Source organism: Paenibacillus sp. AGC31, assembly GCF_057334655.1.
Genome location: NZ_JBHFJH010000047.1, coordinates 57672 through 115342, shown reverse-complemented (window position 1 = coordinate 115342; position 57671 = coordinate 57672). Strand labels below are relative to the sequence as shown.

At 45.7% G+C, this 57671-nt stretch carries 46 protein-coding genes, 1 tRNA gene and 1 pseudogene (1 of these 48 only partly in view); 39 read left to right on the top strand and 9 right to left on the bottom strand.

The features are described from left to right. The first annotated feature begins 224 nt into the window (after positions 1-224). The 6 genes and pseudogenes from ACE04G_RS28305 to ACE04G_RS28280 all read left to right on the top strand — a co-directional run. Positions 225-1214, top strand: a complete 990-nt coding sequence (locus ACE04G_RS28305) for a YhcN/YlaJ family sporulation lipoprotein (RefSeq protein WP_221820917.1) — start codon at positions 225-227, stop codon at positions 1212-1214. Between the two features lie 247 nt (positions 1215-1461). Next, a complete protein-coding gene (locus tag ACE04G_RS28300; protein WP_017692532.1) occupies positions 1462-1686 on the top strand; it encodes a helix-turn-helix domain-containing protein in 225 nt (74 codons plus the stop codon). A gap of 147 nt (positions 1687-1833) precedes the next feature. After that, a complete protein-coding gene (locus ACE04G_RS28295) occupies positions 1834-2196 on the top strand; it encodes a virulence RhuM family protein (RefSeq protein ID WP_221820916.1) in 363 nt (120 codons plus the stop codon). 313 nt (positions 2197-2509) lie between these two features. Further along, entirely contained in the window at positions 2510-3043 is a 534-nt protein-coding gene (locus ACE04G_RS28290) for a hypothetical protein (protein ID WP_221820914.1), read from the top strand. A gap of 88 nt (positions 3044-3131) precedes the next feature. After that, a complete protein-coding gene (locus tag ACE04G_RS28285; protein WP_449004630.1) occupies positions 3132-4859 on the top strand; it encodes a hypothetical protein in 1728 nt (575 codons plus the stop codon). 57 nt (positions 4860-4916) lie between these two features. Then, a pseudogene (locus ACE04G_RS28280) lies at positions 4917-5009 on the top strand (LuxR C-terminal-related transcriptional regulator); the annotation flags it as partial. A gap of 202 nt (positions 5010-5211) precedes the next feature. On the opposite strand, the gene ACE04G_RS28275 reads toward ACE04G_RS28280, so the two are convergent. After that, complete coding sequence (locus ACE04G_RS28275; RefSeq protein ID WP_221820909.1) at positions 5212-5505, bottom strand: hypothetical protein; 294 nt, start codon at positions 5503-5505, stop codon at positions 5212-5214. A 163-nt stretch (positions 5506-5668) separates the two neighbouring features. Between ACE04G_RS28275 and ACE04G_RS28270 the strand changes: the two genes are divergently transcribed. Beyond that, a complete protein-coding gene (locus ACE04G_RS28270; protein WP_221820908.1) occupies positions 5669-6223 on the top strand; it encodes a DUF4303 domain-containing protein in 555 nt (184 codons plus the stop codon). 133 nt (positions 6224-6356) lie between these two features. On the opposite strand, the gene ACE04G_RS28265 is transcribed toward ACE04G_RS28270, so the two are convergent. After that, positions 6357-6716 (bottom strand): hypothetical protein, encoded by a 360-nt coding sequence (locus ACE04G_RS28265; RefSeq protein WP_221820906.1) that lies wholly within the window; start codon positions 6714-6716, stop codon positions 6357-6359. A 229-nt stretch (positions 6717-6945) separates the two neighbouring features. Here ACE04G_RS28265 and ACE04G_RS28260 point away from each other — a divergent pair, with 229 nt between their 5' ends. From ACE04G_RS28260 to ACE04G_RS28240, 5 genes are all read left to right on the top strand, one after another. Next, positions 6946-7809 carry a MurR/RpiR family transcriptional regulator gene (locus tag ACE04G_RS28260; protein WP_221820904.1) on the top strand — a complete coding sequence of 288 codons (864 nt, stop codon included), beginning with the start codon at positions 6946-6948 and terminating at the stop codon, positions 7807-7809. Between the two features lie 4 nt (positions 7810-7813). Next, entirely contained in the window at positions 7814-8542 is a 729-nt protein-coding gene (gene nagB, locus ACE04G_RS28255) for a glucosamine-6-phosphate deaminase (RefSeq protein WP_221820902.1), read from the top strand. Next, complete coding sequence (nagA, locus tag ACE04G_RS28250; protein WP_221820900.1) at positions 8539-9753, top strand: N-acetylglucosamine-6-phosphate deacetylase; 1215 nt, start codon at positions 8539-8541, stop codon at positions 9751-9753. The genes nagB and nagA overlap by 4 nt, the downstream gene beginning before the upstream one ends. A 287-nt stretch (positions 9754-10040) precedes the next feature. Then, positions 10041-14615: a hypothetical protein gene (locus tag ACE04G_RS28245; protein ID WP_339305497.1), complete on the top strand. Its 4575-nt coding sequence runs from the start codon at positions 10041-10043 to the stop codon at positions 14613-14615. Positions 14616-14807: 192 nt separating this feature from the next. Beyond that, positions 14808-15179, top strand: a complete 372-nt coding sequence (locus ACE04G_RS28240) for a hypothetical protein (protein ID WP_221820896.1) — start codon at positions 14808-14810, stop codon at positions 15177-15179. 589 nt (positions 15180-15768) lie between these two features. On the opposite strand, the gene ACE04G_RS28235 is transcribed toward ACE04G_RS28240, so the two are convergent. From ACE04G_RS28235 to ACE04G_RS28225, 3 genes are all read right to left on the bottom strand, one after another. Beyond that, complete coding sequence (locus ACE04G_RS28235) at positions 15769-17355, bottom strand: oleate hydratase (RefSeq protein WP_339178957.1); 1587 nt, start codon at positions 17353-17355, stop codon at positions 15769-15771. A 154-nt stretch (positions 17356-17509) separates the two neighbouring features. After that, positions 17510-18145 (bottom strand): TetR-like C-terminal domain-containing protein, encoded by a 636-nt coding sequence (locus tag ACE04G_RS28230; RefSeq protein WP_339178955.1) that lies wholly within the window; start codon positions 18143-18145, stop codon positions 17510-17512. Between the two features lie 962 nt (positions 18146-19107). Next, positions 19108-20463: a dipeptidase gene (locus tag ACE04G_RS28225; protein WP_449004631.1), complete on the bottom strand. Its 1356-nt coding sequence runs from the start codon at positions 20461-20463 to the stop codon at positions 19108-19110. A 215-nt stretch (positions 20464-20678) separates the two neighbouring features. Between ACE04G_RS28225 and ACE04G_RS28220 the strand changes: the two genes are divergently transcribed. The 8 genes from ACE04G_RS28220 (at position 20679) to ACE04G_RS28185 (ending at position 34971) form a co-directional block, all read left to right on the top strand. Then, a complete protein-coding gene (locus tag ACE04G_RS28220; RefSeq protein ID WP_449004632.1) occupies positions 20679-23084 on the top strand; it encodes an AraC family transcriptional regulator in 2406 nt (801 codons plus the stop codon). A gap of 332 nt (positions 23085-23416) precedes the next feature. Next, the gene (locus ACE04G_RS28215; RefSeq protein ID WP_486095315.1) at positions 23417-24346 is read left to right on the top strand and encodes an ABC transporter permease; all 930 of its coding nucleotides are present in this window, start codon (positions 23417-23419) and stop codon (positions 24344-24346) included. Between the two features lie 12 nt (positions 24347-24358). Then, a complete protein-coding gene (locus ACE04G_RS28210) occupies positions 24359-25246 on the top strand; it encodes a carbohydrate ABC transporter permease (protein ID WP_449004633.1) in 888 nt (295 codons plus the stop codon). Between the two features lie 18 nt (positions 25247-25264). Continuing rightward, a complete protein-coding gene (locus ACE04G_RS28205; RefSeq protein ID WP_221820893.1) occupies positions 25265-26770 on the top strand; it encodes an extracellular solute-binding protein in 1506 nt (501 codons plus the stop codon). 129 nt (positions 26771-26899) lie between these two features. Continuing rightward, entirely contained in the window at positions 26900-30253 is a 3354-nt protein-coding gene (locus tag ACE04G_RS28200) for a glycosyl hydrolase (protein WP_221820892.1), read from the top strand. Between the two features lie 12 nt (positions 30254-30265). Then, the gene (locus ACE04G_RS28195; RefSeq protein ID WP_449004634.1) at positions 30266-31882 is read left to right on the top strand and encodes a glycoside hydrolase family 43 protein; all 1617 of its coding nucleotides are present in this window, start codon (positions 30266-30268) and stop codon (positions 31880-31882) included. 32 nt (positions 31883-31914) lie between these two features. Next, positions 31915-32736 carry a polysaccharide deacetylase family protein gene (locus ACE04G_RS28190; RefSeq protein WP_221820890.1) on the top strand — a complete coding sequence of 274 codons (822 nt, stop codon included), beginning with the start codon at positions 31915-31917 and terminating at the stop codon, positions 32734-32736. A 57-nt stretch (positions 32737-32793) separates the two neighbouring features. Then, positions 32794-34971 carry a glycoside hydrolase family 88/105 protein gene (locus ACE04G_RS28185; protein WP_486095281.1) on the top strand — a complete coding sequence of 726 codons (2178 nt, stop codon included), beginning with the start codon at positions 32794-32796 and terminating at the stop codon, positions 34969-34971. Positions 34972-35152: 181 nt separating this feature from the next. Here ACE04G_RS28185 and ACE04G_RS28180 read toward each other — a convergent pair whose 3' ends face one another. After that, positions 35153-36028 carry a DUF72 domain-containing protein gene (locus tag ACE04G_RS28180; protein ID WP_339305488.1) on the bottom strand — a complete coding sequence of 292 codons (876 nt, stop codon included), beginning with the start codon at positions 36026-36028 and terminating at the stop codon, positions 35153-35155. Between the two features lie 232 nt (positions 36029-36260). Between ACE04G_RS28180 and ACE04G_RS28175 the strand changes: the two genes are divergently transcribed. From ACE04G_RS28175 to ACE04G_RS28155, 5 genes are all read left to right on the top strand, one after another. After that, a complete protein-coding gene (locus tag ACE04G_RS28175; protein ID WP_339305486.1) occupies positions 36261-37004 on the top strand; it encodes a class I SAM-dependent methyltransferase in 744 nt (247 codons plus the stop codon). Between the two features lie 27 nt (positions 37005-37031). After that, the gene (locus ACE04G_RS28170) at positions 37032-38015 is read left to right on the top strand and encodes an MBL fold metallo-hydrolase (RefSeq protein WP_449004635.1); all 984 of its coding nucleotides are present in this window, start codon (positions 37032-37034) and stop codon (positions 38013-38015) included. Positions 38016-38213: 198 nt separating this feature from the next. Beyond that, complete coding sequence (locus ACE04G_RS28165) at positions 38214-38630, top strand: hypothetical protein (protein ID WP_449004636.1); 417 nt, start codon at positions 38214-38216, stop codon at positions 38628-38630. Next, positions 38627-39670, top strand: coding sequence for an FAD:protein FMN transferase (locus ACE04G_RS28160; protein WP_449004637.1), 1044 nt, complete (start codon positions 38627-38629; stop codon positions 39668-39670). The genes ACE04G_RS28165 and ACE04G_RS28160 overlap by 4 nt, the downstream gene beginning before the upstream one ends. A 36-nt stretch (positions 39671-39706) precedes the next feature. After that, entirely contained in the window at positions 39707-40360 is a 654-nt protein-coding gene (locus ACE04G_RS28155) for a ferric reductase-like transmembrane domain-containing protein (RefSeq protein ID WP_449004638.1), read from the top strand. Positions 40361-40521: 161 nt separating this feature from the next. Here the strand turns inward: ACE04G_RS28155 and ACE04G_RS28150 are convergent, their stop codons facing one another. Continuing rightward, positions 40522-41088, bottom strand: coding sequence for a phosphatidylglycerophosphatase A family protein (locus ACE04G_RS28150; RefSeq protein WP_017692570.1), 567 nt, complete (start codon positions 41086-41088; stop codon positions 40522-40524). 272 nt (positions 41089-41360) lie between these two features. Between ACE04G_RS28150 and ACE04G_RS28145 the strand changes: the two genes are divergently transcribed. The 9 genes from ACE04G_RS28145 (at position 41361) to ACE04G_RS28105 (ending at position 51567) form a co-directional block, all read left to right on the top strand. Next, the gene (locus tag ACE04G_RS28145) at positions 41361-42416 is read left to right on the top strand and encodes a GerMN domain-containing protein (RefSeq protein ID WP_210109903.1); all 1056 of its coding nucleotides are present in this window, start codon (positions 41361-41363) and stop codon (positions 42414-42416) included. 119 nt (positions 42417-42535) lie between these two features. Then, complete coding sequence (gene rph, locus ACE04G_RS28140; protein ID WP_017692572.1) at positions 42536-43291, top strand: ribonuclease PH; 756 nt, start codon at positions 42536-42538, stop codon at positions 43289-43291. Between the two features lies 1 nt (position 43292). Continuing rightward, the gene (locus tag ACE04G_RS28135) at positions 43293-43916 is read left to right on the top strand and encodes an XTP/dITP diphosphatase (protein ID WP_036605875.1); all 624 of its coding nucleotides are present in this window, start codon (positions 43293-43295) and stop codon (positions 43914-43916) included. A gap of 353 nt (positions 43917-44269) precedes the next feature. Then, positions 44270-45112 (top strand): STM4015 family protein, encoded by an 843-nt coding sequence (locus ACE04G_RS28130; RefSeq protein WP_221820882.1) that lies wholly within the window; start codon positions 44270-44272, stop codon positions 45110-45112. Positions 45113-45133: 21 nt separating this feature from the next. Next, a complete protein-coding gene (locus ACE04G_RS28125) occupies positions 45134-46387 on the top strand; it encodes an STM4014 family protein (RefSeq protein WP_221820881.1) in 1254 nt (417 codons plus the stop codon). Next, complete coding sequence (locus tag ACE04G_RS28120) at positions 46380-47165, top strand: STM4013/SEN3800 family hydrolase (protein ID WP_221820880.1); 786 nt, start codon at positions 46380-46382, stop codon at positions 47163-47165. Before ACE04G_RS28125 ends, ACE04G_RS28120 begins: the two co-directional genes overlap by 8 nt. Positions 47166-47212: 47 nt before the next feature. Next, a complete protein-coding gene (locus tag ACE04G_RS28115; protein ID WP_221820879.1) occupies positions 47213-48601 on the top strand; it encodes an STM4012 family radical SAM protein in 1389 nt (462 codons plus the stop codon). Beyond that, on the top strand, positions 48598-49458 hold the full coding sequence (locus ACE04G_RS28110) for an STM4011 family radical SAM protein (protein ID WP_221820878.1): 861 nt from the start codon (positions 48598-48600) through the stop codon (positions 49456-49458). Before ACE04G_RS28115 ends, ACE04G_RS28110 begins: the two co-directional genes overlap by 4 nt. 411 nt (positions 49459-49869) lie before the next feature. Beyond that, positions 49870-51567, top strand: coding sequence for a methyl-accepting chemotaxis protein (locus ACE04G_RS28105; RefSeq protein ID WP_449004639.1), 1698 nt, complete (start codon positions 49870-49872; stop codon positions 51565-51567). A 145-nt stretch (positions 51568-51712) separates the two neighbouring features. Here the strand turns inward: ACE04G_RS28105 and asnB are convergent, their stop codons facing one another. After that, positions 51713-53557, bottom strand: a complete 1845-nt coding sequence (gene asnB, locus ACE04G_RS28100; protein WP_221821026.1) for an asparagine synthase (glutamine-hydrolyzing) — start codon at positions 53555-53557, stop codon at positions 51713-51715. 192 nt (positions 53558-53749) lie between these two features. Here asnB and ACE04G_RS28095 point away from each other — a divergent pair, with 192 nt between their 5' ends. Both ACE04G_RS28095 and ACE04G_RS28090 read left to right on the top strand, forming a co-directional pair. After that, the gene (locus ACE04G_RS28095; protein ID WP_145325243.1) at positions 53750-54049 is read left to right on the top strand and encodes a hypothetical protein; all 300 of its coding nucleotides are present in this window, start codon (positions 53750-53752) and stop codon (positions 54047-54049) included. Between the two features lie 30 nt (positions 54050-54079). Next, positions 54080-54436, top strand: coding sequence for a hypothetical protein (locus tag ACE04G_RS28090; protein WP_145325244.1), 357 nt, complete (start codon positions 54080-54082; stop codon positions 54434-54436). A gap of 165 nt (positions 54437-54601) precedes the next feature. Here the strand turns inward: ACE04G_RS28090 and ACE04G_RS28085 are convergent, their stop codons facing one another. Continuing rightward, positions 54602-54895: a magnetosome magnetite crystal formation protein family gene (locus tag ACE04G_RS28085; RefSeq protein ID WP_449004640.1), complete on the bottom strand. Its 294-nt coding sequence runs from the start codon at positions 54893-54895 to the stop codon at positions 54602-54604. Positions 54896-55175: 280 nt separating this feature from the next. On the opposite strand from ACE04G_RS28085, the gene ACE04G_RS28080 reads away from it, so the two are divergent. From ACE04G_RS28080 to ACE04G_RS28070, 3 genes are all read left to right on the top strand, one after another. Beyond that, a tRNA-Arg gene (locus ACE04G_RS28080) sits at positions 55176-55249 on the top strand. A 199-nt stretch (positions 55250-55448) separates the two neighbouring features. Next, on the top strand, positions 55449-56219 hold the full coding sequence (locus ACE04G_RS28075) for a class I SAM-dependent methyltransferase (protein WP_449004641.1): 771 nt from the start codon (positions 55449-55451) through the stop codon (positions 56217-56219). A 393-nt stretch (positions 56220-56612) separates the two neighbouring features. Next, on the top strand, positions 56613-57671 hold the beginning of the coding sequence (locus ACE04G_RS28070) for a S8 family serine peptidase (RefSeq protein WP_449004642.1). Its footprint extends 2910 nt past the window's final position; only the first 1059 of its 3969 coding nucleotides appear in the window; it begins with the start codon at positions 56613-56615; the stop codon falls past the right edge of the window.

Here is a 57671-nt window from a genome sequence, read left to right as displayed (position 1 = left end):
TTTCGAGGCAGTGCTGTGAACAAGCAGCACTGTTTTTTTTTATTTTAAATAGCGAAGAAACTCGGTCCACTGATCAAAACCAAAGATCAATAAGCAAGCCCAAGAACAAAACAAGAAAACCCAAATTTACAGGGTAAGGTACCATATCCTTTCAGCATATCGGTACGTACAGAAGCGCATCCTATCTTTGTGACCAAAACCAACAAACATTGGAGGATGAGTACATGCCAGCAGTCAAAAAGGCAACAGCTATTACGTTATCATTATCTACTGCAATCTTTGTAATGGCCGGTTTGACAGGTTGTGGCACGAATCGGGATACCAACAATATGCATACGCAAAGTGTTCGTCAGCAAGCCAACGGGATTAACCGTTATGGTGTGGAAACAAATGGCATGGATGGCATCCGTGCGAAAAGTTATCGCATGCATAATGTCACTGACCTGAAATCCAGTGAAGAACTGGCAAAACGCATCACGGAGATGAAGGAAGTTAAATCCGCCCGTGTCATGTTAACGGATCGTAATGCTTATGTGGCGGTTCGTTTGGCAGATGGTCATGCAGGTAAGTTGGAAAGCAAGTCCAATGGTCGTACGAGCATGCTGAATGGAACGATGCGTAATCATGCCAGTGATACCATGCGTGGGGGCAACATGAATCACGATATGGGTGGTATGCGTGTGAATGGCGGTACGGGCACAATGTCTCCGTACAGCACTAGCGGAATTGCTCCAGGATTGAACACAAATTCAGCAACGGATCGCAGCCATATGGGGAATGACCGTAGCATTTATGGAACCATGGGCACAGGCACGATTGGCATGATGCGTGGTCTGACAAATAGCGGCAAAGCACGTGGGACGGACGATGGGCATTATGGTATGAAAAGTGAAGGACAACGTGTAGATAGCACGGACGATAACACATCAGCTGAGATAAAGGGTAAGATTTCAGCCAAAATCAAGCAGTTTGCACCAAACATCGAGAATGTATATGTATCAGCCAATCCGGAGTTTGTGGAGCATGTCGAGAACTATGCCACAGATATTCGTAACGGTAAGCCGGTTAGTGGCATGATCGACACGTTCCAATCGATGGTGGAGCGCATTTTCCCAACGAACGGAACAGATACGAATCACCGTGATGGAATCCTTGACGATGGCCTGATGAACCGTAATAATAACGATGGCATGATGAACCGAATGAATCGGTAGTTTAGAATCAACAAATGAACCAATGTGCCTTTGCGCGGGTGGCAACACCAGCTGCAAAGGCGTGTTTGTTTTACATGATCTATTACATATACAACTGCACAAGTTCTATTTGGACAATGAATCACATAATATCCTGCCCATTTTTCTTATAAAACTGAACCAACGCCCTTGACCTGACATAAGATGAGTTGACTGTATCCCCTTAACCTTGTTACACCAACACAACCCGAGCAAGGAGGGGTGAACATTGAAGGGTATCGATCATAAAAGCAAATTTTTGTTGACCCACCGTGAACGCGAAGTATTCGAATTACTGGTTCAAGACAAAACAACGCGTGACATCGCAGGGCAGTTATTCATCAGCGAGAAAACGGTGCGTAACCATATTTCGAATGTGATGCAGAAACTCAATGTTAAGGGTCGTTCGCAGGCAGTTGTCGAGCTGATTAAGCTTGGAGAACTGAAGATTTAGTTGCGAATTACAGTTAGGATTAAGTAGCAGCATGAAAGCCTTTCTCTATTCTTTGTGATAAAGAATGGGGCAAGGCTTTTTTGCTGTGGTTTATATGGCATTTGATAAGCCTGGAAAGACTAAGGAGAAGGATCGAGATATGATAAAATGGATAATCTTACAGATATCTTAATGTATCAAACTCAGGATGGGAATACCAAAATTGACGTTAAGCTGGAGAATGGAACGGTATGGATGAGTCAGAAAGCTATTGCTGAGTTGTTCCAGACAACCCCTCAGAATATCACTCTTCATATCAGAAACATTTATCAGGAAAGTGAGCTAGCATCTGAATCAACTTGTAAGGAATACTTACAAGTTCAAACTGAAGGCTCAAGAGAAATTAAACGTAAAGTCAAGCACTACAATCTGGAGTTATTGAAAAGTAAGAAGACAGACCGTGAAGGCAGAGAATACCGTTACATTTGGGTTGTCGTTGCAGGAGTTGGAAACAACAAGCAAAGAGCATGATGAATAACTTATAGTACGATACAGAAAGTTTGGTTTATCGCTTTAATGCACAGATGCCAATTAGTTTCTATTTCATTAGCAATGATCAAGCTTTTTACTGTGCATAAAAATAATAAATAAAAATAACAGTTGACCAAATGAACCAAGCCAAGAGTTATTTTCTTATGGAAGTCTAAAAATAAGAAACTTCTTTACTTAATCTTAGCTCTTAAACATGTGCAAGTAACAACTTGAGATTGAAAATGGAGGAAAATTAAGAGAAAATGTCGAAAGCATCATTTATACAAAAATTTCTACAGGAGGTAAAATTAAAATGAAACTAACTCAAGAAGATTTCTATTGTGGTGCTTTTCTCTCATATCTTCTTAACAATGGTATCGTACCAGCATTATTTGAAGACCGAGCAGCATTAAACAGAAAAGTATATGATTTTACCACTGATAAGGGTGACTTTCGTGTGTATGTTAAAAGTAGTGAAAATCCAGCAAGTAAAAGTGATATGAAAAACAGTTCCATATGGAATTTTCCATTCACAGATGCTCAAATAGATGAATTGAGAACACTTTATGTTACAAATAAGCAGCTGTACTTTGCCTTTGTATGCGGGCAATCTGAGTTGAAAAACAGTAAAATAGCAGTTATTCCCGCAGATATTGCATTACGGTGTATAGATATTCATAGGGAACGCAAGTATAAAACGCAAAGCATAAAAATTAAGTATGTAAAGGGTGAATGGGATTTTAGTGTTTATGGTACTGCAAGGGATGATAAATCAAATGGACAAGATACTTCCTTTAAGGTTAGAGTTAAAAATATCGACAAACTATTTTCTAGAGAATCTGCTTAGAAAAAGAATGGACGTTACTTAGTAGAATTATTCTTATTCTATTCAGGTGGTTTATATTGAAAATATATGGATAGAGGAGAAATTGAGTGTGGAGAAAAATCATTATAACATTGGATTTATGGGACCATCGACAATTGGGAAATCGCGATTAATAAGTGCATGTATTGCTAGTGAAGAACTTGCAAATTACATCCATCATGGTAACAAAATTGGGAAAACAAAAACAAATATTATATATCGAATAAACGCACATCAAGGAAACAGTTATTCATTGAAAGAAAAAGACTTTTTATCCACTTTTTTGAAAAAGAAAGAAATTGATGGAGAAATAAAATATATTTTCAATTTTATTGAGTTTCAAAACCATTTTAAATCGATTGCTGCAACAATTGGTTTTGATGGTATTTACTCTTTTAATCAGGAAATGGATAAAATTAGTGATTTAAAAGAGTGGGTAAGTAGATTTCAAATAGAAGTTAAGAAAGATATAATTTCTAATTTAGAAGAATCAGTTGGAAAAACAAATACAGATATACTCATAGATATTTGTAATAAATTTGAGAGTGATCTAAGTTATAATGATCTATTTGATTTATATATTGAACTAGATGGTTCTGATAAAATTAAGAAGGTCCTAGCTAAATATAATTTGGATTATTTGATTTTAATAGATACAAGAGGGGTATTTGATAATACCGATAAGCTAAAACGAACATTTACAGAAGATTACATACCTGATATTAATATTTTGATGTTTAATGAAAAGGGTATGACAGATCACTTATTTGAGCAAGTTTTTAAAGAAATAGGACCTATGTTTGGTAAATCATTTGAAATTTGTATCCGGACCGCAACACATGTAGGTGCAAAAAGTGCGACAGTTGAAAATTGTATTAACCCGAGTCAACATAAATCATTCTCAAGTAAATTTCAAACAATTTTGGAACAGTTAAATTCTAAGAATGTTCTTGAAGGTGAAACTCCGTTTAATATAAGATTACGTGAAAACATAGGTACAATTTTGCCTGAAATACCTATTAGAGAAGATAATGAGCTTACAGTTGAGGAAGATAAAAATAATAATGATAAATACGATGATATTATTTTTATGCTTTTTAACAAAGTGCTTGACTTGAAAAGTAAAGAGGAAGAATCAATTAAATATATTATTGAACAAAGTAAAAACCCTGATTATAAGAAAACATTAATTGATTCAGTTGTTTTAGGTAGAGATTTAAATCTCTTCAAAAAATATGGTGAAAGATGTCATAACGCTGTGTTAGGAGCAGGGGGTCACTTAACACCAAAGCCTCAAAGCGGTAAAATAACTAGTCATATTGAGAACTTGTTTTTTTACTCGAATTCCTCGGATTGGATAGAGAACGAATACATTTGTAATATTGTGACTTACGAAGCTGCTAACTTGATTGAAGATGCAATCACAGAGGTTCGGGAGAATAGAAATAATTTATCAGATATTAATCTATCTGAATATTTGTTTATACTAAAGAATGTGTTTTATGATACTTTGGGGTTATTGTCTAAGTGGGATGCTTATAATTTTTGGAGCAGTGGGGTTACGAAAAAACGAATACCTAGAATCTATTATGAAAATGCTTGTAAAGAAACGATTAAGTTTTCTGAACAAGGTACAATATATTATACGTATTTTAAAAATAAACAGTTTGATCTAGAACACGCATCAGCCTTATTAAACTGTATCATTGAATCTGTAAAGGATTTAATTAAAGACAAACTAAACATGAACAATGTAATCACTGAAATTGAAACAAATAAAGTACGTTTAGGAAGCTAAGGACTGATTGATATGATGAACACTGAAGTACAATAAGTATAAAACCGACGTACTTCAAACCACATCTCCAATGTGATGCAGAAACTCAATGTTAAGGGTCGTTCGCAGGCAGTTGTCGAGCTGATTAAGCTTGGAGAACTGAAGATTTAGTTGCGAATTGCAGTTAGGATGAAGTAACAGCATGAAAGCCTTTCTCTATTCTTTGTCATGAAGAATGGGGCAAGGCTTTTTTGTTGTTGATTTATAGTTTATTACATCAAATGATCTGCTGTTACGGGATTGAGTCACCTAACCATCTTGTACAAAAATAAGCCACGTAATGACAACCATCCAAAGGTTATCATGACATGGCTTATGTTGAGAATTGAACATTCATTAATTCAAAGTCAATTTTGCATGGGGCTCCTGAGAAAAATTCCTCTACTACCTCAACATCGTTTCTGCTCGTATGAAATACGTATAACTCGCGTGTCGGATGGAGCTTGTGCAATTCTTTATAACCGCTCCAGGCTTCTTGAGGATTATCATAATTTTGAATTACAGCGATATCCTCTAGTTGACGTACATGGTTGCTGGAGCTTGCCTTGATTGCTTCCACAAGTACAAAACGATCTGGGTGTAATTCAGTAATCTCTTCCCATTTCATCGGCATCACCTCGCTTGGATAGTCGTATTTTTATTATAGCATAGTTGTTTAAGAATGTAGGAAGTAAGCGCATTAATTGTAATTATGTGGTACCTTATAGTTATTGAGAGACTACATAGTACCAACCAATTAAATCTGCATTAATAATGAAAGGACGAACTGAATGGACCGTTTCTTAAATGAATTCGAAGAACACTTTAGAGCAGGATTTCTCCCCGATTTGGAACAAACGCTGACTAAGGTTCAGCATGAAAAAGTATATGCTTGTGCATTTGGAACGGACAGTGATTGGGTAACGCTGTTTATGGCGGTAAATACAGAAGAATCCCTGGCGAGGCATATTTCGAATATGAAAGAGCAAGGACTGTGTGATAGTGAGGAGGATGAGATCTATTACAGATGGGGCTGCTCCGAATATCAATATGGCGAGGATACACACTTTAACCACATCAGCCGATTGTTGTATGCAACAGAAGAGGTCCGGGAGTATAAAGATGAGATCATTCGAATCATCGCCAAAGTTGTGAATGAGACAACAGATGACGTTTTTGCCCGGTATGGACTATCCAAAGCAGACATTACGTTCTTCGTTTCTCTCACAGATGACGATCTGGCGGAGGAGATCGAAAATCAATCGGTTCATCAAATGACTGTTCCCAGCTTGGCCAGCAAGTTTTTAACACGATATGATGACATGAATAAGAACGAGTTAACTTGAGTTGAGATTTGAGTTAATTGCAAATTGAATGAAAACGAATTGAATTTTAATACCGCGGAAGTCGTTCCTTTTCTTTATCCAAAGAAGAGAAGAGGCTTTTTTTAGCGTGAAAAAATGAAATAACGAATTCCTATCACTTTATCACTTGTGGATTCCTATGCATTTGAAGGAACGTCCTCCATCTTTTTTTCGAAAATGGCTGATAAAAGAGCTGCTCCAATTCCTCGAACTGTGCTTCATTCAGATGGAGATGGAGCGCTCTTTTCGCTATTTTGGCGGCAGGCGTGGAAGAAGATTTCCGTCCTCCAGCTTTTCGTTTGATTGGAATATGAAATTGCAGCAGATCTTCGAGCTGATTCCAGCCTTCCCAACTGAGCCTACCTCCGCGTTTCCAGTCGATGGCATAGAGGGCATAATAAGCATGTGCTTCTGTTTGTTTGGTAGCAATAATCCAGATGGAAGGAATAAGCTTTTCCCGTTGTCTTCGATTCATCGAATGGCTCCTTCTTTGAACACGATCATATCTCGATTCTTAATATAAAGGATACCCACTATATGTATCAAGCAGGTTGAGTGTCTATACACGTTCAGCATAATTGCAAAAAGTCGTGTGAAATTCCTCTTGATTTGCAGGATCGTCTTCATTAAAATGAAGATATAAAAATAATTTTCTTGATTTATTTAAAATAAATAAAAATAATTTTCATGCAAGTGAGGTCCTTATGGCAGCTATATTACGTGCGTTGCAGCAAGAACTGAATAATCTTCCGTCTCAGGAGCGCCGTATTGCGGAAGTCATTATGCAATCTCCATCGGATATTCCCGGCTGGACGATTAGTCATCTGGCAGAGCAGAGTGGAACGAGTGCGGCGACGGTTACCCGCTTTTGCAAGTCGTTTCATTTCAAAGGTTTTCCCGATTTCAAAATGAAGCTCGCGGCAGAATTGTCCCACGCTTCAGAGGAAACGGCGTATCAGGATATTGTCGCGGGCAACCCGCTCTCCAAAATTGTCGAAGCTATTGAAGCCAATCACCTCGCGTCTATTGCAGATACGACCCGTTTGCTGGATCTGGGCAGATTGGAGCACGCAGTGCAATTATTGTGCCAGGCTCGCCGCATTGATCTGTACGGTGTGGCTACCTCGTCGATTGTTACACAGGATTTCTATCAGAAATTGGTGCGGATTGGAAAAAATTGTACTGCTTTCTCAGACTCCCATATGCAGATTACATCCGCATCTTCGCTCGCCGAGGGAGATGTGGCGATGGCCGTATCCTATTCAGGCGAAACACCCGAAACCATCGATGCTCTGCATTGTGCCAAACAGGCCGGAGCTTCTACGATTTCACTGACTTCCTATGGCAGTAACACGCTCGCAACGGAATCCGACATTCCACTGTTCACCTCTTCTCTGGAGGAAGGCATGAGACGTGGAGATATGGCTTCACGCATTGCACTGCTGCATGTAGTCGATATTTTGTTCACAGGCATGGTAAGTGCCGACTTCGACCGTTTTATCCCCAGATTGGAACAATCCTATCACAACGTGCAGTCCTATCGCGTACAACACAACGGAGGTGCTTAAACAGATGAATATACGTATTTTTGAAAATGAAGAAGATTTGAATGCCACGGGTGCAGGAGTCATCGCCAGTTTATTGCAGACCAAACCACGTGCAGTCCTCGGACTTGCAACGGGAAGTTCGCCTGTAGGCATATATAAACAGCTTATAACGTTGTATCAAAAGGGACTGGTCAGCTTCTCGCAGGCTTCTTCATTCAATCTGGATGAGTATGTAGGGCTTCCAACAGAGCATCGCGAAAGTTACCGCAGTTTTATGAACGAACAATTATTCCATCATATTGATATGGATCTGGCCAGAACGCATGTGCCTGATGGTCAGGCTGCCGATCTGGAACAGGAATGTAAATCCTATGAACAGCGGCTGGACGATCGTGGACCGGTAGACTTACAACTATTGGGCATTGGACATAATGGTCATATTGGTTTCAATGAACCGGGAACTGAATTAACTGGACGCACACATGTTGTGGACCTGAAAGAAGAAACGCGAAAAGCAAATGCACGTTTCTTCGATAGCATCGATGAGGTTCCGGCTCAGGCGATCACGATGGGCGTCGGTACCATTTTGAAAGCCAAACAGATTCTGCTCATTGCCCGTGGCGAGGAAAAAGCCGAGATTATTCGCGAGGCGTTTATGGGTCCAATCACAACGGCCTGTCCTGCATCACTTTTGCAATGTCATCCGAATGTGGTGGTATTGCTGGATCGTGCCGCTGGGAGGCTGGTGAGATGATCGGAACGAATAGCCGTGAACCTGTGAGCCAGCATGATGAAAATATTTCGCTTCTCCGAGGCAGACTGCTCCTTGCAGATGAGATATTGGAAGACGGTTTATTAGCCTGGAGGGATGGCAAAATCCTCTATGCTGGAGTACCAGAAGGTCTGCCCGAACAGATTCGGAGAGAGGCAGTGTCTATACCTGTACCGGAACGCGGCCTCATTGTGCCTGGATTCATCGATATCCATGTGCATGGTGGGAACGGAGAAGACTTTATGGATGCAAGCCCGGAGGTGCTGGACAAGATCACATCTTTTCATAGTACGCAGGGCACGACAGCGATGCTTGCGACTTCGATGACGGCTCCGAAAGAGAGACTGGATAACGTACTTGCTGAGGTTAACCGCTACCGTTCTGTTGACATGCCATATGCACAGCTTGAGGGTGTGCACCTGGAAGGTCCCTTTTTCAGTCCGAAATGGCCTGGTGCGCAAAATCCGGAACATATCATGCTGCCTGATGTATCCTGGCTTGAAGCATGGGAAAAGCAATATCCGGGCCTAATCCGTCAAGTTACGTTGGCACCGGAACGTGAGGGAGCACTGGAAGTCATCTCATGGCTGCGGGAACAGCGGATTACAGCGGCACTCGGCCACACCGATGCGACCTATGAAGAAGTGGAGCGGGCAGTGGAAGCCGGACTGCATCATGCGGTACATACGTTCAATGCCATGACACCGCTGCATCACCGGTTACCCGGGGCTACGGGAGCCGTGCTGAGTGATCCACGCATCAGTGCCGAGGTGATTGCCGATGGTATTCACGTACACCCTGCGGCGATCTCGATCCTCGCTCAGTTGAAGCAACATGACCATCAGCTCGTGTTGATCACAGATGCCATGTCTGCTGCGGGATTGGATAATGGGGAGTACAAAATCGGCGATCTACCCGTCATCGTCAAGCATGGCGAAGCCAGACTGAAGGACGGCGGCGCACTGGCGGGAAGTACACTGACGATGATTCGCGGTTTCCGTTACCTGGTGCAGGAAGTGGGCTTGAGTCTGAACGCTGCATCACGCGCAGCAAGTCTGACCCCGGCACGACTGCTGGGTATTGATCACCGGACAGGTTCCCTGGCTCAAGGAAAGCAGGCAGATATTATTTTGCTGAATGCGGAGCTGGATATTGAAGGTGTGTGGGTGAAGGGCAGACGGATTAGTGAGTAAGCTAATTTGTTTAAGATGTGAGGAATAAGGAAAAGATAATTTTTTAGTGTTAGAATAATATTTGTTGTTAGGCTTAAATTTTTCCATTGGACGTGTACTCATGCTAAGATGTTAAAAGCTCATGGTGCTTTATTTTGTATGAATGTTTGTTATCTACGAACTTTCATTATAAATGAATGCGTACATGGGCTATTTATAATTTCAGCATTGTTTCCCACATAGTATAATCAAATTATGTAGAGACTGTATTAGGAATAAACAGTAGAAATTTTATGGGGGAAATCTATATGGCTATCGCTGAATCGGGAGGTCCAACAACCCAATCTGGAATTTTGTATCAAAATGGAATAGCTGCTTTGTACATTGGGAAAATGCTTGATTCAAGACGGGGTAAAACGTCTAAAAAAATTGTCGAAGTTAGAGTAGAAGCTCCTGAACATGTGGATGATATTGTTATTACCTATGCGAATGGTACAAAGAGATATATTCAAGTAAAAGAGTCAGTAAAGAAGAGTAATAAAATAGATAGCCCTTGGGGTAAGATGTGGACTGATTTTGAAGCCCAATTTAATAGTAGTTCTTTTTCAAAAGGAAGAGACAAATTAATTCTATACTGTGGTTTACACAAGGATGAGATTGTTTTAACTCAGCATCTGGCTAAACGAGCATGCTCATGCAAAAGCTTTGAGGAGTGGCAAGGTAGACTTAACGGAGCAGATGTAGCATTACTTGACCACTTGAGAGCCTTTCTGTCAACTGAATTAAACAATAACAACGACCTCTTACTTCTGTTCTTTTCGAGTATAGATGTAAGCATTTACACTAGAGAGGTTGTAGAAGCCGATTTAATATTGCTTCGGATGCCAGAGTCTAACCATACGGCTTCTGTATTGTTCTCACTCTTACGAGACAGAGTGGGAGATGTTGCTCGAATTCGCGGTACACACACATCTGAAAACCTGAAGGATTGGCTTGGAGAAAACAATATTTTAATATCAGAACCAGTGTCTCATGCAGAGTTACGTTCTTCCATTTATTCATGTAGTTCTATTTTGAGATATCAAAAAAACACGTTAGGGAAAACGGGTATAACTGTTTCGAGGGAGATTCACAAAGATATTTCTGAATGGCTTCTTAAAACAACTGATGAGAATCCTCTCGGGGTTCTTCTGGATCTGGCCGGTACTGGAAAAAGCGTACTCCTTCAAGAAATCCTTATGGAAATGCAAAATCAAGAAGTAAATGTTCTCGCAATTAAAGCAGACCAGCAGCTCTCAGGTGTAAAAAGTATGGAAGATATACAGACCAAGCTTGATCTCCCTTTTCGTGTAGAACGGCTTGTAAGTAATCTATCGGTCAGTAAACCATTTGTTGTGTTGATAGACCAAATTGATGCCCTTTCTTTGTCCATTGCTCATGATCAGCAGGCATTAAATATGACGTTAGACCTAATTTCAAGATTGCGTTCGATTCCAAACGTACGAATTCTCATTAGTTGTCGAAAATTCGATTTTGAGAGTGATCCTAGATTGAAAAATATAGAGAATAACAAAGTATTCTCTATTGGAGAATTTTCCGAAAATGAGGTCAAGGTAGCTCTCGGCAAAGTAGGTTTAGAGTACACTTTATTGCTGCCTTCAACCCAAAAGTTGTTAAAGATCCCGTTACATTTAAATCTTTTTCTTATGGCCTATGAAACTGTAGAAGATAAATTAGTACTACAAGATAGAGGCTTGTCAAGTCTTCAAGAGCTGTATCAGCTATTGTGGGAACAGGTTATTATGAAGCAACAATCTGATTCACCACGTTCTTGGGAGCGAGAACAAGTTCTAACTCATATGGCACAATATATGGATCGTGAACAGAAGATTACTATGCCCAAATCTTTTTTCACTCAGAGGGAGACAAATGAGTTGGAAGGCGCTCTCAACTGGTTGCTAAGTGAAGGCATAATATTTAGCGAAGGAAACCTACTTAGTTTTTTTCATCAAACTTTCTTTGATTACTGCTATGCAAGAGATTTTAATCAGCAGGGTTGTTCGTTGGTGGACACTTTAATAGCATCCCCTCAAGGCTTGTTTCAGCGCCCTCAGTTGGTACAAGTGTTATCGTACCTACGAGGACAGCAGAACCAACGCCCTTACCTTTTACAACTTAACGAGCTTCTGAAGACTGATAATTTACGCTATCATCTAAAAAATCATTTGTATCGATGGTTTGCAAGTATTTCTAATCCAACGGAACAGGAATGGAGATTACTCAAGCGAATGTCTGTTGATTTGAGCATACGCTCCCAATTATTACAATTTTCATATGGAAACCCAGGATGGTTTGATTATTGGAGGGTCGACGTACTATCGGAGTTATTGGATAGTAATGAAGAAGATAAAGAAATTGAAGCCTTCCATTATCTATGTTCGATGGTGAACATAAGACAAGAAGAGGTCATGAAGTTTCTACATCCTTATTATACAAAGTGTCAGCATTTGGAGAAGATTGTTTGTGATATTATCCTACAAATTCGCGTATGGAAGAGTCCTGAAGCTGTGAAATTTTTGGAAACTGTAATCATGAAAAAGATAGAGCTGGATAACAATTATTCATACTTTGGTTGGGAGGAACTTGTACATTATGATCCAAAAGCAGTATGCCGGATTATTCGCAATTTTATGTTTGGGGCTTTAGAAGCTTATAAAAAGAAGAGACACGAACGTAAGCAAGCGCAGAGTTCCACTCATGAGTTCAGTTTTATTTCTCTAAAGGGAGAAATGAACAAACTGGTTTCAACGACACTTGAGGAGGCTTTTCAAGTTGTAGTGAATAAGGAGGCGTTATATTTTTTAGACAGCTTCATTCCTTGGCTTAATGAAGCGGTTAAAGTAGATTACTATGATCGTCCGGTATTCAATGAAACTTTCATTTCAGATTCACTATTTAGGCATTGGTATGATAGGGTTTTAGTCGAATTCGATAGTGTACTGCAGGATGTATGTGTAAAAGCGTTATTAAAAGTAGCACATGATGCGCCTCAAGCATTTATTGAAAGAATCGAATCCTTGTCCGAAATGCCTTATGAATCAATACAGTTTTTAGTTGCTCATATATTGCGTCAAGTACCAGGTCAATATCTAGCTCTTTCACTGCAATTTCTGTTAGGTGATCCTCGTAGGTTAAGCATTGGTCATGAGGATTTTGAGAGTAGACATTTAATTATAGCTATAGTTCCGTATTTAAAAGAATCTGAGTGTCGAGCTTTAGAGAATTTTATATTAACCAGATTGCCTATAATAAAGGAATGGAAACGAGATGGATATCGGTTTCATGATCGTAGCCAATTGGGATTACTGGAGGCTATGTCTTGGGAGAAACTTAGTTCTAAAGGTAAAAAACGATTTCAGGAACTGGGAAGGAAATTTCCTGATTACTCTATAAACGATAACCCTCGTCGAATGAGAAGTGGAGCAATAGGTTCTCCAATTAACAGAGAGTCGGCTCGGAAAATGACTGACCTACAATGGATGAGAGCAATGTCTAAATATCAAGGAAAGGTTAGACACTCGGAATGGTTAAAAGGTGGGGCAGGGTCCTTGTCATCAGTGCTACAAGAGTTTGTGAAAGAGGAACCTCAGCGATTTTTTGAATTATTTAATTTGATAGAAATTGATCTTGACCAGCACTATGTAATTGCCTTCATAAATGGTTTTGCAGAATCAAGTAGTTCCTCTAACTTGTTATTTCAAGCAATTGTTCGTTTTGAAGATCATAATGATAGAAATGTACAACGCACCATTGCATGGGCTGTCCAAAAACACACAAATCAAAATGTGCCGAGTTTAACCATAAAACTGATGAACAAATATTTGTATGATGAGACATTAACAGAAACTGAATATATTAAAAAACCTTCATCAGCATATCTTAATACAGTTCGAGGTTCTGCAATGTATGCTTTAATGAAGATTTACAAAGATCAGGAATGTGAGAAGTGGGGTATCCTTAATTATGCAGCTCGTAGTAGCGATATATCTTTAAGGGCTGGTGCTATTGAAGAATTACCCTATATGATTCGTTATGATCGTGAGCGTACAATAGATTTATTTGAGCAAACTGTTGATGGATACACTCAATTATATCAGATGTCAGATACACACGAATTCGTTTACTGGGCAATGGGAAAACCGTTTGAACGTTTGATTCCGTTTCTGAATGGATTCCTAGTTGAAGAGAATGAGGATAGCCAACAACGAGGAGCGGAACTCGTTGCTTTATCTTATATTTCAAATGATTTGTTCGAGAGTCAATTGATTAATAAACAAATGGAAAAATTATTGAAACAAGTAATCGTTGGGAATGTTGCTCACCGTCGAGGGGTTGCTAGGATATTTTCTTATAATGTACTAGATGATTCACCAGATGAGTTTCTTATAAATGGGTTATACAAGTTTATGAATGATGAAGACGAAGAGGTACGTCGTCAGGCAACTTTTTTCTTGTATGACATTAAGAAGAAAAATCGAAATCTTAGTAAAACTCTTCGTGATTTGATTTTGGTCTTGGTTCAATCAAAATCCGTGACTCACATCGGATATCAATTGGGTAAAATTATATGGGAGAGTGCACTTGATTATCCAGAGTGGGCATTGACCGTCATTAAAAAGTTGTTAATGAATGAACATGTTCGAAATAAAGAGGAAAGAGGAATTATGAATATTAAAGACTTGGTGTATGCAGTTTTAAATATTTATACTGATCCATTATCTGATGAAGAACTTCAGAATCGAGCAATGGATACTTTCGATAATTTAATGGAGTTGTATTCCATGCAAGCTCAATCTGTTCTAGCTGAGTGGGATCGTCACTAGAGCGTTGAACTATTTTAAATAATTATCATTGATGTATGTTTTAATAGAATTGGTAAGAAGAACAAGTAGCTTATTATTGTGTAGACTTGACTCTGAACATACTGCTGATAACAGACAACCCCTTGCACAATATGTTAAAATAGATCTCAAAAAGACGGGATCTGCGGATCACGCATAACGGAGGCGTGAAACATGGAACGTAACGCTATGCTCGAACATGATCCGTTCATCACAGTGTTGGCGGAGAAGTTGCACATACACGGATATTATGCCTTTTATGGCGAGCATTACAATGAGACCGATATGGAGCAGTACCGCAGGCATCTGTTCACATCATTCAGCAACATCGTATGGGTAGAGCTGGATGCACGCAAAAAGTATATGATTGTGGACCATCGTGGACGCAACACGGTCATGAAACTGATCGAAGGTATGCTGAACACGCGCAGAATTCTGCGAGCGAACCAGGCAATGGCGGGCACGGACACCTCTGGAGTCCAGCAGGAGATCGCGCATTTATCCAAGCTTGTGCACATGCTGAAATTTACGAGTTTCCGCACATAAGTGGCGTGAGTAGCGCTAACGAACCTGTGAAGCCTTATTTCCAATGATTTTGCTGTCATACAAAATGTAACGAATCTCAGATACGCATTTAGTACAATTTAGTGATATTCTGCTACCCAAACATGCTTACAGCACAAATAAAGTGTCTATGATTCGTTAGATTTTCAAACCTGCGAAATTTCAAGTAATAAGGCTTGTGAGGTTTTTTAGACGACTGTTGTGCATTCTCGATTAAGGTTATGTGTGTTATGTGTCAGTCCTAGATAGTAAACAGTAAATGAAAGAGAGAGTCCTGTCATCGCTGACGGAACTCTCTTTATTTTCTTTATACAACGACTCTTCAGTTCAGCAACAACCATATTCACTCATGGAATCGTTCAACGGGGATGCAAGCTTCTGAAGCTAACTCATGTATTAACTCTTATCTTACTAGTTTGGCACAATCAATAGAATTATGATAACAAAGCTTCCTAAAAGATCACAAAGTTACTCACCGAATCCTACAGATATCTCCAAAGATCTATCCGCATCCACAGATCCATCCAACATTCCTTCATTCATCTTATGTCTGAATCGTCATTAAAAGCAGTTATCTAAACGAAGTTACAAAACTGCTGAACAGCGTCCGAACATCATACTGATACTTGTTGATCGGCTCAATCGGCCGGTTCTCTCCGAGAAGAGTGTAGACGGCGATCCGTGCTGCCCGGACTGAATATTCTTCGGTGAATACCACGTCATCGGGAATTTCGCAGAATTGGCTAATGAAGGCCAGGTTAGTGGAGCCATCAGGCACAACCTTTGGTCGATCGCTGTTCAGTCTTGGCATGAATTGCGCTGTAATGTAAGGCATCATGCATGGAATACAGTTGGCGGTAGCCATGATGGCCTCTTGATGTTCCTGGAAATGAAGATGGCCGATTAACTCCTGCATAATCTCTTCCCCGGTACAATCGCACATTCTTTTTTTCACGTAGTCGCCCACGTTATCCGGGTATAATCCGTATCCCCAGAATACGTTGACATGCTCAGGCTGACCACGGAAATGCGGTTGGAAGGCCAGAACGACAGACATGAACCAGCTGGAATCCTTGAAAGTAACCAGAGCGCCGGTACCTGCCCGGTTACGTGTGAATTTCTCCATCAGATCAAAGAAAACCGAATCCTGGAAGGTGACCGTAAACGATTCCCATTTGGACTCATCCACATGATCATTAAAAGAAGAAGGGTTGCCTAGCAACGGTTTCTTGGCGGCAATGTTCTCCCACAGCTTCCATGAGCTGCCCTTGCCATTCAGTTTTGGGGCGGAAGTCATGGAGCCGATGTCGGCACCTTCGGTCATCGAACCGTTCGTGACAATGACCAGATCGCCTTCATGAATGTCGATGATCTCCTCGGTACCGTCGCGTCTTACATGCATCCGAATTACCGTAATGCCGTCGCCGTCTTTGAAATCCAGATCTGTGACGGTACATTTCAGCGTGAAATCTACGCCAAACGGTTCCAGGTAGTTATGCAATGGAAGGATGATTGAGTCATATTGGTTGAAAGGCGTTCGGGTAACACCTTCCAGCGTTTGGATTCTCGGGAATTCGTGAAAAAAGCGAAGCATGTATCTTTTGAATTCCACGGCGCTATGCCAAGGTTGGAAGGCGAAGGTGGTCGCCCACATATACCAGAAGTTCGTTTTGAAAAAATGATGGCCAAACCAGTCGTTGATTCGCAATTTCCCCAGCGTGTCTTCAGGAGTAATAATCAGTTTGCCCATCGCCAACCTGTCCGCCATATCAAAACCCATGGAGAGCACATCTTCGACCTTGCCGTCACGGTTGACGAGCCGCGCATTGGAATGTGTGGGATTGGTTTCGTCAAATTCGGTAATTTCCTGTCGGACAGATATGCCCGGACGGTCGATGGAAGGAATGGAAGCCAGCAACTCCCAGAGATTCTCATAGGCCTCGTCATTGAGCATCCGCCCGCCGCGGATGATATATCCTTGATCGGGATTACCAGCTCCGTCATTGCTGCCGCCGAGAATCGGCATTTCTTCGATAATGTGAATGTGTTCTCCAGGAAAGCCACAATCTCTGACCAGATAAGCTGCACCCGCCAAAGATGCAATGCCGCCGCCTACAAAATAGACCTGTTTATTACCATGTTCTTTCTTCACGATCATTCGCCTCCAAAAGTTACTGTAATCACATCCCTAATGTAAACCTTGCAGGTCCCGTAAGGTATGATCAAAAGAAAGGGAGTGTCCAGTTTTTGGTCACTTTTGGAAAGGTGTCTAAAACCTAGGCTTAGATCACATACGAAAAAAGCCGCGCATCCTAATCAGATGGCAGCTTATTCTCATACTTGTGCAGTGCCCTCAGGACATTGCCTTCGATCAGCTCGCTGAGCTTCTCAATAATCTGTTTTGGCGGTTCTTGCATGTCGCCTCTCATCCACTGAATGATCAGCCCAGTAAAGGCCAGGGTATAGAAGTTGGCGACAAACTCTTTGTCTTCACTGCGGACCTTAATCCCACAGGCCAGCTCATCAATAACACCCATGATCAGATCATGAGTTACTTCATAGAGGTATACATCCAAGTGGGTGCGCCCGAGCGAGTTGAGCGTGTTGCAGCAGAACGTTTTGTTGTTCTCGATGTAACAAAAAAATTTATTGAATCCGTCCGTCCATGTGCTGTAGCTTCGGTACGCCGTAAGACTCTCCACCGCTTCAGTCTGATAGATCCACCCAAGTAGTGCGTAAATATCCTGAAAATGATAATAAAAGGTTTGCCGGTTCACGCAGCAATGGTCAACCAGATGTTTGACTGTAATCTTGTTCAGCGGGGTGTGCTCCATCAGTGATTTAAGCGAGTGAGCCAACGCATTTTTGGTCAGGTGAGAAGCAGACACAACATTCACCTCATCATTTTGGATTAGCTTGCTGGGGCATAACAGCAGGTAAACACTCATGGCAAAAGCCCCGCGCCGAAGTCGCCGAACATAAGCAAGTCAAAACGCAGGAATCCCTAAAGATCCTCCCCTCCACAAAACCCCTTTAGCTATCAACATCTTCGTTACCCGATCCGCAACATACTCCATAAGGGTGCATTCTAAATATCAATCGTTTCAACCAAAGCTTCAAAAGGCACCGCTTGTCTTGTCTCTATCACAAATCCTTAAAAATTAATCGTCGTCAAAAACCAGTCACAATAAAGCAACCACGGTAAGAGCCTGAAACCTAGTGAAGGAGACCGAATCAAAAAAAAAGGACTATAAGGTCGCTTATGTTATCTCTAATATACTAAACCATTAAAACCGAGACCCCGTCTATAAAATCAGTCATAGGAACAACGATAACGAAGTTATCGAGAAAAAAATCGAAAAAGTGTTCAGTAGCCCATCGTTAAGGTAATCTATCACACTAACCCATCAAAGTGAGACTCAATCCTTCGAAGCAGCCATGATAAAGCAAGCTGTACGTAATGATCGAGACAAAATCAAGAAACGTCCTATAGGGCTGCCATGTTGTTATCACTAATACACTAACCCATTTAAAAGTAAGTCTCCATCGTCTCCATCATAAAAAGAGACCATGAAAAAAAACTACAATTTCACCAAAGAACCAAAGAACAAAGAATAAAGAAACAAAATAAATAACAAAAAAACGACCCGAAGGCCGTTCTTTGTTTTCCCCATTACACTAACCAATCAATAGTTAGGCTCAATCTTTAAAATCAGTCATGCGAGAAGCTGCAACGTAGTGGAGGGGACGAAATCGATTCTGAAGAAGCGGAGCGTTCGCCTTTATCGTCGGATTTTACCCTTTGAGAAGGGGAATCCAAAAAATCCGACGATAACAGCGATCTAAAGAACGATTCGGCCCCGGAACGTCCACTCAGCACGCTCTCATGAACTGGTTTTAAACACGATGATTACAAACTCTTCAAGAACTGAACAATCGTCAACAACCCTTTATCAAAGTTCTCCAGGTTGAAGTGCTCGTTCGGAGCATGGAGGTTCTCATCCGGCAAGCCAAAGCCCATCATGACAGCAGGGATTTCGAGTACACGTGAGAGCTTCTCAACAATCGGAATGGAGCCGCCATCTTTGGTAAAGAGGGCACGAACGCCATACACGTGCTCATACGCGTCTGCTGCTTTTTGCAGAATTGGATTGGAAGGATCGGTGTTGAAAGCAAAAGCTTTCTCGATCTGTTTCACATGCAGCGTTGCACCCGGTTGAACGTGAGCGCGCAGATGTGCTTCGATACGATCCAATACATGTTGTGGATCTTGATCCGCGACAAGGCGGCATGTAATTTTGGCATGAGCTTCCTTTGGAATAACCGTTTTGCTGCCTTCGCCTTGGAAACCACCCCATACGCCGTTCAGTTCCAATGTTGGACGAGCGCCAACACGTTCCACGAATGAGTAACCTTCTTCGCCGTATAATTGCTCCAGCCCGAGGTCTTGACGAAGCTGTTCCTCATTGAAGCCCTGTTTTACAAATTCTTCTCTCATCTCAGGAGACAGTGGCAGTACGCCGTCATAGAAACCATCTACACTTACACGGCCTTGCTCATCATGCAACGAAGCGAGCAGGGATACGAGTGCATGCAGTGCGTTGGGTACTCCGCCACCAAATGAACCGGAGTGCAAGTCGGTATTGGCTGTGTTCAGATCGACGTGAAGTGAGCATAGGCCACGCAGGCCAGTGGAGATTGCCGGTTTTCCTTTTTCAAGCAGGGACGTATCCGAGATCAGTACCATGTCTGCACGCAGCTTGTCTGTATGTTCATTCAGATAGATGGGCAGGTTCGGGCTGGAGATCTCCTCTTCACCTTCGATACAGAACTTGATATTAACTGGAAGTTCCTTGTTTTCAGCGAGAATGGCTTCAACTGCCTTGATATGTAGGAAGATCTGTCCTTTGTCATCCGTCGCGCCGCGGGCATACAGCTTGCCATCACGAACGGTAGGTTCGAACGGAGGCGTCTCCCACAGGTGAAGCGGATCAACAGGTTGTACATCATAGTGTCCATAGATCAGAGCCGTTGGTTTGCCGGGTGCATGCAGGTGATCTGCATAGACAATCGGATGTCCAGCCGTTTGAATGACCTCAACGTTTTCCATGCCTGCACGTGTGAGCGCATCTGCTGCCCATTGTGCTGCACGATTAATATCCTCTTTATGCTCTGAAATGGCAGAGATACTTGGAATGGACAACCATTCATTCAGTTCTGCCAGGTGTTTTTCTCTATTTTGTTCAAAATAAGTCTGTTCTTTCATTAAAAAGGCCTCCTTCATGTTTGCTATATCTCATTGTAATCCATTTTGTCATGTTAATAAAACATTGGTTAAAAAAATGATCGGTTACAGATCGTTTCATTCACCTGAGGATTGTGCGTATAATACAAGAAAAGGATTTCATCCATATATTCTCAGGGGAGTTGAGGAAGTTTCCATGACAGTCAGACCCGATGCAAGCAGGCAGGTGAGCAGCGATGGAACCGACTAGGAGCGATCGAATATTTGGCAGATTCAAGCGGTTATCCGATTTGAAGGCTGGAAGGCATAAAGGACGATTTTATCGAAACAGCCTCATGCTTATTTTACTCATTGCCAGCATTCCCGGACTAATCACAGGTATCGTCATGTATCAACAGGTTGTTGGCCGGATGGAAACCGAGTTCAATCAGATGCATCAGAACCAGATCGAGAACCGGGCACGCAATGTGGATGACCAGCTGGCTTATCTGGAGATGAACTTATCCCATTGGGCTTTTGAACCGAGGTTTGGTAATGCACTGCGAACGCTGGATTTTGTGTATTATTTCAATGAAACACAGGAGATTGTGACTACCTTATACGTATTACAAGGTTCCCACCCATTGATCAAGTCAGCACAGCTGTATTTGCAGGAACCTAAGCCAATCTTGTTTAATCGGGATTATACCGAATTGAACGATGAAGCGAAAGTACAAGCCTATGACCGATACCTTTCCATGGGGAACCACGTGTACTGGACAGACTGGGTTTCCAGCATCAACAGTGATACCGAACCTTCGACCAACGATAGTCCACTGCATACGGATGCAGGCAATGCACTTGTTCTAGTACATAAGATACCGGGGGAGAGCATTAATCCGTTTGGTGCACTGATCATCACGCTGGATAACGAGAAAGTCGCCAGTTTATTGAAAACGCTTACTCCGTATGACGAAGGTTTAACGTTCCTTATGGATCAGGAAGGAAACACACTGGTTACCGGGAATCCGGGAACGGCGGGAGAGACTTCTGCTTTTGAGCAGCAGCTAAAAGAAGAAGTAGCCATGCATGCGGGCAGCCGCTCATTCCTGTTCCGATATGAGGATCAGACCTATTCTGTCTCATACGGTTCATTGAGCCGGATCGATTCAGACTGGACTTACGTCTCCGCAGCACCTTTGACCTCAGTCACTTCGCCAGTAAAACTGGTATCCAAAATCATCGTCATTGCCAGTGCAGGCAGTCTCATCCTGGGATTATTGTTATCCTGGTTTGCTTCCCGCCGCATCTATTCGCCTGTAGCACGGATGCTGCATCTGCTTACGCCTGGCAGAAATGAAACAACACCAACGGATGCCAAGCTGGACGAGTTTGAGCTGCTGGAGCAACAGTGGAACGAACTGACCTCCCGGAGTGTCACGGCACATCGCCAATTGCAGGAGCAGCTTCCCCATCTGCGCGACAGTTTTGTCTTACAACTTGTACAGGGCCATCTATATGCCTATAACGAGCAGGATCTTCAGCAGCGGATGCGTCATCTCGGATTTGAGCTGGAGGGTCAGCAGTATCTGCTGGTGCAGATGTATTTTACGGGGTACGAGCAGCTGCAAGGCAGATTTGGAAGCCAGGACACGGGATTAGTCACCTTTGCAGCAGTGAATATTACACAGGAAGTGGCGAAAAATTATTTCAGACAGATCAGTGTCATGAACTTTCATGACCTGTCTTCCGCCATGCTTGTGATTGCTCCTCAGGACGAACCTGTGAAGTCACAAGCGCTGTTATGGGGACAGGAACTGGTGGAAGTCATTGGACGTACGCTCAAAATGAAGGTGACCTTGATGGTCAGTCGCCCGGCAGCTTCACTTCAGGAACTGCCCGGACGATTCGTCGAGATGGAACAGGCCGTGGCTTATCGCAGTGTGGAGGAAGGAAGTCAGATTCTCGATCTGGAGGATGAGGAGTGTTTCCGCAGAAATGAAGCAGCTTCCTATCCGCTTGGGCTGGAACGGGAGTTGTTACAGGCGGTCAGGCTGGGCAAACGAGCCGAAGCCGAACGTGTGCTGGAACAATTCATGAGTGAAATTACGCGGATGGGTAGTACCGAATTTCAGGTGCAACAGATGATGCTTCAATTGCTCGGTAGCATTCAGCACATGATGCTGCAAACGGGGGTCACACCTTATAAGCTGTTTGGTGGTTACAACATGTATGAGCAACTATCCGGTATTCGTGAACCTGTACAGATGAGGCAATGGATGATGAATGAGGTGTTCATACCGTATATACAAGAGGTTGAAGTCCGATCGCAGGAACCGCTGAAGCTGGTGGTGGAACGAACGATGTTGTATATCGATACACATTACCGCAGCGACATTTCGCTGGAAAACTGTGCTGACGAGGAGCAGATGACACCCTATGCACTGAGTAAGGCTTTCAAACAGGTATCGGGCATCAATTTTATTGATTATCTGACACGTGTGAGAATGGATGCGGCGAAGCAATTGTTACGGGAGACAACGATGAAAATCAATGATGTTGCGGCGGCTGTGGGATATCAGCATAGTTATTTTAATCGGATCTTCAAGAAACAGGAGGGAGTTACCCCGAGTCAGTATCGCGATCAATGGTTTGGACAATAACCTTTTAAATCTTTGTCATTTCAGCCCGGCATTCAGCTTTAGCGGATGCCGGTTGTTTCTTTTTTTACCGTGATACAAAGAAGGATAAACCCGCAAAAATGTGCAATTCTACCTGCTACGTTATGTTCAGTTTCTTGTGAAAATGGCGTTATAGCGGGCTTTTCGGCCATCATGTCGTAGCAATGCAAAAAATGAAGGTTGCCGGAAAAAGATCGGCTGTATAGGCTGAGTATCAGGTTAATTGATAACGCTTACATAGTTGAGGGAGGGGAGACATGATGAACGGGAAGACGGACTGGAATACCAACGCCACTGCAACTGCTCAAGCGGATATGACAACAAGACCATTAAAACAGGAGTCCAATTGGAAAAGGCAGATTAAACGAAACAAATGGTTATATGTGCTTGTGCTTCCCGGCTTTTTGTACTTTGTGATCTTTAAATACTTGCCCATGTGGGGGATCGTCATTGCTTTTCAGGACTATCAGCCTTTCCTGGGTATCCGTGAGAGCAATTGGGTGGGGCTGGAGAATTTTACGAACTTCTTCTCCAATCCGGACTTCTTCCGACTATTACGTAATACGCTGGTCCTTGCCCTGTATGATCTCATCTTCTTTTTCCCGGCACCGATCATTATCGCCTTATTATTAAATGAAATTCGGGTCGCGTTTTTAAAAATAACGATTCAAACGCTGGTCTACGTACCCCATTTTGTATCCATGGTTATTATCGCCAGTATCACGTATGTGTTCCTGACCCCGCAAGGCGGAGTGTTATACGATCTGATCGCATGGATTACGGGCAAGCCCATTGATGTGCTCTCCAGTCCAGGTTCGTTCCGTCCGCTCATTATTGTGCAGATGATGTGGAAAGAGATGGGATGGGGCACAATTATCTTCCTGGCGGCCCTCGCAGGTGTCGATACGGAACAATATGAAGCCTCCATTGTGGATGGCGCAGGACGATTACGGCGGATGTGGCATATTACGCTTCCAGCGATTCGTACGACCATAGTCATTTTGCTTATTCTCCGATTGGGGAACTTCCTCGATACCGGATTTGAGCAGATTTATCTGATGACCAACTCCCTCAACCGGGATGTCGCAGATGTGTTTGATACGTATGTGTACACGGTGGGGATTACGCAAGGTGCATTCAGTTACAGTACTGCTGTTGGACTATTCAAGTCTGTGGTGGGGATTATCCTGGTGCTTGGCAGTAATAAACTTGCGAAAAAATTCGGTCACCCCGGAATTTATTAAGGAGGAGCGCCCATGAACAGCCGTCTATACAACAGCCCTGCCGGCAAGGTATTTGATATCTTCAATTACGTCATGCTGGGGATTCTGGGCATATTAACCGTCCTTCCTTTCCTGTATATTATAGGGAATTCTTTCGCAACGGAAGCCGAGATCACCGAACGCAGTTTTTTCCTCATTCCGAAGGTGTTTTCCTTCAGTGCATATGAGTATATTTTCTCCTCGTCCACGATCTTCCGCAGCATTGGTGTTTCCATTTTCATCACGGTGGCAGGTACACTGGTCAATCTGTTCTTCACCCTAACGATGGCCTATCCACTATCCAGAAGTGACTTCTGGGGCCGTAACGTCATGATGAACATGGTGATTCTCTCGATGTTATTCGGCGGTGGCATGATCCCGACGTATCTCGTCATTCGTGGACTGGGACTGCTTGATTCCTACTGGGCCCTTATGCTTCCTGGCGCGATCAGCGCTTTTAACTTAATAGTTGTCAAAAACTTTTTTCAGCAAATGCCGCCCGGGCTGGAGGAAGCGGCCCGCATCGACGGCTGTTCGGATCTAGGCGTGCTGTGGCGAATCGTTCTACCTTTATCCAAACCGGTCATTGCCACGTTTGCCCTGTTCTACGCCGTAGGCCACTGGAACAATTTTTTCTCGGCACTTCTGTACATTTCCGACAGTGACAAATGGCCGTTACAAGTCATGCTGAGACAGATCGTGTTACTCTCGCAAGCCAGTGTCGGAGATATGGCGAACATGGACCCCAATTTTGTACAGCCACCAGAGCAGTCGATCAAAATGGCGGTGATCGTTGTAGGTACCATTCCGATTTTGCTGGTGTATCCGTTTTTGCAGAAGCATTTTGCCAAAGGTGTCATGTTAGGTTCAATCAAAGGCTAAAGCCAAGGGGGAGAACGTATGGGACAAAAGACGGGATTCAAAAAAGGTGCACTGCTACTCTCTGCTTCACTGGTACTAAGTACAATTCTGGGCGCATGCTCCACCGACAAAGAAGGTTCAGGAACCGCTGCGGGTGGCACTGATCAGATTACAATCATGCTGCCGAACTTTGAAGCGGAGAATCCGCCGGAGAATAGCCCAGTCATCCAGAAGCTTGAGGAATTGACCAAGGTGGATGTGAATCTGCAATGGGTGCCGAGCAGCTCGTACGAAGACAAATTCAACATTACACTGGCCTCGGGAAAGCTGCCTCAGATTATGGTGGTGTTAGGGAAGTCCCCAAGTTTCATTAATGCGGCACGAACCGGAGCATTCTGGGAGCTTGGTCCTTATCTGAAAGACTATCCGAATCTGAGTCAAATGAATGAGATCATCACCAACAATGCGTCAATCGATGGCAAAACCTATGGGATCTATCGGGCACGCGCCTTAGGACGTAATGGGGTCACAATCCGCAAAGATTGGCTGGAGAAGTTGGGGCTGGAAGAGCCAAAGACGATTGACGAATTTTACAATGTATTGAAAGCGTTCACGAAGGATGATCCAGACGGTAACGGCAAGGATGATACCTATGGTCTGGTTGCCAGCAAATTCACAGGCCCGTGGGATAACATGCAGGTATGGTTCGGTGCACCGAACAAATGGGGAGATGATGGCAGTGGAGGCCTGATCCCGGCGCATGAGACACCAGAATACATGGAAGCCCTGAAATTTTTCCGTCAAATTTATAGTGAGGGTCTGGTCAACAAGGACTTTGCCGTGATGGATGCGACCAAACTGCCTGATCCATTTGTGAATGGGCAAGCCGGTGTCATGGTGGATGTAGCAGATAATGCCCAGCGCATGGATCAGAAAATACTCGATAAAGACCCAAATGCGACAGGACGTGTAGACGTGCTGCAAGCGATGGAAGGTCCAAAGGGATTGCGTGATATGCCAACGTCTGGCTACTCCGGCCTGATTGCGATCTCCAAAAGCAGTGTCAAAACGGAAGAAGACCTAAAGAAGGTACTGAGCTTCCTGGATCAGCTGAATGAACCGGAATTGCAGGCATTGTTGTACAACGGACTGGAAGGTAAGCAATACGAGAAAAAAGAAGACTACATCGTACCGAGCACTGACAAGCTTGCGCTCCGCGACCTGCAGGGCTTAAATCAGATTTTGATGTTTGTGCCGGAAGACAGAACGCTTCGTGTACAACAGACACCTGTCCGTGAAAAGGTTGCACAAGTGCAGAAAGCCAACGAAGAGATTGTCATCGCCAATCCTGGCGAACCGCTGATCTCTGATGTTTATGCTCAGAAAGGACCGCAGCTGGACAATATCATTAACGATGCACGAATCAAATATATCGTAGGTCAGATTGATGAGAAAGGATTTGAAGATGCTGTTGCTCTGTGGAAGAACAACGGCGGAGACGATTATGTGAAAGAAGTCAATGAACTGTACGCAGCACTGAAGTAGTTGGAAATTATGACTTCCTGAATATGGTTTTTGATGTATAATCATAACGAAACAAACCTATATGAACTGAAATGAACGTTATTGGTAAAGTTAAACGACCACTCTTGAACATGCAGGGAGGAAGGCAATATGTGGAACGGGGATGCTTTTGAAAATCCCGAGGCGCAGTACAGGGTCCATCCCTTTTGGTTCTGGAACGGGGATATGGAAGAAGAGCAGGTTAAGCGGCAGGTGGCTGAGATGGCCACGCAAGGTGTAGGCGGATTCTTCATCTGTCCGCGTCAGGGACTACAGATTCCCTATCTCTCTGAAGCATGGTTTGATAAGGTGCGGATTGCAGTGGAAGCGGCGGCTGCTCACGGCATGCAGGTATGGTTATATGACGAATATCCATATCCAAGCGGGATGGCTGGCGGAGAAGTGACCCTTGATTTCCCTGAAGCGAAGCAGCGACAGCTCGTGCATCATCAACTGGTGGTTCAGGGTGGAGAAGCTGTGGATCTGCAGTTGCCATGGGGACGAGTGTTGGTTGCCAAGGCGATTCCCAAGGATGCGCAGGGCAAACGGTTATGGCATGAATCCATTGACTTGCGCAGTAAAATCGGCAATATCCAGACCGATCAAGTCTATCAGGAGACCGGACTCACTTCGTATAATCGTAAGCGTTTCTTCACCTATCGCACAGCGTTCCATATGTTGTGGGAAGTTCCGGCAGGTGATTGGGAGTTGATTATATTTCAGGAAAAAGAGATCGATGATTTCAAATATTACGGCAACTTTGTTGATCCTTGCCACAAGGAAGCGATGAGCCGTTTTATTGAACTGACACATGAGCGTTATAAGTCAGCGGTTGGAGATCGATTTGAAAGCGTAATCAAAGGTATGTTTTCGGATGAGATCGCACCGCTGGGCCGTATCCCCTGGTCACGACAGCTTCCCCGTTATTTCAATGAGCGTTGTGGTTATAGTCTGATCGATTCGCTACCGGCCCTGCTGTATGGTGATGTTCCGGACGCGCATCGAATTCGGTATGACTATTACCAGTCGCTGCACCTGCTTCTCCGGGAGTCCTATCACAAACAGGTGCATGATTGGTGTGAGGAAGCAGGAATCCAATATGCGGCTGAAGTGCCTGGCGTACGGATGACGACCCAGTTGTTCAGCCATATGCCAGGGGGGGATTCGGCACATGAGAAAATCGGACGATCCTTATCGTGGATTCTGGAACGATACGGTCAAAAGATGCGTGACAATCCCAAGATGGTCAGTTCGCTTGCCCGGCAATTGGGCCGAAGCCGCAATCTGATTGAATGTTTTCACAGTGTGGGCTGGTCGATGACGCTACAGGATGCCAAGTGGATGATCGATCGAATGGCCGCCATGGGTACCAATTTTTATAACTTTCACGCCTTTTTCTATACGATTGGTGGGCTGGCAAAGCATGATGCACCGCCATCTCAATTTTTGCAGAATCCCTATTGGAAGCATTTCGGGCAGTTGGGGGATTACACCGGACGTTTGAGCTATCTCATGAGCACCGGAGCAGCAGACATTCGTATTGCCGTGCTTGACCCAACGACGACATTCTGGAGTCTGATGGGTAATCCGCTGCATGGATTTGAATATAGCGGCGAAGACGAAGCAGAACGGGGACAATTGGATCGTCTAACGAAGGACTGGATGAGGATTACGACACATCTGCTCGAAAACAGACGTGACTATGATCACCTTGACCCCGAATTGTTGGCTGAAGCTGACTTAACGGATGGCATCATTCAGATCGGCGTTGCCCGTTATGACGTACTGATTCTGCCACCGATGCTGAATCTGGAGGCCGCGGCCTGGGAACAGGTGAAGCGATTTGTTCGGCAGGGAGGAACTGTCATCTCTGTTGGGATGCCTCCGTATATTGCGATCCAGCCGGGAAGTCCGGAGGGGGATGAAGCTGCCCAGTTCTTTGGTGCAGGCGAGCAGCCGCAAGAGGTGTACTGGGGCCGTAGCGGGTCAACAGATCATGATAACCGTGAAACCATGTGGCATCAGGGTGAGGGGAATGCCTATTTTCTACCCGCAGGAACGGGGCAGGGAGATGACTTTTCGCTGGAGCTAATCTCCCTCCTGCTCGATCAGGTATTGCCGGAACCCATCTGCTGGATCATGGAGGAAGAAAGTGCATCCCTGCTGATGCACACCCGTCAATTGTCCGATGGGGAGCGTATGGTTTTTTTGACCAATCAGGAGGGGCAGGACCTAAAGGGCCAATTAAAGCTGGTCGCCAGACAGCTGTGGGATGGAACGGAGCTGACAGAGAACACTTGTCTCGTGGCAGAACGACTCGATCTGGAGACAGGGCAGCTTCAGGCATTACCGTATACGAGCAGTGGCGGGGAATGGTGCATTTCACTAACGCTGGCGCCTTATGAAGCGCATGCTGTACGCCTTACTTTACAAGCTGCGAAGAAAGAGGCAGTACCAACGAAGGTGGATGTAGCAGACAAAACGGGTTCGACGTTCAGAGCGGATGTTTCGGCAGGGGCGAATCAAGCCTGTAAGATCAAAGTTCCTTCGGAAGGGCCATGGCGACTGGAAACGGTGCAGTCTAACATTTTGCGAATGGGACAATTCCATCTTCAGGCTTCCAATGCTAATGGAGTGATTCTGGAGAGTCAGCATGTAGCTGTAAAACCGTTTATTGATCAGGCGGCAGAATTATCGGAGCAGCAGCATCTGCCAGTCCAGTTTAATCAGGTATTTGGCACACCCAAGAAAGCATCCGTAGCCTATCCCATCGAATGCCGATATACGACCACATTTGAGCTGAGAACGGTATTGCCTGCATGCCTTCTATTCATGGACAGAGCGGCGATCTCAGGCATTTGGTCGATGGAGATTAATGGGCATTTGCTTGAAAAAGAACAATTCGATCCAATCGAAATAACCGACCACAATAACATCGCTTGTGATATCACGGAGTTGCTGCACAGCGGTCTCAACGAAATGACGGTGATTGTGCAGGTGACGAAAGATGAGGATGGCATCGTGGATCCCTTGTATCTACAGGGAAGATTCGGTGTGGAATTCCATCATGAAGGCATGGTTTCGCTTGTGCGAGAGTCGGATACGGCCCTTCGTATCGGGCCTGAACCTCAGCCTCTGTATCCCCATTATGCCGGGGAAATGAGTTATAAACGCACGTTCTGGCTGGATGAACCAGAGGAAGGTGTTGCCTCGTTTGAACTGGAATTTGGCGATTGGCGTGTGCAGGATGTGGTGGAAGTGCGGGTAAACGGACATAGCCTGGGTGTAAGATGCTGGTCTCCGTATCGCTGGAAGGGAGAGCCCTCCTGGTTGCGTCTGGGAGACAACGACATTGAAGTGCGGATTACCAACACATTGATCGGCCTGCTGGAAGGTACGTATTTTGATTCGGAACATCATCGATTACAGGATGCAGGTCATGTACCTGTTGAAGAATTCAGATGAAGGAGTGGAAGTATGAATACAGCTCAATCTGACCAACAAAGACTGGACCCGGTCTGGGTCGCAGATCAGGGTGACGGTACATACCGCAATCCGATTCTGCATGCAGATTATTCGGACCCGGATGTGATTCGTGTAGGAGATGACTTCTATATGACGGCCTCCAGTTTCTCGCATACACCGGGCCTACCTATTCTACATTCGAAGGATCTGGTGAATTGGAAACTTGTCCGATATGCCATAGAACGGCTTGAACTGCCAGGATACGATGTACCTCTTCATGGCAAAGGCGTATGGGCACCCAGCATTCGGTATCATGACGGAAAGTATTGGATTTTCTTCAGCACACCGGATGAGGGCATCTTCATGACTACGGCGGATCACCCTGAAGCCGAGTGGTCACCGCTGCATCTGGTTCATGAAGTGAAGGGCTGGATCGACCCTTGTCCCTTATGGGATGAGGATGGCCAAGCCTATCTTGTGCATGCTTTTGTCCATAGTCGCAGTGGAATCAAGAGCAAAATCCAAGTGTGCCGGATGGCTACGAATGGCAGGAAGCTTCTGGACGAAGGCATGATCGTCTTCGATGGGACCGAACATCATCCGACCATTGAAGGACCTAAGTTCTACAAGCGCAATGGGTATTATTATATCTTTGCTCCGGCTGGTGGTGTAAAGCCGGGGTGGCAGACGGTTTTGCGTTCCCAACAGGTATTTGGGCCATATGAGGATCGAATTGTGATGCATCAGGGATCTTCCTCTGTGAATGGGCCTCATCAGGGAGGATATGTGGAGCTGGAATCGGGGCAGTCCTGGTTTATTCATTTTCAGGATCGGGATGCGTATGGCCGAATTGTTCATCTACAGCCGATGACGTGGACGGAAGACAGCTGGCCTGTCATTGGAATTGACTCTGAGGGAACGGGAACAGGGGAACCTGTTGATGTGCACATCAAACCAGATGTAGGAGCAGCGTATCCGATCACTGTACCTGAGGTATCCGATAATTTTCAGGCTGATCGTCTGGGGCTGCAGTGGCAATGGCAGGCGAACTCCCGTCCTGAATGGGCTGAGGCAGGTACAGAAAGCGGGATCGTATTGCGTGGTCATCCATACCCGGAGGGCGTTCAGTCTTTGTTTGGTACACCTCATCTTCTCTTGCAGAAGCTGCCTGCCTCTGAATTTGAAGCGACAACCCGGCTCACGTTCCTGCCTGGACAGGAAGGGGATCAGTCAGGTCTCATCATGTTTGGTGATTCGTATGCAAGCCTGTGCCTGTTACAGACAGAAGACGGAACCATTCGGTTATCGCTGATTCGCGGAGCCAAACGCGAAGACAGCCATCTGCATGCCGAAGAATGGGAGGAAACGGGACTGGACTGGGAGGGCCAGGGTTCGCAGGCAACCGGCTGGACCATTCATCTTCGGCTTACCCTGACAGAACCTGCTTTGTGCCAGTTTAGTTGGAGTGCGGACGGAGCTGAGTTTCAGACGATGGGTACACCGTTTAGCGCAACAACAGCCCTTTGGGTTGGAGCGAAGATGGGTATCTATGCTGTAAACACACGGTTTGCGAATCGTGGAGGTCAGGGTGTTTTTCACTATTTTAATGTGAAGGAAATTCAGAAATAGGGAGCAGGAAAAGAAGCAGAAGGAGGAGCAAGATGGGACATCGTATTCAGTTTGACCGCTATCCAGGTGGTGTGATGAAAGCGTTAACGCTCAGCTATGACGATGGAGTGGTGCATGATCGCAGACTGGTGGATATCTGTAATCGGTATGGCCTACGGGGAACCTTTAATCTGAACTCCGGTACCCTGGGCAATCCAGGCCGCATCGAGCCGGGGGAAGTCGCGGAACTGTACGCTGGACATGAAGTAGCTGTTCACACCGTTACTCATCCTACACTGCCTTATGTTCCGAATGAACTGCTGACCGAAGAGATTATTGAGGACCGAAAAGCACTCGAGAAGCGTGTCGGTTATCCCGTACGAGGTATGGCTTATCCCAATGGAGGGTACGACCGTGCGTTAAGTTCGAAGCTGGAGTGGCTTGGCATTGATTATGCCCGTACCGTTGAATCACATGGCAGATACACGTTGCCAGAGCGCCCGCTTGAATGGCATCCGACGTGTCATCATAACCATGATCTGGCGGGGCATGCCAAACGTTTTATCCAACATTCCAAAACAGGTACGCCACTATTACTCTACGTCTGGGGTCACAGTTATGAGTTCAATGACAACGACAATTGGGAGATCATCGAACAGTTCGGTGAGCAGATTGGCGGCAGGGACGATATCTGGTATGCCACGAACATCGAAGTGATTGCCTATTGGAAAGCGGTACAACGACTCGAGTGTTCGGCTGATCGATCCATCATCCATAATCCGTCTGCCATCCCGGTTTGGTTCACGGCAGATCAGCAGGTTGTTGAAGTGCAGGGCGGAGAGACATTGCGGCTAAGCGAACGAATCAAGATATAAGGAAGGGAGCTGACGATCATTCGTTATTTTCATGAGAACGAGGCGATTGCAGGCAAGGTGTACGATTCAATTCCGGATATATTGACTACGGTGGCTCAGCGTTATATTGGCGATCATCCGAAACATTCATTTTTGCTCAGAGCCTATCATCAGGGAGGTTTTCGCAGGCTTGGCGATTATCGCTACGACCTGAATCTGAATGAGAAATGCGTAGAGGCGCATGCAGGGCAATACGTGTATGTATGGGGCAAGTTATGGAGCGAGCAGAATGCAACGTTAAATACGGGCCTGAACTGTTATAGTCCGGTGACAATCTATGTGAACGGCGAAGAGGTATTCAAGTCTGAGTTGTTGCAGGAATTATTCCCTGAGCGAAGAACCCAGATTCCGATTTCCATTAACTATGGCTGGAATGATGTGTTACTGTGTTTTGTCAAAACAGAAGTGGGATTCGGCGGTATCTATGGAACAGCCTCGTTCAAAAATTTCCCGCTGCACTTCCTCACTCCTGGGGCAGATCGTCAGGGTCAGGAAGGCTGGTTATATTCGGAACCCGTCGATGAACCTGTATTATCACTTCCTTGTGACGGCATGACGGAAGAAGAAACGGGTCTTACCTGGTATCCGCGCAGGGGCTGGACAGATGAGGAGCAGAGCGCAGGTTCATTTGCTCGAATCTTTGGTACGGAACAACCGGCTGTTGCCTATGCGTGGTCCAAACTGGATGTAACCTTGCCAGGATCAAAGCCAGTTATTTTAAAAGGCCGTCATGATGGTGCTTTGACCTTGAATGTGGATGGCACGGAAATATACTCTGCTGGAAGTAGCGGTAACTTTCACGTTGAACTCCCGCGACGTTACGGTTCCTCGGATTTGGTCGCAAAAGGTGAAATTCAAGCACTTGGTGGCTCCTGGGGATTCACTTTGGAAGATGCCGAGCGTTCGGGTTCCACAGGCTGGAGACTGAAACCTCCTCATCCGGTTGCGGGATGCACGGACCCCTGGCTGTACACAGGTGTGTTTGCTCTCGGCGCTGAGCCATCCTACGCCGACATCGTGCGAACAGATACCGTATTTGATGATGGCGCACAAGGTGTGTATTGGCGAGTAGATCTTCCCGATACGCATGTTCGTCCCTATCTGGAGAACACACATTACGGAAAGTGGAATTATCCGCTAGGCGTCACCCTGCTTGGACTTCTCCAAACGGGACAGGAATTGGGACGTGATGATTACATTCAGTATGTGCGGCAACATATTGAACTGAGCACTTCATTTGACCGCTATGGTCTGTGGGATCGGGAAGGGTACGGTGCGGCAGGAATCAATAATCAGCTGTCTGCCATCGACAGTCTGGATGATTGCGGTTCGTTCGGATCTACGTTGCTTGCTGCGATGGAATTCGGCGATATTCGTGGGGGAAGAGATACCGCGGATCGAATTGCGGGCTACATTACGGATGAGCAGGAACGTCTGGAGGATGGCGCCTTTTACCGGGTACGAGGCAGTGGGGAGATGCGTCAGGAGACGATGTGGTGTGATGACTTGTACATGAGTACACCTTTTCTGATGCGTTATGGTCAGTTGACAGGTGATGCGACGTATTGGGATGATGCGGTCAATCAGTTCCTGATGTTCCGTAAGTATCTCTACCTTCCCGAACAACAGATCATGTCCCATGTGTATGATTTTGTGCGTGGTCGGGCGACAGGTATTCCGTGGGGACGGGGTAACGGCTGGGTGCTATTCTCCTTAACCGAACTGTTGTCCATTCTGCCGCATGATCATGTGAAACGGCCGGAACTGTTATGTTTCTATCGTGATTTAAGTCAAGGTTATTTGGCGCTGCAAGGGGAAAATGGACTATGGCATCAGGTGTTAAACCGCTCGGATTCGTATGAAGAGACCTCCTGTACATCGATGTTCATCTACGCCTATGCCCGTGGAATTCGGGAAGGGTGGCTAGAACAACCGGAGCCTTATCTGGAGGCCGTACGCAAAGGATGGGAAGGCATGACGCGCTTGTCGATTGACTATAAAGGCAATATATACGGGGTATGCCGCGGTTCCGGTTACTCGTTTACCGCCTTGTATTATCGCGATGATCTGGGATGGAATCTGAATGATACCCATGGGATCGGCATTGTGCTCTTGGCAGGCATTGAAGTGTATAAAATGAACCAGCAGCTCTCCAAGGTGTCTATCGATTCTTCGGTTACGGCTGCGCAGCGCTAGTGCTTGACGTAACGGAACGTATATTTGCGGATGGCCTTCAATAGGTACGAGCTGAAAAAGCGGCAAAGCCCCAAGGCTTGCCGCTTTTAGTTGATTCCAATTTCGAATCCGATCTGCATGATAGCAATAACATACACGTACCTTCACCCTATAATGTGAATAACTCCGTCGTTAATACCGATCAAAATAATTCCAGCTGTTCCGGTCCTTCTTCCTGCTCAGGCTCAGAACGGTCAGGGAAAGGCTTCACCGGCTGATCCAGCAGGTCCATCATCATCTGGGCATTCGCTGCTGCATCGCCACCGGAGTTGTTATTAAAAATAACATAGACATCCTTGCTCTGTTCCTGCAACTGCTCCAGATACCCTTTCCACTCCAACAGCTCTTCCTTGTTGTAACGGTACAGGTAACGGGTCTCGCGCCAATTGGGCGCACCATTCTGATGCCACCCGGACACATTGCGTCCGTGCATGCGCACGAGCGTCATCTCCGAATCCGTGGCCTGTGGCACGATGGGAATGGAACCTGAACCCGCCTGAGGTTCGTCACAGACGCTGTGAATCCAGCCTTGCTCTTTCAGGAACGCAAGCGTGCGCTCTCGCATGTCACCTTCATACCAGCTACGATGACGGAATTCGAGGGCACACGGAATACCCTCCATTCGAAGTTTCACTTCACGAAGCTCATTGACATTGTCCTTATTGCACTCAAACCAGGGCGGATATTGAAACAAGGCTGCCTGCATCTTGCCAGCTTCAATGACGGGCTCTAGTGATTCTCGAAAAGCCTTATACATCTCCGACGTGCTGGTGAAGTAGGGTTTGCCTCGCAGATGTCCGGTCATTCCCTGATAGGCTTTGATGATAAAAGCAAAGGATTCGGGCGTCTCTGCAGCCCACCGTGCCATTCGATCCCGCGGCTGAACGGCGTAGAAGGAACTATCCACCTCCACAGTGGAGAAGTATTGTCCGTATAGACTGAGCTTGTCTTTGGCTTTGGTACGGTTTGGATAGAGATCTCCCTGATCCCCCCATCCGGTAAGTCCAATGCGAATCATAAGAACACCTCCTGTTGCTTTTTGAACAACCTCTTATAATTAACCGATTTACAGGCATATGTCTAACATTATATCGTGTGCATTTTGGCTCTTCAATGTTGGAAACTTACTGGAATTTTTTGAGTTTGCAGAATAAAGACGTTACAATACATTAAAGCTAGGGGAAATGATGAGGCCTGAACAAAGCGTACTACAGATAGAGAGCCAGTGACCAAGTGGAGGGCGAGAATGGATGACGGAATGGTATGAAAAGAGTTTTGGAGAAGATTATCTGCTCGTATACAAGCACCGGGATGTGCAGGGTGCCTATCAGGAAGTACATAAAATGATCAAATGGTTGAAGCTTGAGCCTAACTCTGAAGTATTGGATCTATGCTGCGGTATGGGACGGCACTCATTGGCACTTGCTGATGCGGGATTACGAGTGACCGGGGTCGATCTTTCTGATGTGCTTTTGCGCGAAGCCCGACTAATGGACACTGAACACCGAGTATCGTGGTGTCTTGCGGACATGCGTGAACTCCCGCTGAAAGGTGGCTTCGACGCCGTAGTCAATCTGTTCACATCGTTTGGTTATTTCCTTGAGGACGGAGAACAATTGAAAGTATTACGTGCCATTCATCGCATGCTTCGGCCGGGTGGCAGCTACATTATTGATTTTATGAATACGGCTTATGTGACTCGTCATCTGGTTCCGCACTCCGTCCGAGAGGATGAAGGACAGCGAATTGAGGAGTACCGCAAGATTGAGGATGGATTTGTGCAAAAGGAAATTCGTATTACGGATACCACATCCGGGCATGAACCACGGGTATATCAGGAGCGTGTGAAGTTGTACACACGGGAACAACTGAGTCAGATGTTAAGTGCCGCCGGACTCCGGGTAGATCAGGTACATGGCGGCTATGACGAAGAGAAATATGACGAGCAGACTTCTCCGCGCATGATTTTTGTGGGTCGTCGTCCTGTGGAGTGAACAGAGACAGTCTGGAAGGGGGATAACATGAAGCGCACAGAAGAGATGTCCATGACAGAGGGCATACACCGGGTTAAGATCAGCATGTCGTTTCCCTTACGATGGGTGAACAGTTATCTGTTATCAGAACCGGATGGGAAGATAACTATTATAGATCCGGGACCGCGTAATTCGGAAACAGAACAGGAGTGGAGTGAAGCGCTGGCAGATCTTGGCCTGACCTTTAGCGATATTCGTCAAATTGTACTCACCCACCATCACCCCGATCATCTTGGGTTGTCGGGTTGGATGCAACAGATGACGGGGGCACCCGTTCGAATGTCCACACGCTCCCGCCAAGAGGCCGACTATATGTGGGGACCTGATTCACGTATTAATACATTATTACCTGATTTTTATCGTCGTCATGGTATGCCGGAAGACAAGACTGAGCAGATACATGAACATATGAAGGCATTTACTTCGCAGATCACGCCACTTCCAAATGTGACAACCATTGAAGATGGCGAGTGGCTCGATATGGGCGGGAGACGTTGGGTTACTGTGGAGACGGGTGGACATGCCCCAGGCCATTTATCCTTTTATGCGCCGGAGTCCATGGAGATTCTGTGCGGAGATGCAGTTTTGCCACAGATTTCACCGAATATCAGTCTGCAACCCGGCAGTGACCCTCAGCCATTATTGTCTTATATGGGAGGATTGCAACGTCTCGGGGAGCTGAACGTCAAGCAGGCGTATCCGGGGCATCGGAATCCTTTTGCCCAGTTCAACGAACGGACAGTACAATTGCTGGCTCATCACGAGGAACGTCTTCAGAAGATGACGGAGCGAATTCAGGAGTCACCGGCGAATGCGTACGATATCTGTGTGCACATGTTTGGCAATCGGCTGGGTACCCATCAACTGCGGTTTGCCATGAGTGAGACGTTAGCCCATTTGCAGGAGTTAATTCGACGCGAACTAGTGAAGCAAGAGCAGCAACCGGATGGCACGTTCTATTTTCAAATCTAAACGGAATGATGATATCGATATGGAATGATAATACGATCTTATATAGAGGCTCGGGACAGGAAATTCACCTGTTCTGGGCCTTTTTAGCCTCTCTTAACGGTTCATTCATCTATTTTTAAGCCAGCGCGCCTATGATACATCTATGAACTTCGCTAGGGCGTGTCTTGAGACATACCCTAAAGAAAGTAGGGAAGAGCGATGACCAGAAGAAAACGGAATCAATGGAGAAAATGGCAAGCTTCAGCGGCAGCAACGTTGACTGTGGCTGCACTCTTTCAATATGTAAGAACTTCGGATGCCTTTGATGTGGCCTATGCAGCAGCGAATGGCACAGATACAAGTGTTACTGCTTCAAGCCAGGTGGATACGCATGATGATGTGATGGATGAATGGATCAACAGTACAACGGACAGCAACAACTGGAACACGCAGGACAATGACAATAATTATAGTCAATATATTGGAACAACTGATAGCACACAAGCAGCTGGGCCAGATCAGAGCACGGGTAACAAGGGGAATTATTCAGATTCTCAGCGTATCGGGCAAAATAACCAGGGTACAGACTCCGGATACAGCAGTGGCAACTATCAGTCACGCACAGGTGCATCATGAGCCGCACGGAGCAAGTTGCTCGTCCGCTCCGATTTCAATTCCGTGCGATGAACACGGATATTGAAGTGCAACTGTCCGCTGGACGGGAAGAAGCTGAACATGCAGCAACCGTGGTGAAGAATTGGTTTGAGACGCAGGAGCAGCGTTTCAGCCGATTTGTAGCAGACAGTGAACTAAATCGTCTGAATGCTTCAACCGGATGGATGCCCATCTCCGCTGCGATGGATGAAGTTTTGAGTCTGGCCTATGGATATATTGGGCTGACTGAAGGGATTTTTCAACCGGGTATCTCGCAGGCTCTTCAGGCTTCGGGATATGATCTAAGCTTCGAGAAGGTGCAGCAACGACAATTGCAACGTCCATTAATTGAACGCATATTGCGAACGAGAACACCTGAATCATCAAGCTGGATGGAAGATCGACATGACCACAGCCGTCCGAGCTGGATTCAGCGGGAAGGTAGCCGGATGGTTCATCTGGACCCCGGAGCTGAGTTAGACCTGGGAGGCATTGTTAAGGGCTGGGCAGTGGAGCGTATCGCAGACTGGTTGCAGCGAACATTGCATATTCCAGCGGGGTTGATTAACGCGGGTGGAGATATTCAAGTATGGGGTTCACCAGACCATTCCCAGTGGACCTTGCAGGTAGCAGATCCTTTGCAGAATCAGGGTGCTGTGTCGGGAGCGATCCGTATACAGCGAGGAGCTGTTGCCACTTCGGGTATTTCCCGCAGACAATGGCAGAATACGGATGGAAGCTTTGCACACCACCTCATTGACCCCCGGACGATGGAGCCTGCAGATACGGACGTATTGCAGTGTACCGTTATGGGACAGCATGCTTCGCAATGCGAGATCATTGCCAAGACGGTCTGCATTTTGGGGAGTGCCGAAGCCGTGGGCTGGTTAAACCGACATTACGATCGGCATGACGTCCTGTGGATGACACGGGATGGGAGTATTTATTTTAGAGGGAATACGGATACGCTCGCTGAGCACTGGCCTGGTTTTGATCCGGATCATCGCTTCAGTCTATTATAAACGAGGACAAGTCTAACAGATATGGGGGAGCCGGTTATGGCACAATGGATTGTAGATTACCTGCCAACGTGGAATATCATTCGAATTAGTGGAATTGCTGCTTATGTGCTGCTCTTTGCCGGTGTGTTTCTGGGCATTGCGCAAGGGATGCCTCTGGCCAAAGGCAAACCAAAAGCAGACATGTTCAAATGGCATACTCGAACGACCTGGCTCGCCTTCGGACTTGGACTCGTGCACGCATTAACGTTATATATTGATCATTACAGCCCATTTAGCTGGGGAGAACTTCTGATTCCTTTTACCGCCTCCGTGCATCCGATCGGCAGTGGTCTGGGAACGCTAGCCTTCTACGGATTAGTGATTGTCCTGTTATCCAGTGATCTGCGGAACAAGTTGGGCCGTAAATGGTGGTTCATGTTCCACATGTTGTCCTATCCAGTGTTCATTGGTCTGCTGGTTCACGGCATGGTTACCGGAACGGATTCTGGCAATATCATCATGCGGATGATGTATGTATTTACCGGACTCAGCATCCTCGGTATCACCGTGCTGCGTGGCATGTTGCGAGAGCGCAAAGGCCCGGAAATCACGATTGGACCGAAACGGGCAACATCTGGTTCATCTGCCGAGCAGAATTGGGTTGAAGGTTTTGGTTTGGTGGGAACGGTACGACCTAAACATCTGAAATAATAACATGTGGGTTATCCAATATGTATCGTTACACATGCAAAAGAAGCGGCCATCTGGCCGCTTTTTCCATGAACAGTTATTTTATTGAACAGTTATTTCACGAAGCATCCATACGCATGTCCAATGTTCCACATGGCTTCAGATATGAAACGAGTTACGCATTATACAGCGTCATCACTGACAGGTTTTTCTCCCAGTGCTTCTTCAAGCTCGGATTGTTTGCGATGGGCGATCCGACTGCTCGCTGCTGATGCAATCGCACCGACAATATCATCGAAGAACGTGTGGACAGGGCCCAGGCTCTTGTCATTCAGTCGTTCAAGCACCCCTGGTTTTAGCTTGTCCACATAACCATAATTCGTAAATCCAATGCTGCCATATACATTGACGATGGAGAATGCCAAAATCTCATCCACGCCATACAGTCCTTCATCGTTCTCAATCATCTCCTGCAAAGGAGATATGAGCTGCCCCTGTTCTGCCAGAATATCAAGCTGAATCCCGGTCAGAACAGCATTCTGTACCTCACGTTTACGGAGAACCATCTCCACATTTTCGATACATTCTTCCATCGTAAGACCTGGATAATATTTTTGCTGCAATAACATGACCAGCTCTGCGATCTCAGGGATCGTGACGCCCCGCTTATGCAGCCATTCCCTTGTGGCCTCCGCCACCTTGCGGCTATTCAGGCTGTAAGGGATTTTTTCTTGCTCAGGATGTTCCATGGGCGATTCCTCCTCTGAAGTTAGCAATGTCCCTACTCTTGCTTCCTAATACGTTATTAACCTGGTTTACGTTTCTTTAAGATAATAAAATTATAAGTTTCAGTAAAGTTGAACAATTCGATTACCACATGGAAAATTTCAGCTAAACACGGTCTGTCTTCCGTGAAAGTGCGTTGATAGACATTTTTCTTATTATCTTTTAGTTATTTTTTGGACAAAGGCTCGTATACATGGTAGTACAAACTGTAAAAATGATGAGGGGGAACGTGATCATGAGAAAGATCCAATCTTTGCGTACGGTATCGGCAGCAGCGCTGCTGAGTATTCCTATGGTATTGTCAGGCTGCGGCATGTTTGGAGCACAGTCTTCCGAAGCTGTTGATCCACCACCGCCCATTCAGGAAGCAGCCATGATTCAGGCAGCCGAAGGAAATGGTGCACTCGCAATGCTCCCATTAACGACGGTATATCTGCAAGACCAGCAGGGGCTGCTCGCTCCGGTATCCCTGACACTTCCTTCCGGAACAGACGCAAGTAGTCCGAAGACAGCACTGGATACACTTGTCACAGGCGGGGCCTATGCGGGTATGCTGCCTGAAGGATTCCAGGGCGTTCTCCCACAGGGAACGGTTGTGCAGAATGTAACGATTCACGCGGATGACAAGCTGGCGGTCGTTGAGTTCTCGGGTAATTTTGCCAAGTATGATGCGAAGGAAGAACGGAAAATGCTAGAAGCTGTCACGTGGACATTGACGGGAACACCTGATGTGGAGAATGTGCAGATCTGGGTGGATGGCAAAAAGTTAACGCAAATGCCGGTAAACAGCACGCCGCTGCCTGAACCGCTGAATCGGGCTGTGGGAATCAATCTGGATCTGGGTGATACGTTTGTGACGAATAGCAGCCCGGTCACGGTCTATTTCTCCGCTGCTTCACCAGCAGGCATCCAATATTATGTTCCGGTGACACGTCTGGTTACACCTGGTGAAGATCGGGTGCAGGCAGCATTGAATGAGCTGATCAAGGGACCTGACAAAGGTGGAGAACTGGAAGAGGTCATGACAGGCGGAACGGAGCTGCAATCGGTCAAAACGGCAGAGGATGGCACGGTAACGGTTGCCTTGAAAGATGATATGTTTGCCGAAGGGGATATCGTGCCAAGCGAGCTGTTACAGTCTGTCGTATTAACCACTGCGGAGAACACAGCCAGTAAGGATGCCAAAGTGCAGATCGAATGGAATGGCCAAAAAACGGTCATGGGTGACGATAACAGGGATTACAGTGCGCCGGTTTCCAAGCCTGAATATATCAACGAAATTCCGATTTAATGAACGAAGAAATGCTTAAGGATGCTTTTAACCGAACTCTTTGGTAAAATATAAGGGATTCGTAAAAGTGTGAATAAGTTCAACATTACAGGATGCTTAAGTCGTAGGAGGCAGAAAATATGAGATCAAACGGACGAACCAGCGAACAGCTGCGCCCGCTGAATTTAACAGTGAACACGAATAAATACGCCGAGGGCTCTGTACTGATTGAAGTTGGAGATACAAAGGTGATCTGTACAGCTACAGTGGAGGAACGTGTTCCTCCCTTTATGAAAGGGCAAGGTAAAGGCTGGGTAACAGCTGAATATTCCATGTTGCCACGTGCAACACATACCCGGAACCAACGTGAAGCCAATCGTGGCAAATTAACTGGACGCACCATGGAAATCCAGCGTCTGATTGGTCGGGCACTTCGCTCGGTAGTTAATCTGCAGGCTCTTGGCGAGCGTACGATTACCTTGGACTGTGATGTCATTCAAGCTGACGGAGGCACACGCACAACGTCCATTACCGGTGCGTTTGTAGCGCTGGCGCTTGCCGTGAACAAGATCTCCCAACAGCACAAACTGCAAGTGTTCCCGATTACGGATTTCATTGCAGCAGTAAGTGTGGGTGTTGTGGGTGAACAGCCTGTACTGGATCTGAACTATGATGAAGATTCCAAAGCCAAGGTGGATATGAACCTGGTGATGACAGGCGGCGGTAAATACGTTGAGCTTCAGGGAACAGGTGAGGAAGCACCATTTGATCGCCGTGAGCTGAACGCCATGTTGGAACTGGGCGAACAGGGAATTCTGGAGATGATCGAGCGTCAAAAAGAAGTGCTCGGACCGATTGCGCTCAAGATCGGCGCGCGTGGATTAGGGGAAGCTTAAGATGAGTTTGGACAGCCCAATCCTCATTGTTGCAACCCGCAATGCGGGTAAAGTCCGTGAATTCGCTCATGCTTTCGCACCGCTTGGCAAAGAGGTCAAGAGCATGTTTGACTATCCGGAGCTGCCGGATGTGGTAGAAGATGGCGTAACGTTTGCGGAGAATGCCTGGAAGAAAGCCAAGGCGGTTGGTGATGCGCTTGGATTGCCTGTTCTGGCAGACGATTCAGGACTTTGCGTAGACCTGTTGGATGGTGAGCCAGGGGTATATTCAGCGAGATATGCAGGCGAAGGAGCAACGGATGCACAGAATAATGCAAAGTTGCTGGAGACACTGGAATCGTTAAAATCCGGTGAGGACACCGAACAGCCGCTGCTAAGTCCGGCTCGTTTTGTCTGTGCGTTGGTACTGTACGATCCGACAACAGGTGATAAGTATGAATCGGAAGGCACTGCGGAAGGCTGGATCACGGCTCAAGCTGCAGGTGCTGGCGGTTTTGGATATGACCCACTCTTTTATGTACCTGAATACGAGCTGACGATGGCAGAGCTGACGCTTGAGCAAAAGCAGGCGATTAGCCACCGTGGTCACGCGCTGAGAGCGCTTGTATCCAGACTTGAAGGCTGAGATTAAACGGAACAGAACATCTTGATTTAACTTCATGATATGTGAACATCAAAGCGTTAATGGAAGGACAGAAGCATTCCGATGGGATGGTTCATCCGCCATTAACGCTTTTTGTATGAAATGAAGTATTTGATCGGGTTTGGTGAGGTCCATCCATATACCTAATGGTGAGGGCTATTTTCTGTGACTATATAATAGAACGTATGTTCTTATACCTATATGAAAATTAGTTTACGTTGCACGATTGGGAATCTCATTGGGACTGGAGTTGGAAGAAGTTGCAAGCCTTGTGTGGTATGGGTTAACATTCAAACTAACGAATCACATATGACCTTAAACGGAGGGATCCACTCATGCAAGAAGTGAAGCTTGTTGTATCTTACGATGATTACGAGGACGGCATTCGTATGGAAAAGTTAATTAAAGAACTGGCGGCTAAACCGGAGGCCAGCTCATTGGAAAGTCTGGTCATCGGAGATTGGGGACAGGCTTATGAAAATTCGCCTGATGAGTTCATGGGTACGCTCGTCGAGTCGGCTCCAAGCTTTCCGTCATTGAAGAAACTGTTTATTGGAGATATGGGATTTGAAGAATGTGAAGTATCGTGGATTATCCAGACAAATCTCACACCACTGTTAGGTGCCTTTCCAGAATTAAAATCATTCTCTGTAATGGGCAGTAGCGGCCTCAGTCTGGAACCACTCCAGCATGCCAAGCTTGAAGAATTAATTATTATTTGTGGTGGGCTGCCGAAAGACGTGTTATCTTCAATCACCCATGCCAAGTTGCCTGAATTGCGTAAACTGGAACTGTACCTGGGTGTGGATAATTATGGTTTCGATGGATCACTTAAAGATGTACTCCCTTTGCTAGAAAAAGGATTATTTCCAAAGCTGGTTTACTTGGGTCTGAAAGACAGTGAAATTCAGGACGAGATTGCCAAAGCAGCAGCTGAAGCACCTATTCTGGATCAACTTGAAGTACTGGATCTATCGCAAGGAACGTTGTCCGATGAAGGGGCTGAAGCGTTGCTTGCCAGTGACAAGATCAAGAAACTGAAACATCTTGATCTAAGTTACCATTACATGACCAATGAAATGATCAGTCGCTGGAACCAATCGGGTATTTCTGTAGATGTTAGCGACCAGCAACAGAGTGATGAGGATGACTGGCGTTATCCATCCTTAACGGAATAGTTGATGTCAGGTGTAAAGGGAATGAATGAAAGACTGCACCAGCCAATAGATGTGTATGATCTAACGCAAGATCAGCCCTTTTTATTGATCGGAAACCCTGATAACCGACGAACACAAGGGCTGCAAGAGGCTAGGCATAGATTGGGTTTGAAACCTGCGGTTGTACTGCCATATGCTCAATTGCTCCAGAATTGGAGACAGGGTCGAACCATCGCTGATACAGTAGATTCCAATCTGCCCGTACCCCTGATTCGGATTGATGCTCCTGGTGAGGAGTGGGAAGTGGAGCGTGACCTACTGTTCCTTGGAGCTGTGAACGATACGTCATCGACAACATTAACGGGTGAAATGGGAGCAGAAGAATTTTCCGCAGAACAGGCACTTGCGCTGGAACAGGAGTGGGGAAGAATCTACGCTCCTGCTCAGTGGTTCCGTGGCTGGAAAGCATGTCTGGATCTAATCGGCCGTGAGTCTCGGGAAATATGGCCTGAAGTCCGATTCATGAATGATCCCGCCGATATCCAATTGATGTTTGACAAGAGAACATGTCAGAAGCATCTATCTTCACATGGAGTTGATGTACCTCCGGCGCTTCCATCTTCGCAGCCAATCCGCAATTATATGGACCTGCGTAGCTCAATGAAGGCTGCCGAGATGCATCGTGTGTTTGTGAAGCTTGCGTGTGGCTCCGGGGCTTCAGGAGTTGTTGCCTATCAAGTCAATCCCCGAACGGGTGATGAAATCGCTGTAACAACGATGGGGATGGAACAGAGACAGGGCAAGACGATTTTCTTCAATGAAGGACGTCTACGCAAGTATACCCGCAGTGAAGAGATTGCTACGCTGATGAACTGGTTATGTGCAGAAGGTGCACAGATTGAACGATGGATGCCCAAAGCCACGCTTGATCAGCGGGCCTACGATATTCGCCAACTGGTTGCAGGTGGACAGGCAGGTCACGCGATTATGCGGCTGAGCCGTACGCCGATTACCAATCTGCATCTGCGTAATGAACGTATGCTGCCTGCTGAAGCAGAGCTGGATGAACAGCGGATGTCGCTGGTTAGGACGGCAGCGCAAGCAGCCATGTCTGCATTTCCCAACTCGTGGTCAGCCGGGATTGATGTGATGCTTACTAGTGGTTCGAATCCGCGTGCTTATGTGCTGGATGTGAATCCGTTTGGAGATCTGTTATACAGAGTTGAGCATCATGGCCTCGGAACCTATGAGTGGGAAATGGAACTTTTACGAAAGGAGCCTATTCAACATGCCTGATATGAACACCATTGTGGGCTCCCATGATCTGTTAATGATTACGCTGGATACGTTACGATATGACGTAGCCAAGCTGGAAGAGGAGAATTGTCCTAATCTGTGTGGTTCGGGTCCGTGGGAGAAACGTCATACCCCGGGCAGTTTTACATATGCAGCACACCATGCTTTTTTTGGTGGTTTTATGCCGACTCCTGCTAATACGGACAAGGCATCTCATGTTAGGCTATTTCATTCCCGGAATTCTGGGCTCAAAACACATCCACACACCTGGCTGTTTGATACACCTGATATCGTATCCGGGTTCGCAGCTGAAGGTTACCGTACCATCTGTATTGGCGGTGTCATCTTTTTTACGAAAAAAAACCCGCTTGCGAAAGTATTGCCCGGCTATTTCCAACAGAGCTACTGGCGAATGAACTTTGGGGTAACCAACCCCAAATCAACAGAGCATCAGGTACAGCATGCATTAAAGTTGCTTGAACAGACAGCGCCGGATGAAAAGATATTTATGTTTTTGAACGTGTCTGCCATTCATGGACCCAATCGTTACTTTGTGGAAGGAGCCAAGGAGGACTCGGTGGAAACTCAAAGGGCTGCACTTCGATATGTAGATGAGGCTCTTGGACCATTGTTCGAGGCGATGAGTAAACGCGCCCGGCCTGCGTATTGCCTGGCTTTTTCCGATCATGGTACAGCTTACGGTGAAGACGGGTATCAAGGACATCGGCTCGCACATGATGTGGTGTGGACGGTACCTTACCGTGAATTTTTAGTATAGAATGTATTGATCTTATGAGGACAACAACCGGAGACAGGAGGAAACCGATGGAGAAACATATACAATATACAACAACAGGCCATTCCACACAGTCCGGATCCAATATAGCTACAAGTCTCAGTGAAGTACTGGCATTCCCTTATCGTTCTTACTTATACTCGTACCCACACAAGACCGCCTATCGGGAGCTTGACCCACCACTACCGTTGGGGCCACTGTGGGAACGAGAGAATACCGATACGTATTTTTTATATATGCACATTCCCTTTTGCGCTGCTCGTTGCGGATTCTGTAATCTGTTCACACTGCCGGATCGACGGGATGATACACATGAACGCTATGTGGATGCACTGGAGCGTCAGGCGAAGCAGTGGGCACCTATTACATCTCGAAAACCGTATTCACGGTTCGCGATTGGTGGAGGAACGCCTACATTATTAAATGAGGTTCAGTTAAATCGTCTGTTTGAAATTGCTGAACATGTGATGGGGCTGGACCCTGCGCAAGCATCGATTTCGGTGGAAACGTCGCCGGATACCGTTACGGAAGCCAAGCTGGCCATCATGAAGGAACGAAGTGTGGATCGTATCAGTATGGGCATCCAGAGTTTTATTGAAGCTGAAGCATCTGCCATCTATCGTCCACAAAAACCGCAGGAGGTCGAACGAGCGCTTGAGAAGCTTACTCGGTATGATTTCCCGTTGTTAAATCTGGATCTGATCTATGGTTTGCCAGGTCAAACGGTGGAATCGTGGATCTATTCATTGGAAAGAGTTCTGGCCTACGAACCGGGCGAGATCTTTATCTATCCCTTGTATACACGGGAAAATACAATCGTGAAGCCTGATGATATTCGCCGTCAGGGACCTGACATCCGGATGGAATTGTATAAAGCTGCACGTGAGACTTTAAAAAGTAAAGGTTATGTGCAATATTCGATGCGCAGATTTGCCAAAGAACAGTCGTCCTCCAAAGTGCTTCTGCCTTATAGCTGTCAGGAGGAGGGCATGGTTGGTCTGGGATGTGGCGCACGCTCTTATACGAGTGAAGTACATTATGCTTCCAAGTATGGCGTGAGTTACAAGGCCACACAAAGCATCATTGCCGATTATGTGGCGACCGAGCGCTACGATGTGGCGGATTATGGCATCGTGTTAAGCCGTGAGGAACAGAGACGGCGCTTTATTCTGAAAGCCTTGCTGCATCGCGAGGGATTGACGTTGTCTGACTACCAACAGCGCTTTGGTACCGATGTGATGTCCGACTATGCCTGGTTGGCTGAACTGTTGACAGAGGGCATGGCGGAGTTGGAGAGTGATGAGGACAAGCAGGTGCTGCGTCTGACAGAAGAAGGACTAGGTTACTCCGATGCGATTGGAGATTGGCTTATATCTGCCGAAATTCGTGAACAGATGGAAGGGTTTGTTTTCTCATGAGAGCGACTTTGTATTATCGGGGGAAGTTGTCTTCCTGTAATTACGACTGTCCCTACTGTCCTTTTAGCAAAACCGTGGATTCCAAAGAGACGTTGGAAGTGGATGAACAACAATTGCGTCAATTTGTGAATTGGGTGAGCGAGCAGGAAGTTGAGGGACACCAATTTTCTATTTTCTTTAATCCCTATGGTGAAGCTTTGGTGCGTCGGTGGTACAGGGAAGCGATGGTTGAGCTGTCACATATGCCACATGTGGATAAAGTTGCAATTCAAACCAACCTGTCCGTCAAACTGGATTGGGCGAGGGAGCTGGATGCGAATAAAGCAGCCTTTTGGGCGACGTATCATCCTCGTGAGACAAAAGAGGCTTCTTTTGTAAAACAATGTCTGACCTTGCGTCAGATGGGACTTGCTTTTAGTGTCGGTACTGTCGGACTCCGTAGTGCTTTCCCCGCAATCGAGTCGATGAGACAGGCTTTACCGGATGATGTGTATATGTGGGTCAATGCCTTCAAAGATCGGCCCAAGTATTACACACCGGAAGAGATTCAGTTTTTACGTGGGCTTGATCCGCTTTTTGAAGGTAATCTGCAGGATTATGAAAGCTTGGGCAAACGATGTTCTGCCGGTTCGGAAGTATTTTATGTACAGGGGTCCGGGCATGTGAAAAGGTGTTATAAGGATCGCCGTATCATTGGACATCTGTACCGCGATGGTTTGCAGGCTTTGGCAGCGGATCGGCCCTGTCGCATGAAAAAATGTGGCTGTTACATCGGTTATATCCATATGGAGGATTCCCCGTTCAGAGAAACCTTTGGCAGCGGGCTACTTGAACGTAATCCGGTATTGATTCGTTGACCGGCATTTCATATTTAGCTATTCCACTGGGGAGCTGGAATAGGGTTATTCGTTTCTAAACCACATATCAGCGTAACTTCAAACGCATCTTTTAGTATAGGCAGGATCAGACCTTTGGTTTGGACTTGCCTTCTGGAAGGTGTTTTTTTTGTTTTACGGGACTAGAGTTAGTGTTTGTGTTCTTTATTAAAAGGGCCTTGACAATTTTGAAAAATAATATTTTTAAGTTTATGATTCAATTTTTATATTTTATGGGTTAGTATGAATAGGAAAAAAGACCCTTTTATGAATAGTATTTGTACATATAATCGCGAATTATATTTTTAATTGGGTCTAAAGTCTCAATTTAATTGAAAGGAGGGTGGATGTAGGAGTATCATGCACGTTATCTGAACTTTCGGGGGAGTACACATGAAAAAAATCTCAATTAGCCGTAAATTACTTATGGGTTTCTCATCTGTGCTGTTATTATTGGTGGCTATAACGGTTATAACATATACGCAGTTTATAGCCGTTGAGAAAACGTATACAGAATTAATTAATGATAGAACAAGCAAACTATTACTCATTAAAAATATGTCGATTGATCTTAAATCACAGCAGATTGCTTTGAGAAATTATATTCTGGAAGACAGTGCGGAGAACGAACAGGCATTTAATAAAGCTTATGAAGATTACATAGCATTAAATGAAGAATTAAAATCATCAGTTTCAAGTTCAAAGATGAAAGATTACCTTTCACGATCGGATGAAGCGATGAGCCAATATTATGAACTTGCGCAGCAGATTATGACATTGACAAGACAGGGGAATAACAGTGAAATCTCAAGATTACTGAAGGATACAGCCCCAAGTCTGATCTCTGAATTTGAAGGCATTGTGGAAGGTATGGAAACGCATCAACAAGATGCCATGAACTCAGGCGTTGTGGAGGCTAATCTTCAGATTGTGCAGGTCCTTAGGTGGATTGCAATTATTGGAGTGGCTTCTCTTCTAATCGGGGCACTTGTGACGTATGTCATTGGCAGAATGATATCCTTGCCTGTTGCTGCTATTGCCCAATCCGCGAGCCGGATTGCAGACGGAGATCTGACTGGTGAGCCTATTGTGGTCCGTAACAAGGATGAGATTGGTGATCTCGCCCAAGCCTTTAACATCATGTCTGCAAATTTGCGTACACTCATTCATCAGGTAGGAGACAGTGCAGAACGGGTAGCTGCCTCTTCAGAGGAGTTGACGGCAAGCACCGAACAGACAGCAACCGCCACAGAGCAAGTGGGCATCACAATGGGTGAGATTGCAACAGGTATGGATACACAGGTTCGAATGGCGAGTGATGGATTCCAGACGATGAATGAGTTAACGACAGGCTTTCAACAAGTTACGGAGAACACACTCCATATGTCTGAAGAAGCTACCAAAGTCTCCGTAAAAACAATATCGGGTAGCGAGTCAGTTCAGTCTGCGATAGGTCAAATGAATTCTATACAAGGGACGGTGTCGAATCTGTCGGTCGTGATCCAGGAACTGAGCAGACACTCTCAGGATATTGTTAAAATGGTGGACAGCATCTCGGAAATATCAGCACAGACGAATCTCCTATCCCTTAATGCTGCTATTGAGGCTGCACGAGCTGGCGAACAGGGAAGAGGGTTTCAGGTTGTTGCTACAGAGGTTCGGAAGCTGTCTGAGCAGTCTGCGCTTTCTGCTAATCAAATTGTTCCATTGGTGGCATCGATTGAGAAGGGAATGCGAAATGCTGCTGAATCTATGATGGTTGTATCCGCAGAGGTTCAAGAGGGGATTACACTTGTTCACCAGGCGGGAGCCACATTTGATGAAATTCGTGAGGCGGTTGGGGGCGTAGCGGGGCAAACACAGGAAGTCTCTGCTTCAATTGAGCAAATGTCAACAGGGGTAGAACAGATTAATAGGTCTATGAAAACAATCATGGAAGTGACCGAAACGGGGGCCGCCGGAACAGAAGAAGTGAGTGCATCTTCTGAGGAGCAGTTGTCTGCGATGCAGGAGATTGCTTCCGCAGCCAATGATCTCTCCTTGATGGCAGAACAGTTGCAACAGACCGTCAGTCGTTTCAAAGTGCAATAAATTGAACTGAGTGGAATGTGGATGAAGAACGAACGCATACGTACAGAGATTCTTATAAAAAAGTAATAAAGGGTGTCCAAACACAGTAGTTACTGTTTGGGCACCCTTAAATAATTCACCTTGATGAATCAATGCATAACATGATTTAACGAATAGCGACTTTATATGTCCGCAACCAGGTATTGATCTGAGTCAGATAAGCAAATAACTGGGGACCCGACATTAACTGTCCGAACCAGGGAAGATTGGAAGCTGCATCTGGTGAAGACGCAAGATTCCGGATCTGAGTTTTGTCGATCAAAGGCAAAATCGGCGAAGTGGGATCATCCAGGATATCAAGTACCTGTTGTTTGACCGCGGCCAGATATTGTGGATTATGTGTTTTCGGATACGGACTCTTTTTGCGATATAACACATCGTCAGGAAGGACACCTTCGAGTGCTTTACGCAGAATACCTTTTTCCCGTCCGCCCGTTATTTTCATTTCCCAAGGGATGTTAAACACATACTGGATCAGACGATGGTCACAGTAAGGTACCCGCACTTCCAGTCCTGCCCCCATGCTCATCCGGTCTTTGCGATCCAGAAGTGTAGGCATGAAACGTGTAATGTTCAGGTATGACATCACCCGCATTTGTGCAGCTTTACCCGTTTCCCCGTCCAACAGAGGCACTTCAGCCACTGCATCCGAATAGCGGTCTGCCAAATAATCGAGTGGCCGAATCCATTCCCGAATATCCGGGGATAACAATGCTGCTCGCATATCAGGCGCTACAGACCACGGAAACGTACCGGAGTTCAGCATATCTTCTCGATGGAACCAGGGGTAACCGCCAAACACTTCATCCGCTGCTTCGCCTGAGATGGCAACGGTGGCCCCTTTTTTGATTTCTTTACAGAACAAATAGAGCGAGGAGTCTACATCTGCCATACCTGGCAGGTCCCTGACTAGCATGGCCTGTGTCAGTGCATGAACCAGTTCTCCGTTCTCAATCTCAATCCAGTGATGGTCGGTCTTGAGTTCATCCACCATTCGCTTAATCCAGGGACCATCTGCACCCGGCTGAAAGGAATGCGCCTGGAAATGCTTGGCGTTATCCACATAATCGACAGAATACGTACTGATTTGGCCTTGCCCGGTCCGGTTGTAATAATCCACGGCTAATGCAGACAAGGCACTGGAGTCCAGTCCTCCTGATAAAAGAGAGCATACTGGAACATCCGAAGCCAACTGGCGCTCCAGTGTATCTTGCAAGAGAGAGCGTACCTCGGCTGCCGTCTCTTCCAGGTTATGTTCGTGGTTCTGGCTTTCCAGTTTCCAGTAGGCATAGGTTCGGATACCGTTTCGGTTATAGATCAGCGCGTGCGCGGGCTTGAGTTCGCTCAGTGAAGAGTATACGCCGTGTCCTGGTGTCCGTGCAGGCCCTACGATAAACACTTCGGCCAATCCTTCCGGGCCTACAGCGGCTTCCACATCAGGGTGAATAAGTAGAGCTTTGGGCTCTGAACCAAATACGAGAGTGTCTTTGGCATTACTGTAGAACAGAGGTTTCACGCCAAGGCGATCTCGTGCGATAAAAACCTGTTCGCGTCCCCCATCCCATATGGCAAAGGCAAAAATACCGTTAAACCGGTCAACACATGCCGGTCCCCACTCAATATAAGAGGCGAGCAACACTTCCGTATCACATTGCGTGCGGAACTGATGCCCCCGCTGGAGCAATTCCTTTTTCAACTCGGGTGCATTGTATAGTTCTCCGTTATACACGACGGTATAGGAGGTATCTCCCTGTAACGCATGCATGGGCTGTGCGCCGTTCTCGGGGTCCATTACACTAAGACGCCGATGTCCAAAGGCACAAGGATTGGAGATCCATGTACCTGAAGCGTCAGGCCCCCGGTTCGACAAGCTATCCGTCATACGGACCAGCAGCTCTGATTCCTGGGTCAAATCCCGATTCCACTGTATGAAGCCGGTAATACCGCACATGGTTTGTTCATCCTTTCTTGGTCGAGTCATTCATCCGTATGGCTGCTTAGTTACTGGCAACCAGCAAATGTTGTCTTTTCGTCAGAGGTCGTAACAAATATATGCCGAAAGCAGGCATAAAATGTCTGTCCTCTTCGGAAACTAGTTCTAGGGACAACGGCCTCAACATGCCTGTGAAGGAGAGAACATGCAATGGACAGTATGAAGTATTATGTGTCTGTCATGGGCCGCTCCGTTATTCCGGATCCGTCTGTAACATCGTATGAATGGATCATTCAGGCAACACCACAGGAAGCGGAGCAATTACTGGGACTGCTCAATCTCATGCAGGAAAAGGAGGAAGAGGCCTTTCCTGGCATGGTATTCCCATGGCCAGATACACCGGAGGAGTCCGTAAACCGGGCGTATGAAACGGTATTACAACAGGTGTATCGGGAGATTTATCGATTGGGTACACCAGAGACGCGATACCAGATTGAACAAAGTACATGATAAGCACAAAGGAAAAGGAGCGCGATACGAATGTATGCCATTCAAGATGCCAAAATACGCAGATTAACTGAGGTAGATGGGTTGTCCTGTGCAGAGGTTGAAGTGCAGCCTGGAAATGCCGGAGACCCGTCATTACTTGTATACGTGGCCTCCACTCAGCCCGGAAATTCGCTGGAAGTTGTTCGAATTGTACGTAATCACTCCGATTCGGCGATCGACTGGTATAACAATAATATGCATACCGCATTTGAAGAGGCGACAGAAACCGCCTTTGAGAACAGCGAAGGCATTACTGCCGAAGAAGATAAAGCTCGGTTTCAAAGTGAACTGTTTGCCTTTGGTTTGCTTGGTCCAACACTTCAGCGCTATCTGATTGGGCAGGCTTAACAGGGAAGACACCTGCAACAACATGTGGTGATTGCGGGATAGGAGCTAGACGTTGAACTGTACAGCGTACACATTGACCTTCTATAATGCACCTAAACTAGAAAACCCCGCCGTTGTTGAACGGCGGGGTTTGTTATGCGAGGTCAGATCCAGGTGGAGAGGTAATCAAGCATACTCACGAAGCACTTGAATCCCTTTGACCACGTTATATACAAAGCTTAATCCGTAGATCACAAAGAATAGGATGACAAACCCGACGGCGGAACCCAGGCTATGCGCTGTCACGAAGAAATAAAATAGCGGAATGGCAGCGAGAAACGGGAATACATGAGAGAATAAGGCGCGTTTGGCATGTCCCTCAATGTAAGCATCTTTGGCAATAATCCATATAATGATCGGAAACAGGAACGGGGCAAAGAAAATGCTAAAATAGGATAGGGCTGATAAAAGTTGTCTCATGACGATTCTCTCCTTCAATGGAACATTGAAATGTATGTATGCAAAAGATTACCCAGCAATCCTGACATTGAAAATGTCTGATGTTAATCCTGCTCAAGAAGTACCCATCTCCTCAATATAGCCCGGTTCAAGCTATCATATTCCGAAGGGTACTGGAGTATGATAATAACACGGAAAAGTACAGTTATAAGTGTAATTATTAATTTTTTTATAAAACTATTGAAAAATATAGAAATCAGAGTATAATAAGAACCGCGCCGAAAATTTATTATACATATTTGTCTCAGTAGCTCAGCTGGATAGAGCAACGCCCTTCTAAGGCGTCGGTCGGGGGTTCGAATCCCTCCTGGGACGTAGAGAACAAGAAGCTTCCTTCGGGAAGCTTCTTGTTTTTCGTTCAGGGGAAGAGAGTACCTGATGGTTCGTCGGAGCATCCGCTTCGTTAGCACCTTTATTGGTTATACCTATAAACAATATAGAATTTATATATTTAAATAATAAACAATTCTATGCCACAATGAGGATATCAATAACGAAAGCGACGGTGGTATTCATGAAATCATTAAATCAATGGCAAGCAGATGAGTATGACAACAAACTGGCTTTTGTGTCCGGATACGGCAAAAACCTGATCTCTTGGCTTCAACCCCAAAAAGGGGAATACATCCTTGATCTGGGTTGCGGGACGGGGGATTTGACACATGAAATTTCTCTGGCCGAAGCTGAAGTTATTGGCATGGATGCATCGACGGACATGATTCGCCGTGCGAGGAAGAAATTCCCTGAACTTGAGTTCGTGGAAGGAGACGGTCATCAGTTTGAGACGAATAGACTGTATGATGCCGTCTTCTCCAATGCAGCCCTGCACTGGATGCGAAGCCCGCGATTAGTGGTGGATAGTATATGGGAATCTTTGAAGCCTGGAGGGCGTTTTGTAGCAGAATTTGGTGGTAAAGGGAACGTGCAGACCATTGTGAATGCATTAGAGCAGGTTATGGAGCGAAACACGGGCATTCGTGCATCGGAACGCAACCCTTGGTATTTTCCTTCGATCGGAGAATATAGCCATATTTTAGAGCAACGTGGATTTGTGGTGCGTCATGCCTATCACTATGACCGTCCAACCAGATTGGAAGATGGTGAGCAAGGTATAGTAGGCTGGTTGACTCATTTTGGAGGGGACTATTTTGAAGGGCTCAATCATGAAGAGATACAACAAATATGTCATGAAACCAGTCAGATCGTGATGTCTCACCTTTGGAAAGATGATGCGATGTATGCCGATTACAAGCGCCTGCGTATTGAAGCCGTGAAGTCAGAATAAAGTAGAATTTTGTGATGTGTAGCAATTTTATCGATGTTAAACGAATTATCGCAATTCCTTTATATGCTAACCACGCTTCACCTATACACCAGGAATCTCTTTCGGATAAAGAGGCTCTTGGTTTTTTTGATGCATTATTTTAAAAGTGGAATATTCAAACGACAAATAATTACAAATGGGTAATTTTATCATACTCAAGACCCATATAAGTAATTTCTATATCATATTTGTAAGTATTTAGAAGGAAAATGTGGTATTTTGATAGAATAATTTACCAAGGGTCAATCCTTCTTGCAGATAGGCGGTGAAATTGGAGTGTGTATTGCAGTACGCACAAACAGCAGGAACCCATCATTTGGTGAGGTATTCACATTTAAAAGGAGGGGCTAAGCCTTGAGTAAACGATTGATATCCACGTTATTAAGTGTTCTGATGGTCTTTTCCATTATTCTCCCCGCGGCTGGAGCCGCTCCCGCAGATTCAGTTATTCAGCTTGACAACTTACCCAGTACAGCCGAAGCCAAACAATGGAGAGAGATTCTTGCAGGACGGGAAGCAAAACTTGCCGCAGATCCATTTTTGGATAAAAGCTTGGAAGGTCTGGGTGGAGAGAACACCCGAGTGATCGTTGAGCTTTCCAATAAACCTGTTGCAGTAGCGCAAGGTGAATCAACCCTCTCTGGAAAATCTTTTACCTCCTCTATGGAAACAAAGGCTGTGACTCAAGTTGAGCAACAACAACAGTCATTTGTACATAGCCTCACTCAGAAGAAAATCAAACATGAAGTATTGGAAGAATATGCATATGCCCTGAATGGTGTAGCAATTGAACTTAAAGGAAACCAGGTGGGACAATTGCTTCAAATACCTGGCGTGGTCAGCGTATATCCTGACCTTGAAGTTACAATAGCGCCTGAGACAGATGAAGTGAACCCGTATATGAAAGACACAGCGCCTTTTATTGGTGCACCTGAAGTATGGGATCTGGGTTACAAAGGAAATGGCATTAAAGTCGGCGTCATCGATACAGGGATTGACTATGAACATCCTAATTTGCAGGAAGCTTACAAAGGCGGATGGGACTTTGTTGGAAACGACAATGATCCGTATGAAGCGACATATCAAGAATGGAAAGCTTCGGGTGAACCTGAGTTCAATGATACTGGAAGCGCCTATTATACCTCCCACGGTACGCACGTAGCGGGTACCGTTGCTGCTCGCGAGGCGGGGGACTACGGTATTGTTGGTGTGGCTCCTGAAGCAGATATCTATGCTTACCGTGTACTTGGACCGTATGGTAGTGGTCAAACCTCATGGGTACTCGGCGGAATTGATCGTTCTGTTCAAGATGGCATGGACGTAATTAATCTCTCGTTAGGTAACGCCGCCAACGATCCGAGTTATATTACTTCAGTTGCCCTGAACAATGCCATGCTGTCTGGCGTGACAGCG

Excerpts from the sequence above, each read along its gene's own strand:
- ACE04G_RS28305 (WP_221820917.1), top strand. The coding sequence starts at position 225 with ATGCCAGCAGTCAAAAAGGCAACAGCTATTACGTTATCATTATCTACT.
- ACE04G_RS28295 (WP_221820916.1), top strand. The coding sequence starts at position 1,834 with ATGGATAATCTTACAGATATCTTAATGTATCAAACTCAGGATGGGAAT.
- ACE04G_RS28290 (WP_221820914.1), top strand. The coding sequence starts at position 2,510 with ATGAAACTAACTCAAGAAGATTTCTATTGTGGTGCTTTTCTCTCATAT.
- ACE04G_RS28275 (WP_221820909.1), bottom strand. The coding sequence starts at position 5,505 with ATGAAATGGGAAGAGATTACTGAATTACACCCAGATCGTTTTGTACTT.
- ACE04G_RS28270 (WP_221820908.1), top strand. The coding sequence starts at position 5,669 with ATGGACCGTTTCTTAAATGAATTCGAAGAACACTTTAGAGCAGGATTT.
- ACE04G_RS28265 (WP_221820906.1), bottom strand. The coding sequence starts at position 6,716 with ATGAATCGAAGACAACGGGAAAAGCTTATTCCTTCCATCTGGATTATT.
- ACE04G_RS28260 (WP_221820904.1), top strand. The coding sequence starts at position 6,946 with ATGGCAGCTATATTACGTGCGTTGCAGCAAGAACTGAATAATCTTCCG.
- nagB (WP_221820902.1), top strand. The coding sequence starts at position 7,814 with ATGAATATACGTATTTTTGAAAATGAAGAAGATTTGAATGCCACGGGT.
- nagA (WP_221820900.1), top strand. The coding sequence starts at position 8,539 with ATGATCGGAACGAATAGCCGTGAACCTGTGAGCCAGCATGATGAAAAT.
- ACE04G_RS28245 (WP_339305497.1), top strand. The coding sequence starts at position 10,041 with ATGGCTATCGCTGAATCGGGAGGTCCAACAACCCAATCTGGAATTTTG.
- ACE04G_RS28240 (WP_221820896.1), top strand. The coding sequence starts at position 14,808 with ATGGAACGTAACGCTATGCTCGAACATGATCCGTTCATCACAGTGTTG.
- ACE04G_RS28235 (WP_339178957.1), bottom strand. The coding sequence starts at position 17,355 with ATGATCGTGAAGAAAGAACATGGTAATAAACAGGTCTATTTTGTAGGC.
- ACE04G_RS28230 (WP_339178955.1), bottom strand. The coding sequence starts at position 18,145 with ATGAGTGTTTACCTGCTGTTATGCCCCAGCAAGCTAATCCAAAATGAT.
- ACE04G_RS28225 (WP_449004631.1), bottom strand. The coding sequence starts at position 20,463 with ATGAAAGAACAGACTTATTTTGAACAAAATAGAGAAAAACACCTGGCA.
- ACE04G_RS28220 (WP_449004632.1), top strand. The coding sequence starts at position 20,679 with ATGGAACCGACTAGGAGCGATCGAATATTTGGCAGATTCAAGCGGTTA.
- ACE04G_RS28215 (WP_486095315.1), top strand. The coding sequence starts at position 23,417 with ATGACAACAAGACCATTAAAACAGGAGTCCAATTGGAAAAGGCAGATT.
- ACE04G_RS28210 (WP_449004633.1), top strand. The coding sequence starts at position 24,359 with ATGAACAGCCGTCTATACAACAGCCCTGCCGGCAAGGTATTTGATATC.
- ACE04G_RS28205 (WP_221820893.1), top strand. The coding sequence starts at position 25,265 with ATGGGACAAAAGACGGGATTCAAAAAAGGTGCACTGCTACTCTCTGCT.
- ACE04G_RS28200 (WP_221820892.1), top strand. The coding sequence starts at position 26,900 with ATGTGGAACGGGGATGCTTTTGAAAATCCCGAGGCGCAGTACAGGGTC.
- ACE04G_RS28195 (WP_449004634.1), top strand. The coding sequence starts at position 30,266 with ATGAATACAGCTCAATCTGACCAACAAAGACTGGACCCGGTCTGGGTC.
- ACE04G_RS28190 (WP_221820890.1), top strand. The coding sequence starts at position 31,915 with ATGGGACATCGTATTCAGTTTGACCGCTATCCAGGTGGTGTGATGAAA.
- ACE04G_RS28180 (WP_339305488.1), bottom strand. The coding sequence starts at position 36,028 with ATGATTCGCATTGGACTTACCGGATGGGGGGATCAGGGAGATCTCTAT.
- ACE04G_RS28175 (WP_339305486.1), top strand. The coding sequence starts at position 36,261 with ATGACGGAATGGTATGAAAAGAGTTTTGGAGAAGATTATCTGCTCGTA.
- ACE04G_RS28170 (WP_449004635.1), top strand. The coding sequence starts at position 37,032 with ATGAAGCGCACAGAAGAGATGTCCATGACAGAGGGCATACACCGGGTT.
- ACE04G_RS28165 (WP_449004636.1), top strand. The coding sequence starts at position 38,214 with ATGACCAGAAGAAAACGGAATCAATGGAGAAAATGGCAAGCTTCAGCG.
- ACE04G_RS28160 (WP_449004637.1), top strand. The coding sequence starts at position 38,627 with ATGAGCCGCACGGAGCAAGTTGCTCGTCCGCTCCGATTTCAATTCCGT.
- ACE04G_RS28155 (WP_449004638.1), top strand. The coding sequence starts at position 39,707 with ATGGCACAATGGATTGTAGATTACCTGCCAACGTGGAATATCATTCGA.
- ACE04G_RS28150 (WP_017692570.1), bottom strand. The coding sequence starts at position 41,088 with ATGGAACATCCTGAGCAAGAAAAAATCCCTTACAGCCTGAATAGCCGC.
- ACE04G_RS28145 (WP_210109903.1), top strand. The coding sequence starts at position 41,361 with ATGAGAAAGATCCAATCTTTGCGTACGGTATCGGCAGCAGCGCTGCTG.
- rph (WP_017692572.1), top strand. The coding sequence starts at position 42,536 with ATGAGATCAAACGGACGAACCAGCGAACAGCTGCGCCCGCTGAATTTA.
- ACE04G_RS28135 (WP_036605875.1), top strand. The coding sequence starts at position 43,293 with ATGAGTTTGGACAGCCCAATCCTCATTGTTGCAACCCGCAATGCGGGT.
- ACE04G_RS28130 (WP_221820882.1), top strand. The coding sequence starts at position 44,270 with ATGCAAGAAGTGAAGCTTGTTGTATCTTACGATGATTACGAGGACGGC.
- ACE04G_RS28125 (WP_221820881.1), top strand. The coding sequence starts at position 45,134 with ATGAATGAAAGACTGCACCAGCCAATAGATGTGTATGATCTAACGCAA.
- ACE04G_RS28120 (WP_221820880.1), top strand. The coding sequence starts at position 46,380 with ATGCCTGATATGAACACCATTGTGGGCTCCCATGATCTGTTAATGATT.
- ACE04G_RS28115 (WP_221820879.1), top strand. The coding sequence starts at position 47,213 with ATGGAGAAACATATACAATATACAACAACAGGCCATTCCACACAGTCC.
- ACE04G_RS28110 (WP_221820878.1), top strand. The coding sequence starts at position 48,598 with ATGAGAGCGACTTTGTATTATCGGGGGAAGTTGTCTTCCTGTAATTAC.
- ACE04G_RS28105 (WP_449004639.1), top strand. The coding sequence starts at position 49,870 with ATGAAAAAAATCTCAATTAGCCGTAAATTACTTATGGGTTTCTCATCT.
- asnB (WP_221821026.1), bottom strand. The coding sequence starts at position 53,557 with ATGTGCGGTATTACCGGCTTCATACAGTGGAATCGGGATTTGACCCAG.
- ACE04G_RS28095 (WP_145325243.1), top strand. The coding sequence starts at position 53,750 with ATGGACAGTATGAAGTATTATGTGTCTGTCATGGGCCGCTCCGTTATT.
- ACE04G_RS28090 (WP_145325244.1), top strand. The coding sequence starts at position 54,080 with ATGTATGCCATTCAAGATGCCAAAATACGCAGATTAACTGAGGTAGAT.
- ACE04G_RS28085 (WP_449004640.1), bottom strand. The coding sequence starts at position 54,895 with ATGAGACAACTTTTATCAGCCCTATCCTATTTTAGCATTTTCTTTGCC.
- ACE04G_RS28075 (WP_449004641.1), top strand. The coding sequence starts at position 55,449 with ATGAAATCATTAAATCAATGGCAAGCAGATGAGTATGACAACAAACTG.